Origin of the sequence: Buttiauxella noackiae ATCC 51607, assembly GCF_001654865.1 — a bacterium.
In the GTDB taxonomy this organism is placed as follows: Bacteria; Pseudomonadota; Gammaproteobacteria; order Enterobacterales; family Enterobacteriaceae; genus Buttiauxella; species Buttiauxella noackiae.
In genome coordinates this window covers 228,115-285,785 of the sequence record NZ_LXEO01000017.1, presented here as the reverse complement: position 1 = coordinate 285,785, position 57,671 = coordinate 228,115, and the positions used below count along the sequence as shown (strand labels likewise).

General features: G+C 49.2%; 50 protein-coding genes (2 of these 50 only partly in view). 40 read left to right on the top strand and 10 right to left on the bottom strand.

Annotated features, from left to right (window positions below):
- Nucleotides 1-1,418: the 5' portion of an MFS transporter gene (locus M979_RS08840; RefSeq protein WP_064554500.1), read on the bottom strand. It extends 1 nt beyond the left edge of the window; the window shows 1,418 of its 1,419 coding nt (coding positions 1-1,418); the start codon lies at nt 1,416-1,418; the stop codon is cut by the window's left edge — 2 of its three bases fall inside, at nt 1-2.
- 216 nt (nt 1,419-1,634) lie between these two features.
- On the opposite strand from M979_RS08840, the gene azuC reads away from it, so the two are divergent.
- The 6 genes from azuC to M979_RS08815 all read left to right on the top strand — a co-directional run bounded on the left by azuC (nt 1,635) and on the right by M979_RS08815 (nt 7,351).
- Nucleotides 1,635-1,718 (top strand): stress response protein AzuC, encoded by an 84-nt coding sequence (gene azuC / locus M979_RS23290; RefSeq protein WP_115628089.1) that lies wholly within the window; start codon nt 1,635-1,637, stop codon nt 1,716-1,718.
- A gap of 200 nt (nt 1,719-1,918) precedes the next feature.
- Nucleotides 1,919-3,511: an ABC transporter substrate-binding protein gene (locus M979_RS08835; RefSeq protein WP_064554499.1), complete on the top strand. Its 1,593-nt coding sequence runs from the start codon at nt 1,919-1,921 to the stop codon at nt 3,509-3,511.
- Between the two features lie 96 nt (nt 3,512-3,607).
- Complete coding sequence (locus M979_RS08830) at nt 3,608-4,561, top strand: ABC transporter permease (RefSeq protein WP_064554498.1); 954 nt, start codon at nt 3,608-3,610, stop codon at nt 4,559-4,561.
- A gap of 4 nt (nt 4,562-4,565) precedes the next feature.
- Complete coding sequence (locus tag M979_RS08825) at nt 4,566-5,411, top strand: ABC transporter permease (protein ID WP_064554497.1); 846 nt, start codon at nt 4,566-4,568, stop codon at nt 5,409-5,411.
- On the top strand, nt 5,404-6,387 hold the full coding sequence (locus tag M979_RS08820) for an ABC transporter ATP-binding protein (protein ID WP_064554496.1): 984 nt from the start codon (nt 5,404-5,406) through the stop codon (nt 6,385-6,387). Before M979_RS08825 ends, M979_RS08820 begins: the two co-directional genes overlap by 8 nt.
- The gene (locus M979_RS08815; RefSeq protein ID WP_064554495.1) at nt 6,374-7,351 is read left to right on the top strand and encodes an ABC transporter ATP-binding protein; all 978 of its coding nucleotides are present in this window, start codon (nt 6,374-6,376) and stop codon (nt 7,349-7,351) included. Before M979_RS08820 ends, M979_RS08815 begins: the two co-directional genes overlap by 14 nt.
- 14 nt (nt 7,352-7,365) lie before the next feature.
- Here M979_RS08815 and M979_RS08810 read toward each other — a convergent pair whose 3' ends face one another.
- Nucleotides 7,366-7,938 (bottom strand): sugar O-acetyltransferase, encoded by a 573-nt coding sequence (locus M979_RS08810; protein ID WP_034455062.1) that lies wholly within the window; start codon nt 7,936-7,938, stop codon nt 7,366-7,368.
- A 170-nt stretch (nt 7,939-8,108) separates the two neighbouring features.
- Between M979_RS08810 and M979_RS08805 the strand changes: the two genes are divergently transcribed.
- Nucleotides 8,109-8,360, top strand: coding sequence for a DUF2766 family protein (locus M979_RS08805; RefSeq protein ID WP_034496127.1), 252 nt, complete (start codon nt 8,109-8,111; stop codon nt 8,358-8,360).
- Between the two features lie 40 nt (nt 8,361-8,400).
- Here M979_RS08805 and M979_RS08800 read toward each other — a convergent pair whose 3' ends face one another.
- From M979_RS08800 to M979_RS08790, 3 genes are all read right to left on the bottom strand, one after another.
- A complete protein-coding gene (locus M979_RS08800) occupies nt 8,401-9,744 on the bottom strand; it encodes an anaerobic C4-dicarboxylate transporter (RefSeq protein WP_064554494.1) in 1,344 nt (447 codons plus the stop codon).
- Between the two features lie 199 nt (nt 9,745-9,943).
- Nucleotides 9,944-11,962: a heparinase II/III domain-containing protein gene (locus M979_RS08795; RefSeq protein ID WP_064554493.1), complete on the bottom strand. Its 2,019-nt coding sequence runs from the start codon at nt 11,960-11,962 to the stop codon at nt 9,944-9,946.
- A gap of 20 nt (nt 11,963-11,982) precedes the next feature.
- Nucleotides 11,983-13,212, bottom strand: coding sequence for an alginate lyase family protein (locus M979_RS08790; RefSeq protein WP_064554663.1), 1,230 nt, complete (start codon nt 13,210-13,212; stop codon nt 11,983-11,985).
- A 647-nt stretch (nt 13,213-13,859) separates the two neighbouring features.
- Here M979_RS08790 and M979_RS08785 point away from each other — a divergent pair.
- The 5 genes from M979_RS08785 to M979_RS08765 all read left to right on the top strand — a co-directional run bounded on the left by M979_RS08785 (nt 13,860) and on the right by M979_RS08765 (nt 19,257).
- The gene (locus M979_RS08785) at nt 13,860-15,152 is read left to right on the top strand and encodes an ABC transporter substrate-binding protein (protein WP_064554492.1); all 1,293 of its coding nucleotides are present in this window, start codon (nt 13,860-13,862) and stop codon (nt 15,150-15,152) included.
- 124 nt (nt 15,153-15,276) lie between these two features.
- Nucleotides 15,277-16,161 carry a carbohydrate ABC transporter permease gene (locus tag M979_RS08780; RefSeq protein ID WP_157093222.1) on the top strand — a complete coding sequence of 295 codons (885 nt, stop codon included), beginning with the start codon at nt 15,277-15,279 and terminating at the stop codon, nt 16,159-16,161.
- 10 nt (nt 16,162-16,171) lie between these two features.
- The gene (locus tag M979_RS08775; protein WP_034455067.1) at nt 16,172-17,011 is read left to right on the top strand and encodes a carbohydrate ABC transporter permease; all 840 of its coding nucleotides are present in this window, start codon (nt 16,172-16,174) and stop codon (nt 17,009-17,011) included.
- Between the two features lie 10 nt (nt 17,012-17,021).
- Nucleotides 17,022-18,110: an ABC transporter ATP-binding protein gene (locus M979_RS08770; protein WP_064554490.1), complete on the top strand. Its 1,089-nt coding sequence runs from the start codon at nt 17,022-17,024 to the stop codon at nt 18,108-18,110.
- Nucleotides 18,111-18,120: 10 nt separating this feature from the next.
- Entirely contained in the window at nt 18,121-19,257 is a 1,137-nt protein-coding gene (locus tag M979_RS08765; RefSeq protein ID WP_064554489.1) for an alginate lyase family protein, read from the top strand.
- A gap of 107 nt (nt 19,258-19,364) precedes the next feature.
- On the opposite strand, the gene M979_RS08760 is transcribed toward M979_RS08765, so the two are convergent.
- Entirely contained in the window at nt 19,365-19,868 is a 504-nt protein-coding gene (locus M979_RS08760; RefSeq protein ID WP_064554488.1) for a non-heme ferritin-like protein, read from the bottom strand.
- Between the two features lie 347 nt (nt 19,869-20,215).
- Nucleotides 20,216-21,082: an AraC family transcriptional regulator gene (locus M979_RS08755; RefSeq protein WP_064554487.1), complete on the bottom strand. Its 867-nt coding sequence runs from the start codon at nt 21,080-21,082 to the stop codon at nt 20,216-20,218.
- A 228-nt stretch (nt 21,083-21,310) separates the two neighbouring features.
- On the opposite strand from M979_RS08755, the gene M979_RS08750 reads away from it, so the two are divergent.
- The 10 genes from M979_RS08750 to otsA all read left to right on the top strand — a co-directional run bounded on the left by M979_RS08750 (nt 21,311) and on the right by otsA (nt 34,095).
- A complete protein-coding gene (locus tag M979_RS08750) occupies nt 21,311-23,143 on the top strand; it encodes a DUF2264 domain-containing protein (protein WP_064554486.1) in 1,833 nt (610 codons plus the stop codon).
- Nucleotides 23,140-24,420 (top strand): oligosaccharide MFS transporter, encoded by a 1,281-nt coding sequence (locus M979_RS08745; protein WP_034455073.1) that lies wholly within the window; start codon nt 23,140-23,142, stop codon nt 24,418-24,420. The genes M979_RS08750 and M979_RS08745 overlap by 4 nt, the downstream gene beginning before the upstream one ends.
- Nucleotides 24,421-24,434: 14 nt before the next feature.
- A complete protein-coding gene (locus M979_RS08740; protein WP_064554485.1) occupies nt 24,435-25,640 on the top strand; it encodes a glycoside hydrolase family 88 protein in 1,206 nt (401 codons plus the stop codon).
- A gap of 45 nt (nt 25,641-25,685) precedes the next feature.
- Nucleotides 25,686-26,243, top strand: a complete 558-nt coding sequence (locus M979_RS08735) for a DJ-1 family glyoxalase III (protein WP_064554484.1) — start codon at nt 25,686-25,688, stop codon at nt 26,241-26,243.
- Between the two features lie 332 nt (nt 26,244-26,575).
- Nucleotides 26,576-27,565, top strand: a complete 990-nt coding sequence (locus M979_RS08730; RefSeq protein ID WP_034455076.1) for an arabinose ABC transporter substrate-binding protein — start codon at nt 26,576-26,578, stop codon at nt 27,563-27,565.
- Between the two features lie 110 nt (nt 27,566-27,675).
- A complete protein-coding gene (gene araG, locus M979_RS08725) occupies nt 27,676-29,190 on the top strand; it encodes an L-arabinose ABC transporter ATP-binding protein AraG (RefSeq protein ID WP_064554483.1) in 1,515 nt (504 codons plus the stop codon).
- 14 nt (nt 29,191-29,204) lie between these two features.
- Entirely contained in the window at nt 29,205-30,191 is a 987-nt protein-coding gene (gene araH / locus M979_RS08720) for an L-arabinose ABC transporter permease AraH (protein WP_034455078.1), read from the top strand.
- A gap of 288 nt (nt 30,192-30,479) precedes the next feature.
- On the top strand, nt 30,480-31,745 hold the full coding sequence (locus M979_RS08715; protein ID WP_064554482.1) for an HAAAP family serine/threonine permease: 1,266 nt from the start codon (nt 30,480-30,482) through the stop codon (nt 31,743-31,745).
- 147 nt (nt 31,746-31,892) lie between these two features.
- Nucleotides 31,893-32,696, top strand: a complete 804-nt coding sequence (gene otsB, locus M979_RS08710) for a trehalose-phosphatase (protein WP_064554481.1) — start codon at nt 31,893-31,895, stop codon at nt 32,694-32,696.
- Nucleotides 32,671-34,095 (top strand): alpha,alpha-trehalose-phosphate synthase, encoded by a 1,425-nt coding sequence (gene otsA / locus M979_RS08705; protein WP_064554480.1) that lies wholly within the window; start codon nt 32,671-32,673, stop codon nt 34,093-34,095. The genes otsB and otsA overlap by 26 nt, the downstream gene beginning before the upstream one ends.
- 289 nt (nt 34,096-34,384) lie before the next feature.
- Here otsA and uspC read toward each other — a convergent pair whose 3' ends face one another.
- Complete coding sequence (gene uspC / locus M979_RS08700) at nt 34,385-34,807, bottom strand: universal stress protein UspC (protein ID WP_034455082.1); 423 nt, start codon at nt 34,805-34,807, stop codon at nt 34,385-34,387.
- 806 nt (nt 34,808-35,613) lie between these two features.
- On the opposite strand from uspC, the gene flhD reads away from it, so the two are divergent.
- The 6 genes from flhD (at nt 35,614) to cheW (ending at nt 41,035) form a co-directional block, all read left to right on the top strand.
- Nucleotides 35,614-35,964 carry a flagellar transcriptional regulator FlhD gene (gene flhD / locus M979_RS08695; RefSeq protein WP_034455083.1) on the top strand — a complete coding sequence of 117 codons (351 nt, stop codon included), beginning with the start codon at nt 35,614-35,616 and terminating at the stop codon, nt 35,962-35,964.
- 4 nt (nt 35,965-35,968) lie between these two features.
- The gene (flhC, locus tag M979_RS08690) at nt 35,969-36,547 is read left to right on the top strand and encodes a flagellar transcriptional regulator FlhC (RefSeq protein ID WP_034455084.1); all 579 of its coding nucleotides are present in this window, start codon (nt 35,969-35,971) and stop codon (nt 36,545-36,547) included.
- A 127-nt stretch (nt 36,548-36,674) separates the two neighbouring features.
- A complete protein-coding gene (gene motA, locus M979_RS08685; RefSeq protein WP_034455085.1) occupies nt 36,675-37,568 on the top strand; it encodes a flagellar motor stator protein MotA in 894 nt (297 codons plus the stop codon).
- On the top strand, nt 37,565-38,494 hold the full coding sequence (gene motB / locus M979_RS08680) for a flagellar motor protein MotB (RefSeq protein WP_034455086.1): 930 nt from the start codon (nt 37,565-37,567) through the stop codon (nt 38,492-38,494). The genes motA and motB overlap by 4 nt, the downstream gene beginning before the upstream one ends.
- A gap of 10 nt (nt 38,495-38,504) precedes the next feature.
- Nucleotides 38,505-40,505 (top strand): chemotaxis protein CheA, encoded by a 2,001-nt coding sequence (gene cheA / locus M979_RS08675; RefSeq protein WP_064554479.1) that lies wholly within the window; start codon nt 38,505-38,507, stop codon nt 40,503-40,505.
- A 29-nt stretch (nt 40,506-40,534) separates the two neighbouring features.
- Entirely contained in the window at nt 40,535-41,035 is a 501-nt protein-coding gene (cheW, locus tag M979_RS08670; protein ID WP_034455088.1) for a chemotaxis protein CheW, read from the top strand.
- A 122-nt stretch (nt 41,036-41,157) separates the two neighbouring features.
- Here the strand turns inward: cheW and M979_RS08665 are convergent, their stop codons facing one another.
- Entirely contained in the window at nt 41,158-42,420 is a 1,263-nt protein-coding gene (locus tag M979_RS08665) for a dicarboxylate/amino acid:cation symporter (protein WP_034455089.1), read from the bottom strand.
- A gap of 588 nt (nt 42,421-43,008) precedes the next feature.
- Here M979_RS08665 and tar point away from each other — a divergent pair.
- The 12 genes from tar (at nt 43,009) to lpxA (ending at nt 57,294) form a co-directional block, all read left to right on the top strand.
- Nucleotides 43,009-44,670: a methyl-accepting chemotaxis protein II gene (gene tar, locus M979_RS08660; protein WP_064554478.1), complete on the top strand. Its 1,662-nt coding sequence runs from the start codon at nt 43,009-43,011 to the stop codon at nt 44,668-44,670.
- A 42-nt stretch (nt 44,671-44,712) separates the two neighbouring features.
- Nucleotides 44,713-46,317 carry a methyl-accepting chemotaxis protein gene (locus M979_RS08655; protein ID WP_034455091.1) on the top strand — a complete coding sequence of 535 codons (1,605 nt, stop codon included), beginning with the start codon at nt 44,713-44,715 and terminating at the stop codon, nt 46,315-46,317.
- Nucleotides 46,318-46,336: 19 nt separating this feature from the next.
- Nucleotides 46,337-47,203: a protein-glutamate O-methyltransferase CheR gene (cheR, locus tag M979_RS08650; RefSeq protein ID WP_034455092.1), complete on the top strand. Its 867-nt coding sequence runs from the start codon at nt 46,337-46,339 to the stop codon at nt 47,201-47,203.
- Nucleotides 47,200-48,249 (top strand): protein-glutamate methylesterase/protein-glutamine glutaminase, encoded by a 1,050-nt coding sequence (locus M979_RS08645; protein ID WP_034455093.1) that lies wholly within the window; start codon nt 47,200-47,202, stop codon nt 48,247-48,249. The genes cheR and M979_RS08645 overlap by 4 nt, the downstream gene beginning before the upstream one ends.
- Nucleotides 48,250-48,403: 154 nt before the next feature.
- A complete protein-coding gene (cheY, locus tag M979_RS08640) occupies nt 48,404-48,793 on the top strand; it encodes a chemotaxis response regulator CheY (RefSeq protein WP_034455094.1) in 390 nt (129 codons plus the stop codon).
- 10 nt (nt 48,794-48,803) lie between these two features.
- The gene (cheZ, locus tag M979_RS08635) at nt 48,804-49,448 is read left to right on the top strand and encodes a protein phosphatase CheZ (RefSeq protein ID WP_034455095.1); all 645 of its coding nucleotides are present in this window, start codon (nt 48,804-48,806) and stop codon (nt 49,446-49,448) included.
- 140 nt (nt 49,449-49,588) lie between these two features.
- Nucleotides 49,589-50,740 (top strand): flagellar biosynthesis protein FlhB, encoded by a 1,152-nt coding sequence (gene flhB, locus M979_RS08630; RefSeq protein ID WP_064554477.1) that lies wholly within the window; start codon nt 49,589-49,591, stop codon nt 50,738-50,740.
- Nucleotides 50,733-52,814 carry a flagellar biosynthesis protein FlhA gene (flhA, locus tag M979_RS08625; protein WP_034455097.1) on the top strand — a complete coding sequence of 694 codons (2,082 nt, stop codon included), beginning with the start codon at nt 50,733-50,735 and terminating at the stop codon, nt 52,812-52,814. The genes flhB and flhA overlap by 8 nt, the downstream gene beginning before the upstream one ends.
- Entirely contained in the window at nt 52,814-53,206 is a 393-nt protein-coding gene (gene flhE, locus M979_RS08620; RefSeq protein ID WP_064554476.1) for a flagellar protein FlhE, read from the top strand. Before flhA ends, flhE begins: the two co-directional genes overlap by 1 nt.
- A 268-nt stretch (nt 53,207-53,474) precedes the next feature.
- Entirely contained in the window at nt 53,475-55,067 is a 1,593-nt protein-coding gene (locus tag M979_RS08615) for an MFS transporter (RefSeq protein ID WP_064554475.1), read from the top strand.
- Nucleotides 55,067-56,206: a beta-galactosidase BglB gene (gene bglB, locus M979_RS08610; protein ID WP_064554474.1), complete on the top strand. Its 1,140-nt coding sequence runs from the start codon at nt 55,067-55,069 to the stop codon at nt 56,204-56,206. Before M979_RS08615 ends, bglB begins: the two co-directional genes overlap by 1 nt.
- A 296-nt stretch (nt 56,207-56,502) precedes the next feature.
- Nucleotides 56,503-57,294, top strand: a complete 792-nt coding sequence (gene lpxA / locus M979_RS08605; protein WP_064554473.1) for an acyl-ACP--UDP-N-acetylglucosamine O-acyltransferase — start codon at nt 56,503-56,505, stop codon at nt 57,292-57,294.
- Between the two features lie 46 nt (nt 57,295-57,340).
- Here the strand turns inward: lpxA and argS are convergent, their stop codons facing one another.
- Nucleotides 57,341-57,671, bottom strand: partial view of an arginine--tRNA ligase gene (argS, locus tag M979_RS08600; RefSeq protein WP_064554472.1) — the 3' end only. 1,403 nt of this gene lie beyond the right edge of the window; 331 of the gene's 1,734 nt are visible here — the last part of the coding sequence; its start codon lies off the right edge, out of view; its stop codon occupies nt 57,341-57,343.

The following is a 57,671-nucleotide window of genomic DNA, read 5'->3' as shown; positions in this document are numbered from 1 at the left end:
TAGTTTTTTTTCGACACACTACTACCCGCATTGTGTGGTAAACGCAGTAGATCAAACAGACCGACCAGGCAGATAAGCGTAATCATCACAAACGAAATCTTGATAGAAATCCCTGGGATGGCGGTTAAATCCAGCCACTGACTGACGTTCTCCCCCAGGCGAATACCTATCGCACCAAGCGTAATCCCCAACCCTACAGAAAGCTGCGTTGCGGTACTAAATAGCGTGTTGGCGTAGCTCATTTGCGTAGATGGCACATCTGAAAAGGCAAGGGTGCTTATGCCCGTAAACTGCATCGAACGGAACATCCCGCCAAAGAACAGTATTGCTATGGTCACCCAAACTGCGGTGTGTGGAGTAAGAAACGCACAAGCCAGCAGAGAGGCGACGTTCAGAAGGCCGTTAATAATGAGTAATTTCTTGAAACCTAATGCGCGAATTAATGATGTCGTTGCAGGTTTCATTGCGAGATTTCCGGCGAAGACTGCTAACACCAGTAAACCCGAATGAAAGGCGTCCATTCCGAAACCGACCTGGAATAGTAACGGTAATAAAAAAGGGACTGCGCTGATGGATGTACGAAATAAAGAGCCCCCGTACATCGTCACACCAAAGGTTTGCACCTTTAAAGCATCAAGACGAATCATCGGGTGCTTAGCGTGTTTAAAGTGCCACAGTGAGAACCACAGCGCCGCTGCACCTAATAACAGCAAGCTTACGGTTGGCAGCGTATTAACTTGCGATTGCCCAAGCATTTCCAGGCCGTACACCAGGCTAATCATTGCCACTGCAGTGGCGGTAAAACCAATGCCGTCAAACGGGCGGCGGTCATCATCGTGAATATCGGGAATCAATCGCCACGCCAGCGCCATGGCAATTAACCCAAGCGGCAAATTGATATAAAAAATCCAACGCCATGAGGCATAGCTGGTGATAAATCCTCCCAGCGGCGGGCCGATAATGGGGGCAACCAGGGCGGGCCAGGTGAGGGTGGCAATTGCGGTGATCAGTAAATGTTTAGGAGTTGTGCGTAGGACCGCCAACCGCCCGACAGGTACCATCAGCGCACCTCCGATCCCCTGTAAAATGCGCATCGCGACAAACTGCTCAATCGTGTTTGCGATGCCGCACAGTACCGAGGCGAAAGTGAAGATCCCGAGTGCCAGGGTGAATACTTTACGTGCGCCAAATCGGTCAGCAATCCAGCCGCTGGCGGGTATCAATACCGCAAGCGTCAGCAAGTAGGCACTCATACCGATATTCAGATCAACGGCATCGACACCAAAAGTTCGGGCCATTTCCGGCAGCGCGGTGGCAATGACCGTCCCGTCGAGAAATTCCATGAAAAAAGCACCGGCGACCAGGAGTGCCATTCCTGAAATGCCACGCTTTGCTGCTGGAGAAGGGGAGTTAGTCATGAGTGAAATTCAAAATTAAAATAATGTTTTAAAAAATTGTTGAGCCAATTAACCAGTTAAGTCGTGGATATGCAAGCCATTTTGTGTGACGGATATGTAAAATCCACACTGAAAATGTGTGATGCAAATCACAAAACTATTGATTTGTGTGACGGATGTCATATTATTAGTCGCATAACGAGCAACACCTGCAAAACAAAAAAACTGGAGCACACAATGAAAATGCGCAAAATCCTGAAAAGCATGTTCGAGCAATACTGCAAGACGTTTAAAGATGTACCACCTGCTGGCATGTTTTAATCTGCCTGCTTGAAAAAAACCTGCTGCGGCAGGTTTTTTTATGTCTGAAATTTGCTTTTTTACTCACGAAATCACTCTTTATATCCACAATTTTTTCTTTAGCACTTTTTCGCATAACGTTATGCGTTTTACACTTATTTACATTGTGGGTATGGCTGGTGCACTATGCGGTCTCTAATTGAGACGGAGTCCGTGAATAAATGCGTAAACCCCTGTTGTTATCTGCGCTGTTTGCCTCTTTGGCCCTGGCCCTTTCTGGCTGTGATAATGCAAAAACTGAAACTGCGGCGGCTCCTGCGCCGGCTAAACAAGCAGCCCAGGATGGCGGCAATTTAATTGTTGGCGTGACCACTGGCGATCCTCTGGCGATGAACCCACTGTATGCCAGCGACCGTACCACGCTGACTATTATGCAGACGCTATACGCGCCGCTTTATAGCTTCAATGGTGATAAAATTGAATGGGCTCTGGCAGAGAGTCTTACCCCATCAGAAGATAACCTCTCATACATCTTAAAACTCAAACCGAATCTGAAATGGCAAGATGGCAAGGCCATTACCGCAGATGATGTTGTGTTTACTTTCAAGAAGTTGCTTGATGAGAAGCAGCACAGCTTCTTCCGCAGCATGTTTGTGTACGGCGATAAGCCAATTCAGGTCAGCAAAATTGATGACCTGACAGTGAAATTTACTCTGCCGCAGGTGAGTGCTGCGTTTGTAGGCACACTGGTACAGATTTACCCAATCCCCGAACATGTGTTTGCTAATGACAGTGGCGATCTGGAAAAGAGCACCAAAAACGATGCTCCAGTCGGTTCAGGCCCGTTCAAATTCAAAGAATATCGCGCCGGGCAGTATTACTCGCTCACTCGCTTTGATGATTACTGGAACGGCAAGCCGAAGCTGGACACGGTGACTTATCGTTTTGCTAAAGACAGCAACTCTGCCAATCTTGCGCTGCAAAATGGCGAAATCAATATGAAGATGATTGACCCTCAGGATGTCAACCGTCTGAAAAGCAGCGGTAAATTCGACTTCGTTATCTACCCGGAAGGGCGTCTGGCATATATGACTTTTAACCAGAATATTGACAGTATGAAGAACAAGGCGCTGCGTCAGGCCATTGCTTATGCCATCAATAAAGATGAACTGGTTCAGGCTGCATTCTCTTCGCTGGAATATGCGCAACCTGCCGCATCGATTCTGACGCCAGATACGCTGTATCAAACCAATGATGTTGAAACCTACAAGTACGATATTGAAAAAGCGAAAGCATTGCTGAAAGAAGCGGGCGCACCTGCGGATCTGAAACTGCGCCTCGCCTACATCAATAGCAATAAAACTCAGGAAAGCATGGGGCTGTATATTCAACAACAGCTGAAAAACGTGGGTATTGCGGTTGAGCTGATGCCACTGGATGCCAATGCCATGTCGCAACGTAGTCTGGATATGAAAAATACCGCTTATGAGCTGAGTCTGGGTGGCTACATCATGGGTATGGAACCTGATGGCTATAAGTCTTTGTACATGAGCAACGAAGCTTATAACTACGCGCACTACAAAAACCCTGCGTTCGATGCGCTGTGGAACCAGGGCGCAACTGAAACTGACAAAACAAAACGTGCTGAAATCTATAAGCAAATTCAGCAGACTGTTGCAAACGATATGGCATGGTACCCAATTGCCTATACCAATGCGGTTGTTGCAGTCGATAAACGTTTTGCCGGAACCAAAGAGGCTGAACCTAAACCTGTTTATATGTTCCAGGATTGGTCGAAGATCTATCAACAATAATTACTTTATCTTTAAGGGTCTCGTTTAAGAGGCCCTTGTTGTAGGTCGGATAAGCGTAGCGTCATCCGACATTGCTTGAGTCAATTTTGAGGCAGTATGAACAACGTGTTAGTACGACGCCTGGCCCAACTGGTGCCGATGCTGTTCTTCATCTCGCTGGTGTCGTTTTTGCTGGTCAAACTGGCACCCGGCGACCCGGTACAGGCTTATATTACTCCGCGTATGAGCCCGGAGGATATCGAGCGTATCCGGCACAGTCTGGGGCTTGATAAGCCCATGTTTATGCAATACCTGTTGTGGCTAAAAAATGTGCTGCAAGGGGATTTGGGTTACTCACTCATTTACCATCGCCCGGTGTTAACTATGATTGCCGAGCGCATTCCTGCAACCCTTGGTCTGATGGGGGCATCACTGGTTCTGGCTATGGTGCTGGCTATCCCGCTGGGCTTAGTGGCGGGCGCTTTCAAACACCGCTGGCTTGATCACTTCCTGAATATGTTTGCTTATATCGGTATTTCAGTGCCTATCTTCTGGTTTGGTATTTTGCTGATAACCGTGTTTTCGGTTCAGCTAAACTGGTTGCCGAGTATGGGCATGCGAACGATTGGTATGGAAGACTCGTGGCTTGACGTTGTTCGTCACGGTATTTTGCCGTGCATTGCACTGAGTTTTTATAATCTTTCCAATTACGTGCGTTATATCCGCTCCAACACGATTACGCAGTTGTCGGCTGATTATGTGCAAACACAGTTGGCTTACGGTGCTACACGTCGCTCGATCCTGTTCCGCCATGTGCTTAAAAACGTGCTGCTGCCGGTTATCACACTCTTTGGTATCTCATTTGGTGAGCTGGTGGTGGGCGCATATGTGACTGAAAGCGTCTTCTCCTGGCCAGGCATGGGCCTGTTGGGGATTCAGTCGATAACTTCCCTGGATTACCCATTAATCATGGCGATGATCATGCTTTCTTCATTGATGCTTATCGTCGGCAATTTATTGGCTGACATGTTATATCGCGTGGCTGACCCGCGCATTAAGGCGTTGAGGTAAGACGATGAGTAGACGTTGGCAACAAGTTAAACATGGCCTGAAACGTAATCGTCCAGCTCAATTATCACTACTGATTCTGGTTATTTTTAGCATCGCGGCATTACTGGCAACATTCAGTCCCTGGGATCCAAACCAGATGTCGCTGACCGCAAGGCTCACACCGCCGGATGCACAACACTGGTTCGGAACTGATGACTATGGACGAGACTATTTCACTCGCGCTTTATACGGCGGCCAGATTTCGTTAATGGTCGGTTTTCTGGCAATGTTATTTTCAACGTTGATTGGCACGGTGGTAGGCACTGTTAGCGGCTATTTTGGTGGGCGCATCGATAACCTGATGATGCGGGTGGTTGATATTTTAATGTCGATCCCAGCCTTCTTCCTGCTGTTGGTGTTGAACGCTTATTTAAAGCCGGGTATTGCCAATATCATCTTGATTATCAGTGCATTGACCTGGATGAGTATGTCACGCCTGGTGCGTGCCGAAACCTTATCGGTGAAAGAGCGTGAGTATGTGGTGTACGCCCGTGCATGTGGTGAGCATCCGTTAATCATCATTGCCCGCCATATTATTCCGAATATTTTGCCGACCATTATGGTTGCGGCAACGCTGAATATCGCCTCAGCAATCCTGATGGAGTCGACGCTGAGCTTCCTCGGACTTGGCGTGCAGCAGCCAAATGCCTCATGGGGAAGCATGCTCAACAACGCGCAATCCTTTATTGGTGAAGCAACATGGCTTGCGATGTTCCCGGGTGTTCTTATTTTGCTGACGGTGCTGAGTTTTAACGTATTGGGCGATGTTTTACGTACTGCCTTTGAGCCCGGAGCTAACCGCGATGAATAACTTACTGGAACTCGATAACCTGCAAACGTCCTTCTTCACCCGTGAAGGGGAAGTCAAGGCAGTGCGCGGCGTAAGCTTTGCAGTCAAACGTGGTGAAGTGGTAGGGATCGTTGGTGAATCAGGCTGCGGTAAGAGTGTTACCTGTAAATCAGTGCTCAAACTGCTGGGTAGCAACGGTAAAATCGTAGGCGGCCATGTCCATTTCATGGGCGAAGATTTAGCCCGTAAAACACCTGAGCAAATGCGCCATATTCGTGGCAATGACATTGCCATGATCTTTCAGGACCCAATGACTGCGCTTAATCCGGTGTTGACCATTGGCAAGCAGATGAGCGAAATCCTGATACGCAATCAGAACCTCAGCAAAAAAGCAGCCAAAGAAAAGTCGATTGCCATGTTGCAACAGGTGGGGATTAGTCATGCGCAGCAGCGTTACAACCAATATCCGCATGAGTTCAGTGGCGGTATGCGCCAGCGCGTGATGATTGCTATTGCACTCTCATGCCACCCGGCGTTGCTGATTGCCGATGAGCCAACAACCGCACTGGATGTCACCATTCAGGCGCAGATTTTACGCCTGCTAAAACAGTTACAACAGCAAACCGACACCGCAATCATGCTGATTACACACGACCTCGGCGTTGTGGCGCAGGTGTGCTCGCGCGTGGTGGTGATGTACGGCGGGCTTGTGATGGAGCAGGGGAGCGTGGAGGATATTTTCTACCGTCCAGCACACCCTTATACTCGCGGGCTTTTGGCTTCGTTGCCGCGTCCAGGGGAGGCTAGCGCTCGTTTGTCACCTATCGAAGGTTCACCACCTGGGTTACTCAACCCTCCACCTGGTTGCCCGTTTGCAGAGCGTTGCCCGCAGCGCATGGAGCGTTGCAGCAGCCTGCCTCCCATGTACCAAACCGGAGAAGGGCATCAGGCAATGTGCTGGCTATGGGATTCGGAGGTGAACAATGCAAGACGTTAAGCCATTAGTCCGTGTAAAGGGCTTACGCAAATATTTCCATAGCCAACAGGGTTGGTTTAATAAAACGCCACCGGTTAAAGCTGTCGATGGCGTGAGTTTTGATATCTATCCAGGTGAAACCTACGGGCTGGTGGGTGAGTCTGGCTGCGGTAAATCAACCCTTGGGCGCAGCGTACTACGCCTGTTTGATATTACCGATGGCGAAATTGAGTTTGCAGGCCAGGACATTGCAAAGATGAGCGACAAGCAACTTAAACCGTTGCGCCGCCGCATGCAGGCAATTTTCCAGGATCCATACTCATCGTTAAACCCAGGTATGACTGTCGCGCAGTTAATTGCCGAGCCGATGAAAATCCATGGTTATGGTAAAAAACAGCGCGAAACCCGCACACTTGAACTGTTGGAAAAAGTGGGGTTAAAAGCGGAACACTTAAACCGCTTCCCGCATGAGTTTAGTGGTGGCCAGCGGCAGCGTATAAGTATTGCCCGAGCTCTGTCAGTAAACCCTGAGTTTGTGCTTTGCGACGAACCACTGTCGGCACTGGATGTTTCCGTTCAGGCGCAGGTGGTCAATATCTTGCAGGATTTGCAGCAGGCACTGGGGCTGACATATCTGTTTATTGCTCACGATCTCTCCATGGTGCGCCATATTTCAGACCGTATTGGTGTGATGTATCTTGGGACGCTGGTTGAGGAAGCTCCGGCTGAAACGCTCTACACAGAACCGGCACATCCCTATACCCGGGCACTCCTTGCATCAATCCCGGTGGCCGATCCGCATGTACAAATGCTTGATCAGGGCGGTATTAAAGGCGAATTACCAGGAGCCATGAGCGATTGGCCAGGTTGCAAATTTTGCAATCGCTGCCCAAGGGCGATGGATAAATGCCAAAGCCAAATCCCGGTGATGCAAGAAATTTCACCAGGACATCGGGTTGCTTGTTGGTTGTTTGAAAACACGTGATGAATGGCGGGGGCTTACTCAAGCTCCCGCACTACTTTGCATGGTTGCCCCATTGCCAGCACACCTGCAGGGATATCTTTGCTGACAATGCTTCCTGCGCCAATGGTGGTGTTATCACCGATTGTCACACCCGGTAAAATAACCACATTGCCACCAATCCAGACATTGCTGCCAACGACAATCGGTTTGGCGCTGGTCAGGAATGGATAATCGGGATTTCCTGTCAGCCGCTCTTTCGCCGACAGCGGATGAACAGGGGTGTAGAACTGAACATTTGGCCCCACCAACGTGTTATCGCCAATCGTCACGGTATTGCAGTCGAGAAACACCACATTGGTATTAATAAAGCAGTTACGGCCAATGGTGACGTGTTTTCCATAGTCACACCAGAACGGTAATTCAATCCAGCTTTCGTCCCCAAAACCCCCCAGCATTTCACGCAGCAGCGTGAGTTTGGTTTCAAAGTCGTGAGAATCCAGCTGTGCCAGCTGTTTGGTTACCGCCCGTGCGTTGTGATACATCCCGAGCAACTCAGGATCGCGAGTGTTGTAATGCAAACCCGCCAGCAATTTTTCATGTTCAGTCATTGTTCTGCCCTTATGTTTATTGGCAGCATTCTAATCGTCTGGCCATAAAAATAGTGTTGTAAAAGCCACAAAATTCTCTTCGCGAATAAAGTAATGGAATGTCGATTACCGATACCGTTTCAGCGTGCAGAAATGTACTATGTCGCCCATTGCGAAACAGGAGAGAAATGATGTCCGAACAATTATCTGCCGACCAGGAACTGGTTTCCGATGTGGTGGCATGCCAGCTGGTGATTAAGCAAATTCTGGATGTAATTGATGTGATTGCACCGGTAGAAGTGCGCGAAAAAATGGCTAATCAATTAAAGACCATTGATTTCGCCACTCATCCGGCAGCGGCAGATCCGGTGACCCGCCGCGCTATTCAGAAAGCGATTAGCTTGATTGAGTTGAAGTTTACGCCACAGAACGAAGCGCATTAATTCCCCATTTAAATCGCCCTTATTCAAGGGCGATTTGTCATCAGAAGAATGTCATCACTAGCAAGTAACTCGCCGCACAGGCGCAGCTCACGCCAATCAACCCCGGTAAAATGAAGCTATGGTTGATGATGAATTTACCAATCTTTGTCGTACCCGAACGGTCAAAGCCAATACATGCCAGATCACTGGGATAGGTTGGCAGGACAAAGTAGCCGTAAGAAGCCGGGAAGAAGGCAATCAGCATTTTCGGCTCAACACCCAGCATCAATCCCATCGGCGCCACAGCGGTTAACGCAGCAGCCTGGCTATTGACCAGTTTAGACACCAAGAACAGCACGATGGCATACGTCCACGGATGGTTTTTCACCACCCCTTCCAGCGCCATTTTTAGCTCTTCAAGGTGTGCCTGAAAGAAAGTATCACTCATCCAGGCGACACCAAATACCGAGAAAATCGCCACCATTCCGGCTTTAAATACCGCACCATTAGAGATAGCCGATGCATTTACTTTGCAGACTATCAACATTACGGCACCCGCAATCAACATCATCATCTGGATAACCAGATTCATTGATAGTGGCTTTAGCGCACCTTTAATTTCAAACGCTGGACGCAGTGTCGGAATAGCGCCCAATAAGACCACAACCAGGATCCCGGCAAAGAAAATCCATGTTGACCAGTAGGCTTGTTTTGGGAACACCTGGTCCATCAGCGTTTCGCTGCTGCCGTAAATAAATTCACGCTGTTTTGGGTCTTTGAGCTTCTCCTGAAACTCTTTATCGTCCTGCAAATCTTTACCGCGACGTAAACTCCACAGTGCAGCAATTAACACGCCAAATAACGACGCGGGCACGGAAACGCAGAGAATATCGAGAATACCCCAGGCATGGCCAATCCCATGGTTAGCGGCCAGAATTGAGATGAGTGAAACTACAGCAACTGACACTGGCGACGCGGTAATCGCCATCTGTGAAGCAATCGATGCCACCGCCATCGGGCGCTCCGGGCGAATCCCTTTTTTAAGCGCAATGTCGGCGATTATCGGGAACATGGTGTAGACCACATGCCCTGTTCCGCACAAAAACGTCAGCATCCAGGTTGTGAAAGGAGCAAGTAGTGTGATGTGTTGCGGGTGTTTACGTAGCAGGCGTTCAGCAAATTGCATCATGACATTCAGGCCGCCCGCGGTTTGCAATGTAGCTGCACAACCGATTACGGCAAGAATGGTGAGCATCACATCAACAGGCGGCTTTCCTGGCTCAAGGCCAAAAATGAAAGTCAGGATAAACAACCCAATTCCACTGATTAAACCAAGCCCCATCCCGCCAAAGCGAGTCCCGACCAGAAGGCATAAAATAATGACAATAAATTCAATAGTAATCATGACAATCCCTTTTAAAATTCTATCGCATAAAGCATTACAGATTGTAAGGGTTACCATTGAGACGCAGATCGGATTTGTTAAAACTCAATAAAAACAATTGTTTATAACAAATAATTAACAATTTAATGGGCGAGGTTTGCGAAGACCTGGCAAAGTAAGTGATTAATTGAGTTGGGCGGAGAAGCATCCGCCCAAAGATTTATAATGGAATATGTGAGGTTTTAAGTTGCGGGAGCACTGCATATTCTTCACAAAGATCAATTGCTAATGTTTTTTCCCCACGTTTGAGTTGGATTGTCACACCGTTAGAACCCGGTGTAACCTGCATATCGGTTATCGGCTGTTGATGGTCAAAATCCCAGACGCAAATGAACTGAGAGGTTTTCTCTTTGCTGCGTAGAACCAGATAGCTCAGATCTTGAACCGCTGGGTTATCCGGAGCATTTCCTTGCCATAACTCAGCATGGCCGTAAAGCCACAACGCTTGCCCATGATGAGTGGTGGCAAAGTGACGTGGCTGGCTATTGGTTAACGGTACGCAACGGGCATCTTTCATCATCACCAGTGGGCCCTGAGAGCTAAATTTCGCGCATTCTCCCTCGCTATCCAGCGCTTTTCCTTGCAGATGCAACGTCCAGTCAACTTGTTGGTTGTGCGGGTTTTGCACGTTGCTGATATCAACAATGGCGTTATCCAGCCACAGTAAACGACGGCGAAAACGGACATCGCGCCAGGCTTCGTTATCCCACTGCACACGCGTATGGCTGTCGAGCTCCGGGGGGACGTGCCGCCAGTCTACTCCTGTATCCAGCCAGCAAAATGCATCACTTTCGTGATAATGGTGCACCACAGGGATCGCAGGCGGTTGGTTGGTCTGGTTCACCGTTATCGTATTGTGGGTAGCGCTATTTTTGTAATACGCATAATGCATTGGCGCGCCGTAACCTGTGGTGCCCAGATCGGGGAGGATCTCTTTTCCACCATTAAAAAGCAGAATATTCAGGCGGTCATAGTGGTCGTGTTCACCACCGAATGGTGTGTGCTTTATCAGTAACGCACGTTTCTTTTGTGTGTTGCGCCAGATAGTCAGGCCGCAATGGGGGGCGTGTAGATGAGTATCAGGAATCAGTTCAGGCAGTTCTTCTGGCAGCGGCGAGGCATAAACAAAGGCATCAAAATGAGGCTCTGGGTTTTGCTGGCCAATAGCCTTAAGCACCGCGGCATAAAGCTCATCCTGGTAGTAATACCAGGCAAATTCATACAGATGACTATGATCGAGCTTTTCCTGGCCATAGATACAATCATTGATACGTGGAAATGTGCCATCAGGCATTAGCAGCGCAAGAGGGAAGCTGAGCATTTTTTTATAGAAGGGCTCATCAAGCAAGCTCCAGCGCGAACCCATAGCCAGCTTTTCGAATGCCAGGAATCCTTGTAGTGCATAGAAGTGATAATGAATGGAGCCTTCAAACCACAAGCCTTCTTCAAACAAACCATGCTCAAGTTGATAGCGCAGCCCGTAAGGCTGATTTACCGCAAATTCCAGCAAGGCCTCATCTTCAAGAACAAAGCCCAGAATCCCTATAGCACAGCCGATTTTTACCTCATGGTTATGCAATTGCGCAGTGCGATGGGCCATCAGAAATTGCGCACCCTCGCGTAATAAACGGGTAGTAATGTATTCACGCTGCTGCGCGGACAAAGCTTCAGCGATGCAATCATAGCCGAGGGTGAAATCCAGCATACAGTTGGCTTCGCACAGCGTCTGTGCATTCATTTTCCCGGGCCCGTTGTAAGGGATGCCGCCGTGAATTTCGTAGCCCGGATAATACTCGGCGTAGCGCATCAATAACTCGCTGACCTTATCCAGATAACCTTGTTCACCCGTGAGTTGCCACAGCAAGCCAAGCTGGTGGCAGGCTTTAGCATTCAGCCCATTAAGCTCGCGCCACCAGGCTCCGTCGTAGGGTTCGCCATTAAACGACTGCCCATCAACCGGGCAGCAATGGGAGGTTGGGGCGTGACGATCCCACTTTAGTCTGACTGCGTGATCCGGGCAGAAATAGTAGAGATTCCAGGTTGCCCGCGCGGTTTCCGGCACTTTGACCGGATTGTTAAGCACCACGGTATTTTCGGCAATCAACTGCGCCACTATTTCAGGCTGTTGGGCTATACGTTGACGAAGGAGAATAAGTTGTTGCGTGGTGAACTGCTTCATCGCTCGATCCTTACGCTCTTTCAGTGTTGTTTTAATGGGGTAATAAGATGAGAGATATCATCAGGATATTTTGCCATTAGCCATTGTGCTTTTTCGGCAAAGGCGCTGTCATCAGGCCATGCTCGTGCCGCACTGACCATGTTCACTAGCGCTTTTTTATCATCCATTTTGTCGATATCTTTCCACGGCCAAGGCTCATTGCTGTGAACATAGTTGGCGACATACGCGTAGCCTTTGCGCAGGCTGCGGTTATCCAGGGTGAAGTTCCAGACATCCACCTGTGCGATCTCACCAAGGCGGCCGAGTTTGTTGTAGGCCTCAAGATGGAAATTGCTGTAATGCCACGGACGGGTACGCTCAATTTCTGCCATCTGACGGCCATCTTTATCGAAATGGGCGGGAATACGACGCAGTTGGGTGATTTGTAGACGCTTTTTGGCCGCAGCAAGATCGCCACTAAATAGCGCAAAAGAGGCTGCCTGCAAATCAAAGTAAGTGCCGTGATTGTTGTGCCAATTATCTTCTTCAAAACCATTCTGACTGGTCGTCATCCAGTGGTAGAAATCGCCATACCACTGTTTAATTTTTTGATAGTCATCATCACTAATGACGTTAGCAGGGCGCAGTAACTCCACGGCATCGATGACTTCCACCAATGCGCGGCTGTCGATGAGGCCAATTCCACGTCCGTCATTAATCCCCGGGATCGCCTGAGCATGTTGCAGGTTAGGATTCATGCGGGTGTCAGGATTAACGAACCAGTTCAATAACTGTTCACGCGCTTTTTCGGCATAGGCTGGCTTTTGGGTAAATTGCCATGCCAGCGACAATGTCCAAACATCATTACTCATATTCACCAGGCGCTTCTTGTCCGTGGCGTCACTGTTGGCATCCGGGTTGGTTTGACCGTCTTTACGGATATAAGGCAGGCCATCTTTTTTGTTTGGATCGGGCCACCAGTATGGGGGGAAGCTGTAGTAATCATGTTTGTCACCACTTGCGGCAGTAAGGGTTTTATCCATAACCGAGTAGAGTGGTTTGCCCAGCGCTTTATCAGCACCGGCAATGAGCTTTTCATATGCACCAAGAAACTCAGGATTTTTCGCCGCAACTTGCTGTTGGCTGTAACGTAAATCATCAAGCTTAATTTGCAAGGGATGTGCATCGGCTGCATACAGTGGCGAGGCCGTTAATACGCCGGCAACCGCTAGCGAAAGTAATGACAGGCGAGACAATAAAATGGGTTTCATCGGGCGCATATTTTCTCCGTCCACTAATGGAATAATGTCAGGGCGATAATGACTATCGCTTATTAAATATCAGGTTATTTATAACCATCATATTTCACGTTGGATGTGTGTTGGCTTTCCTCGCACTCCAGGTCACTTACCTGAGTAAACTTCTGAGGATTAACTGCGTTGCACCTTCCTGTAGCTCGAATAATTTAGATTCTATACCTATAGAAGTATTGTTAATTTCGTAAAATATAAGAGTAGAAATAATATTTATGATGCCGAGTGCGCAGTGTAAGAGGCAGGATTAATTTTTATGTGACTCACATCAAATTAACGTTTTCAAGGGTAAATAGCCTCAAAAAATGAGGTTGGCATCACGTAAATCAATGGTTTTAAAATATTTTTCAAATGTTGTTTGCATTTTTGATTTGTATAATTGATTGAATTTTATGGTTATATTTTTAGTGCGTGTTTTTGACTTGTTTTTTCGTGTGACTTGAAGCACATTTCTGGATTATGAAACGCTATTTCTGTTTTGCCCCGTTGTTTTTACCTCATGCATTCTATTTAATTACTCCGCAGCCTTTTTTCGTTCCTGAAATAACCTGCTTCACTCCATTTTCTCAATAATCAAATCTCTTAAAATAAGGACGTGAATATAAATGTTTTCCACAAAATTAAAATCCGTATTACTGATTTCTGCCCTTGGTTTTAGTGCTTCGCAAACATTCGCGGCTGAAACACTAAATGTCTGGATTCGTGCCAGCAATGACTCTAAAAATATTTACAAACAAGAGGCTGAAACCTTTGAGAAGAAAACCGGCATTAAAATCGAATATTTTAATGCTACGACAGACTTTGAACAGCGCCTTGCACGTGCCGCTGCGGGTAACGCTTTACCTGATCTGATCTTCAATGATGCAGTTGCTATTGGGCAGTTCATCCAACTCGGCATTGCCGATGAAATTGACCCCAAATCCATTGCAGGTAGTGACAATATTTATCCTACAGCCTGGGAAAGTACTCGCTACACCGACGGTAAATTCTATGGCGTACCTACTTCTGCCCAAACCTTTGCGCTGTTTGTCCGTAAAGACTGGCGCGAAAAACTGGGTATGCCTGAACCCAAAACCTGGGGCGATGTGGCAAAGCTGGCTAAAGCCTTCACCACACAAGATCCGGATGGCAATGGTAAAAACGACACCTACGGCTTTTTGTTGCCGGGTTCCACTACGCGTGGTTACGCCAGTTGGTTTATGAGCGCATTTTTATGGCAGGCAGGGGGGGATTTCATTCGCGAATCAGGCAAGGGTAAATTCAAAGCCTCGCTTGATGAGCCTGCGGCCGTTGAAACCCTGGCATTTATGCGGGGGATGCTTTGTGAAAAAGTTGTTCAGCCAGGCGCTATTAACGCGACAACCGCCGACATTATTCCATCCTTCCGCTCAAGCCAGACTGGCATGTTCTTTACCGGCCCGTATCACATTGCGCTGTTTGATAAAGACCCAGGTAAAGACAAGTTTGAAGTCGTGACCCTCGAAGGGCCGAAAAGTAGCGCAACGCTTGCCGAAGGCACCACTGTCTTCATGATGAAAAGCAGCAAGAATAAAGAAGCCGCAAGGAAGTTCATCGAATTTATGATTTCCCAGGAAGGGCAAGAAATCGGTATGGGTAAAGGCACGAAACACATTCCGGTGGTGCGCTTACCTGTGAATAAACAGGTTGATATTCAGGCTGTATATGACGATGCGCGTTGGGCGACCTTCGCCAAACTTTACGCTGAACATGGTCGTTATGTACCGCAGGTGCCTAACTGGACGCCAATTCGCCAGATAACCGCTGATGGTTTCAACCGTATTCTGGCTGATTGTAATAGTGATATCGCCGCCGAACTGAAAGTGACCAATGAGAAGGTCAATACCGAGCTTGATAAACAGCAGGTGCTGGCGAAATAAGTTTGGTTTTTGAATTTGGTGAACGGTGCTTACGTTTATCCACCCTACATGCTCCGAAATGTAGGGCGGGTAAGCGAAGCGTCGCCTGACACTCAGCCACAGCCTGAATCTTTATAGAGTGAAAATAACGATGTTAACTTCCCGCCAGAAACGGAATCTGGTGCCGTGGATATTTCTTGCTCCGGCACTGGTCATCTTCACCTGGTTTAAATTTATTCCCATGCTGCAAGGCCTGGTGATGAGTTTTTACAAGGTGAACTTCAATCAACCAGACGAATGGGTGGGATTGACCAATTTTGCCCGTGCTTTTGCCGATGTTGAACTCCATGCTGCGGTATTCAATACCTTCCTTTATGTCGTGGTGACGATGGTGATTGGCGCGGTACTGGCATTTTTCCTGGCCATGTTACTTGAAGGGCCCGCTCGTCATCTGCGTTTTATCCGCACCGCCATTTTCCTGCCCGCAGTAACCAGTGCGGCTATAGTCGCCGAAATGTGGAGAATCCTGTTTAACCCAACCCCGAACGGCGTAATGAACCATATCCTGAGCTGGTTTGGTATTGCCGACCAGGGATTTCTCGCAAGTTCAGACCAGGCACTGTGGGTCATCATGTTGCTGCATATCTGGAAAGCGGTGCCGTATAACATGGTTATCTTTATCGCAGGCCTGGCGGGCATTAGCCGTGATCTCTATGACGCCTCAAACGTTGATGGCGCGAACTGGTGGAACCGCCTGCGTTACGTCACGCTACCAGGCATGATCCCGGCGATTTCAGTGGTGTTGATGCTCTCCTTTATTCGCGGGTTCCGTGTCTTTGCAGAAGTGTATGCCACAACTGGCGGTGGGCCATCTAACTCCACTGAAATGATCATGACCCATATCTATAAACTCGGATTTGAGCAATTTGACTACGGCTATGCTTCGGCGGTGTCGTTCCTGTTATTCGCCTTTACCGTGCTGTTGACGATTTGTCATCTCACGTTGAAAAAGCGCATTGCCCGCTATTAAGGAGCCACCGATGTTAGGTAAACGTTGGGATACCGCAGGCCGCTGGATGATTTATGGCTTGTTGCTGATTGTATTCGTTGGGCCATTCTGGGGAATTGTTGCTACCGCATTCAGCGGAGCGCCCGTTAAACCGGGCGAGTTGCTGGCATGGCCTAATGAGTTTTCGTTGGAGAATTTTATCTTCGCCTGGAACGACATTGGCGTATGGCAATATCTGCTTAACTCGATGATTGTCGTTTTTGTTGGCACCATTTTGCAGGTGTCGGTGAGTGCGCTTGCCGCTTACGCCCTGGCGCGGAAAAAGTTCATCGGCGTGTCGCTGGTGAGCCTTGTGATCCTCTCCACCATGATGTTGCCGGAAGAAGTTATCGCTATTCCGCTGTACATGATAATCAACTGGAAGCTGCCACTGATTGATGCGTCGCTCTATAACACCTATCTCGGGATGATCATGCCGGTAGTGGGTTGGGCATTTTCCATCTTCGTACTGAGCGAATTTATGGCCGCCATCCCCAAAGAGCTGGAAGAGGCCGCGCGCATCGATGGTGCAAACGAATGGCAAATCTTCTTCCACGTCATCTTGCCGTTGGTGAAACCTGCTCTTGGCACGGTCGTCACGTTTGGCTTCATTATGATTTGGGACCAGTACCTGCTGCCGTTAATTGTCGTCAACCACGACAGCCTGAACACTATTCCGGTGATTCTCGGCAGCTTGCGCACCGATGAAAGTATCACCCCGAACATCTTTATAGCCATTACGCTTCTGGCGATGTTGCCAAGCATCATCGTTTATCTCGGTCTGCAAAAACATTTCAACCGCGGGATTATGTCCGGCGCGGTCAAAGGATAAGGAGAAACTCATGGGTTCCGTTGTACTGAAGAATGTCTGTAAATCTTATGGCGATGCACATGTCATTAAAGATGTTTCTCTTACTATCCCTGACGGCGAGTTTTGTGTGCTGGTGGGCCCAAGCGGCTGCGGGAAATCAACGTTATTACGCATGATTGCCGGACTTGAGGAGATAACGGGCGGTGAGGTCGCCATCAACGAAAAAGATGTGACCGACGTTGAGCCGAAACTGCGTGATATTGCAATGGTATTCCAGAGCTACGCGCTTTATCCGCAGATGACCGTGCGCGAAAATATGGGCTTCGCGTTGAAAATGGCGAAGCTGCCAAAAGCAGAAATCAGCCGTAAAGTTGAGGCCGCAGCCGATCTTCTGGGATTAGGTGTTTTACTCGATCGTTTACCAAAAGATCTTTCGGGTGGTCAGCGTCAACGTGTAGCAATGGGACGTGCGATTGTGCGCAACCCGCAGGTGTTTTTGTTTGACGAACCACTTTCTAACCTTGATGCAAAACTCCGCACCCAGGTTCGTGGGGAAATCCGCGAATTGCACCGCCGCCTGAAAACAACCTCGGTTTATGTTACCCATGACCAAATCGAAGCCATGACGATGGGGCAGATGATTGTGGTGTTGCGTGAAGGGCGTATTGAACAGGTTGGTAGCCCGCTGGAGTTGTATGACCGTCCGGCAAATCTATTCGTTGCAGGGTTCATCGGCTCTCCTGAAATCAATCAGTTAAAAGGTGAAGTCACGCTGCAAAATGGTGAAATGATGCTGCGCCTCGCCGATAGCTCCCTGCTAAGCTTGCCGCCGGGTATGCAGGTAAAACCCCAACAGACAGTGGTTTATGCCATACGCCCGGAGCAGGTCAATGTTGTGGAAGAAGGTGAGGGTAACGGGGCACTAAAAGCGACCATTACCGCCATCGAAAACACCGGTTCTGATATGCAATTGTTCTGTAACACTGGAGGAGGTTCATTTACCTCGGTGTTTAAGCAACGCTTAAATGTTCAGGAAGGTGAAACGGTATGGCTACAACCCAAACTGACCGGTATTCATATCTTTGATGCCGAAAGCGGGCAACGAGTAGCATGCCATTAAGGAGCGATAGATGAAGTTGTACACCCTGGATGTGACGTGTCTTGAGAATGCCCGCCGTTGTCTGCAGCAACCTTTTTCTCCTTTGCAACTGGCGCTGGGGCGTCTGGTCAGCGAGGCGGATAAACTTCGTGGGCAACCACCGGAAAGCGTGGTGCATAAGAAATTACGCTCGGTGAGTGGTGACCCTCATGATTATTACAGCCTGGGGACGTATTGGTGGCCTAATCCACGCAGGCCAAACGGCCTGCCATATATTCGCCGTGACGGGCATACTAATCCGCAATGTCAGAATAATGACACGGACACCACGCGCATCATCCGCATGTGTGAACGCTGTTTGACGCTTGGGCTCGCCTGGTATTTTACCGGGCATCGTAAATATGCCCAGGCAGCAGCAGAGCAAATCAAGTGCTGGTTCCTTGACGAGAAAACGCGTATGAACCCGCATCTGAACTATGGCCAGGCTATTCCTGGTATTGTTTCCGGGCGCGGTACCGGGCTAATCGATACACGTCTGTTATGGATGGTGATTGATACTATTGGTTTGATTAGCCCTGCGGGTGTACTGGATACCGATGACATTATTGGTTTGCACCAATGGTTCAGGGACTTCAACCACTGGATGTTTTACAGCGATGTGGGACATTCTGAATACGTGTGGCATAACAACCACGGCACCTGGTATGACGCGCAACGTGCCGCTAATGCCCTATTTTACGGCGACAAGGGGCTGGTGGCGCGCATTATTCAACAGGGCATTACCCAACGAATGGCTGCGCAAATCGACCAGGAAGGAAAACAGACGATGGAGCTGGAACGTCCGGTGCCATTCCATTATTCCTTATTTAATCTTGAAGCCCATCTGCTGCTTAATCGTTATGCAGAGCATGTCGAATTTGATCGCTGGGATGCAGTACAAGATGGCAGGAGCGTGAAACTGGGGATCGATTATCTGATGCCATTTATTGCAGACCCCGATCTGTGGCCATACAGCGATTTACAGGGCATCGTCTGGGACAGCGCATTACGGCTGTTACTGCAATCTATGCGCGGCTATCCGAAGGAGAAGGCACGCTATAAAGTTGTGCTGGCGAGTTTCCCGGAAGAGACGCTCAGTTTACGTGAACAGTTAATGTGGTGCGCATAACTAAGGCGGCATAGCGCAAGAAACATTCACCGATAATGGCGACAAAAGCGAATAAATCAGTTTATTGCTCGGGTAATAAACTGATTTATTACCCGACATAATGAGGCTTAATGCTGTTGATGATTCACTAAATTTGTCAGGTGCTCATCGGTTTGGCTCATACACAATCCGGCTTTATGAGCACTGCGTACTTCATCAAGGATAGTGTTGAGCAGCAGGCCTTCGTCTTGTTGTTCCTGATCCATGCTCTTCAGGAACGTGAGTATTGAATAATCTCTCAATTCTGTTGCTTCAGCAGTCAATTTTGTCAGTGTCGCACAGCGCTGCTGATAATCTTCAACCGTTTTTTCAAACAGTGCTTCCAAAGAGTCGCATTCGCTTTGTGGCGCTTCAATCGTCCATACAATGGGATTCCCGCCAGCTTGTTTCATAAAATTAAATATACGCATCATCTGAGTAATATTACATTGAGCCTGATTTCTTAAAAAATTCGCCGCACCAGTTAAACTCTTTTCTGAACACCAGTTACTCAACTGCAAATAGAGATTTGAGGAATAAAAATCACGATTTATCTGCAGGTTGAGACTTTGAACCATGCCGGAAGTTGCCATGATAATTTCCTTATTGAGCCGGAATATCGGGATGGAATTAGAATTTTGTATTACATGAAATATGACGGGCATATAGATAAAACAACAAGATTATATCCATGTCATGTCCTGTGAATCCGCGTCCTGACTGCGTTGTAAAAAATAATACCTCTTAAGGGTTATTAATGAAACAGTTGATTCTGGCGTTTCATTCTTATTTACAAAGTTATTCAACAGGAAATATTAAAAAGGAATGATTAAATAATTATCTTCCAAATTATTTATTTTGAATTGCGTGAGTGAAATGACTAAAACTGTGATTCAGCACTGAGTAATTAATCCTGTATTAGATGGATTATTGTGTCAGATCATATTTTGAGTCTTTCAGTTGAATGCCCTCGTGACTGTTTACGATACTGCAAGGGTGTCTGGGACATCATTTTTTTAAAACAAGTAATGAAGTACGTCACTTCTATAAACCCTACCTCCTGTGCGATAGCTTCAATACTTAATGGTGAAGTGCGCAATAGATCACAGCTTTTCTTTATACGTCGGGTCAGCAAATACTCATGAATACTGCCGCCGGTCTGTTGACGGAAAATCCGCGAGGTGTAGCTGCGTGATAAACCAATGGATTGCGCCAGCTCGTCCAGTGAAAATTTCTCACTGTAGTGACTCTCGACCCACTGCATGATGCGTGACGCAACCGTTTGTTGTTGCGGGATCAATAGCTGCGGTTGAGCGGGTAGGAAGGCCATAATTTGCATCACCATAAACGCAACGTCACTGGCGGTGGAATGCCCTGTAGGGTCGAGGTTGTCGAACTGCTCGAGAATCACTTCCATATACTCGGCCTGCTCACTTAAATCGTAAATTTGTGCGGGGACGTTGCTTGCGGCGAGAGCAGAAAATTGAGCTTGTTGGCGTGGAAAGCTATGCAAGGTACTAATAACAGAAGAGTGTTCAATGTGCATGGTGGTGCGGTGATAGAGGTTTTTGTCACTGGCATCGACATGTACCTTATGCAGCCGAAACGGTGGGAAGATAAAAAGCCGCCCGGGTCTTGCGGTGTAATGCTGATTGTCCACCACGACGATTCCGTAGCCTTTTGAAATATAAAGAAACTCAACACACTGGTGCCAGTGATAGTACCTGGCGCTGGACGCTCGCAGACGGTGAAATGAGATCACCTGGCTGTCGAGCGTAATTCTCTCCATCAATTGTGGTTCACTCATTTTCCCTCCAGGACAATAAATTTAAATTTTTACGCCATCATTTGTAATTTATTGCGCGCGAAAAGCAAAAAAGCCAATGAAAATGAAATAACGGTTTATTTTTGTGATGCGGCTCACTCTGAGCCGGGAATAAAAGCGACTATTCTTGGTTTCAACGCGTATAACCAGCGCTAAGAAAATATTAATAACAACAACTTATAATTTTCTCGTACTCGACGGGAGGACATCTTGCAACCTGAAAATATCACCCTCAATAACCCTCTGAAAAGCAGGAACGATCTGCAAAATCTGGCGAATGAAGTATTAAATGCAGTTTCACCATTCTTTAAAAAAGATGCCAGCCGCATCGATCTGGCTAATTTCACTGCGCATTACGGGCAGGAAATTGCAAATATGGAAACCTTCTCGCGTTTACTGTGGGGTGTCACGCCGCTGCTGGCGGGGGGAGGTGAGCCTGAACATTTCTCTTTCTATATTCAGGCAATAAAAAATGGCACCAATCCGGACCATGCGGATTATTGGGGTGAAGTGGCACCTTACGATCAGCGTATTGTCGAAATGGCGGCCTACGGATTATTGCTGGCCGTCGCGCATCAGCCTGTGCTGGCACATTTTAATGAGCAAGAAAAACACAATCTCTGGCAATGGCTCAAACAGAGCGAAAACCAGGATATTCCGGATAATAACTGGCATTTCTTCCCGATTCTGGTGCAGGTTGGTTTCCATCATTGTGGAATGCCCAATAATGCCCAGGCTCTGGAAAATCATTTTGCCGCCATGGAGAGCTATTACCTTGGCGATGGTTGGTATTCAGACGGGCCTGGCCGCCCGCGCGATTACTATATTTCGATGGGTTTCCATTTCTACGGGCTTATCTATTCCAGGTTAATGGCCGATGTTGACCCGCAGCGCTGTAAAAAACTACGCCAGCGCGCAAAACTCTTTGCCGCAGATTTCATCCATTTCTTTGCCGACGATGGGGCCGCTATTCCTTTTGGCCGCAGCCTGACTTATCGCTTTGCACAGGCCGCATTCTGGAGTGCTGCTGCATTTGCAGGTCCGGAAGTCTACGAGCCCGGTGTGGTGAAAGGAATTGTATTGCGTCACTTGCGTTGGTGGTTGCAACAGCCGTTATTTGACCGTGACGGTGTGCTGAGTGTTGGTTATAGCTATCCCAACCTGATAATGGCGGAAGATTACAACGCGCCGGGTTCTCCTTACTGGGGGCTGAAAACCATGCTGGTGCTGGCTTTGAGCGAACAAGATGCATTCTGGCAAGCGGAAGAAATGCCGTTACCTGTGCGTGAATCACCCCACAGCATTCCCCATGCGTCACAAATTTTGGTTCATCAAAAGCACCATTTATGGATGCTGACATCCGGGCAACTTGAGCTAAATAACTTCGTTAATACTGAAGCTAAATACTGCAAATTTGCCTATTCAACCCGCTATGGATTCACCATTGAGCGTGGTCGTTACGGGCTAAACCATGCGGCACCTGACTCAATGTTGTTGTTATCCGAGAAAGATAACTATTGGCGTGGGCGCCGTGAATGCCAACAAGTCAGTACCGCAGACGGAATGATTTTCAGCCGTTGGCTGCCGTGGCACGACGTGAGTATCGACACCTGGTTGCTGCCGTTGGGCGACTGGCAAGTACGGGTTCATCACCTCAAAACGGCGCGCGAACTCGATTGTGCTGAAGGTGGTTTTAGTCTGCCAAATCGTCCAATCCCGCAAACACAAATGGTGCAGGGGAGTTGTTTGCTCACAACCCCCACTGATACCAGCGCCATTTATTGTTTAAGCCCGAAATCACGCAGCGCGCAGTTAGTCCTGACGCCCCCAAACAGCAATCTACTTTTTGCCGAGCGGGCAGCAGTGCCGTTGCTGCAAGGTGAGTTGAATATCGGCACACATCTGTTAATCAGTGCCACTTGGGCAGGGGATTGCGACGATTTTGAAGCGCAATCTTGCCCGCAAGCCATTATCAGCGAGGGTGTTGTACGCCTGGTGATGGGTAATCAAAGCAAACTCCTTATTCTGGAGAAACACCCATGAACATCCCGACACCAACGCGTACCGCACAAATCAAAATGAGCAGTTTTATCTTTCTCTACTTTTTCACCTGGTCCTCAAGCTTCGGATTATATGCTCTGTGGTTAAGCCAGAAAGTGGGATTGGACAGCGTCACCATCGGCAGTGTTTTTGCTATCAATGGCGTCTTTGCTGTGGTCATGAAGCCGGTCTACGGCTACATCATGGACAAAATTGGTATGAGCAAGTGGCTGCTCTATTTTGTCTGCGCGATTTCTGCACTGATGGCTCCGTTCTTTGTCACGGTTTATCAACCGTTGCTGCTGACGCATACCACTTTTGGCATTGTGATCGGTGCTTTTTATCTGAGCCTCGGCTGGTACGCAGGTGTTGCGGCTTCCGAATCTTATGCCGATCGCTTTAGCCGATTGTATGGCCTGGAATTTGGGCGCATTCGTATGTGGGGATCGCTCGGTTGGGCAATGGCAGCATCGGTTTCAGGCCTGCTTTTCAACTATACGCCACTGGCCAACTTCATTGTCAGTAGTACCACCTCCGTATTAATGCTGTTGGTGCTGATTAGCCTGAAAATTGGTGATGAACAACTGCGTAATAACAATGTGATTTCAGCGAACAAAATCGTTTTCGCTGATGTTTTGATGCTACTGAAAAACCGCAAGTTCTGGATGTTCAGCCTGTATGTGGCAGGTGTCGCGTGGATGATGTTCGTTGCCGAACAGCAATTCCCACGTTACTTCGTCTCTTTCTTCGATACTAAAGAGCAGGGCAATGCGTGGTATGGCTACCTGAGCACAGTACAGTCCGGCATGGAGTTCGTGATGATGATGTTCATCCCGCTGCTGGTGAATCACTATGGTGCTAAAAAAGGGTTGTTGTTGTGCGGCTGCGTAGTGGGTTTACGCCTGATCGCTTCGGGGCTGACCAGTGACCCGTTGGTGATTTCAATCATCAAACCGTTCTATGGTGTTGAAATTGCTCTGTTGCTCATTTCGGTCTTCAAATATATCGCCGAGCATTTCCATAAGAAAATCAATGCCACCATGTATTTACTGGGTTATCAGGCGATGATTTATGTTGGATCGGTTGTGGTGGCACCGCCTGCGGGTTACCTGTACGACAAAATCGGCTTCGAGCACACCTACTTAATAATGGGATGTTGCGCACTGATATTCACCCTGATTTCCGCTTTCACCCTCTCGCGCTGCCAGTCAAAACGCGATGAATCCAATACGTTCTTATCCGCTTTAGACACCGCACCGGTTGAGCCGGCAAAACATTAATTAAAGGAAACGTTATGACCTGTAATTTAGTCACTGAAAATGTGGTGACCGAGCCACTGCGCCCTATTGAATTGCATCAGGTAGACCGTCTGGCCCTAAAACATAAGCTTGATCATGCGCTTAATAGCGTGACCAAAAAGTTGGATAAGACGATTGCCATCGTCGGGAACAAATTCCCTAACGAAGCATGTGAAGGGGGTAAATGGCAGCCGACCGACAATGTTGAGTGGACGACTAGCTTCTGGCCTGGCCAACTGTGGCTTGCGTGGGAAATGACTGGAGATGACAAATATCGCCAGGCGGCAGAGCACTATTTGCCATCTTTTGCGGAACGTTTAGACAAACGTATCGAAACAGCCACTCATGACCTGGGTTTTCTTTATACGCTGTCGTGCGTAAATGCCTGGCGTTTAACCGGCAATGAAACAGCCCGTCAAATCGCACTGCAAGCTGCTGATATTTTGATGGAGCGCTATAACCCGGTGGCGAAAATCATCCAGGCCTGGGGGGATTTGAATGATCCAGAACAACAGGGGAGGATGATTATTGACTGTAATATGAACCTTCCGCTGCTTTATTGGGCAAGTCAGCAAACGGGAGATGCGCGCTACGCACAGGCCGCGACCGCACATGCGCAGCAGGCCGCGAAGTATATCGTTCGCCCGGATGCCTCAACATTCCATACTTATTATATGGATGTAATAACCGGTGAGCCGCGATTTGGTAATACGCATCAGGGCTATAGCGACACCTCATGTTGGTCGCGTGGGCAAGCGTGGGGGATTTATGGTTTCTTGCTCACTTATTTATACACCGGTGATAAAAGCATGGTGGACCTCACCCGTAGCCTTGCGCATTACTTCATCAATCGTTTGCCAGAAGATGATGTTTGCCACTGGGATCTTTCATTGTTGGGCAGCGATGCGGTGCGCGACAGTTCAGCAGCGGCGATTACCGCCTGCGGCTTGTTGGAATTGGTGAAAACGCTGCCGGTACTGGATGAACATCGCGCCCATTATGAGGAGATGGCACTGCGTATTATCCAGTCGCTTACTGATAACTATCTGGCGCGGGACGATGAGCCATGTGAAGGCTTGCTGAAACATTCTGTGTATCACATGGCGAGCGGCAAAGGTGTCGATGAGTGTTGTAGTTGGGGAGACTATTTCTATCTTGAAGCACTTATACGTGTGCGGCAGGTGTGGAGTCTGTATTGGTAAGTTTTGCGCCCTCGCGATATCGCGGGGGGCTACATGGAGAGTCTGATGAAAACCGTTGCAGTTTTGCTGGCCCCGGGTTTTGAAGAAGGGGAAGCCATAGTTACCATTGATATTCTACGTCGTTTAAAAATTAACGTGCGTACCCTTTCTTGCGTCGATACACGCGCGGTTGTGAGTTATCACGATATCCCGATGGTGGCAGATGCCACGCTGAGCGAATGTTTTGATGACACCTTTGATGCCGTGGTACTCCCCGGCGGCCCGGAAGGCAGCGTCTTTCTGGCCCAAAGTGCCAGCGTAATTGCCTTTGTGCGCCGTCATGACGATCTGGGCAAGTTAATCTGCCCGATTTGCTCTGCAGCTGCGCGCATCCTGGGGGGGAACGGATTGCTTAAAGGTCGTCGTTACGTCTGTTCCGGAGATTTATGGCAGCAAGTTACGGACGGCGAATATGTTGATGCTGACGTAGTCGAAGATGGCAATCTGATAAGCGGTAAAGGGTTGGGCAAAGTCTTTGATTTTGCACTCACTGTTGCCGCCCGTCTGGAAGGTAATGAAACCCCGGCACGCGACCACGCGGAACATATTTATTATCAATGGTAAAGATCAAGAATACCGGCGGGTGAGTGCAATGCTTACCCGTCTTCTTCAATCTGTATTTAGATAAATCAGCTTATCCATCTTAACGCTGAATTTATGGATAAATCTGCTAACCCTTATTTCATTTGTCTGACATAAACCCCTATTTTTATGTCTTTTATTGCTGAATACATGCACGGTATGACTGTATTTCTGCCATGTGATTGCGCTCTCTTATGGACTATTAATTTCCCGCTACAACTATCTCCAGCCCCGAAGCAAAAAGCTCATACGGCTAATGGCTTGTTTTAACTAAACCTTACCCTACAGAAAATAAAATCGAGCTGGAGAATACCATGCACAAATTTACTAAAGCGCTAGCGGCAATTGGCATTGCTGCAATTATGTCACAATCCGCTATCGCAGAAACAATGAAGCTGGGTTTCCTGGTGAAACAGCCAGAAGAACCCTGGTTCCAGACCGAATGGAAATTTGCTGATAAAGCCGGGAAAGATCTTGGCTTTGAAGTCATTAAAATTGCCGTTCCGGATGGCGAAAAAACCCTTAATGCTATCGATAGCCTGGCCGCCAGCGGTGCGAAAGGCTTTGTTATCTGTACTCCGGATCCAAAGCTGGGTTCGGCAATTGTGGCGAAAGCCAAAAGCTACGACATGAAAGTGATTGCCGTTGATGACCAGTTCGTCAACGCGAAAGGCAAGCCAATGGAGACCGTGCCATTAGTGATGATGGCGGCGACTAAAATCGGTGAACGCCAGGGGCAAGAGCTTTACAAAGAGATGCAAAAACGCGGTTGGGACGTGAAAGAGTCTGCGGTTATGGCGATTACGTCTGACGAGCTCGATACTGCCCGCCGCCGTACTTCTGGTTCAATGGAAGCTTTGAAAGCGGCTGGTTTCCCGGAAAAACAAATCTACAAAGTACCGACCAAATCTAACGACATCCCAGGGGCTTTCGATGCCGCCAACTCCATGTTGGTTCAACACCCTGAAGTGAAACATTGGCTGATTGTCGGCATGAACGACAACACCGTGCTGGGTGGCGTGCGCGCAACCGAAGGGCAGGGCTTTAAAGCACCGGATGTTATTGGTGTAGGGATTAATGGTGTGGATGCCGTAAGTGAACTGTCGAAAGCTCAGGCCACTGGTTTCTACGGGTCTTTGCTCCCAAGCCCGGATGTTCACGGCTATAAAAGTAGCGAAATGCTCTACAACTGGGTCACTAAAGGTGCAGAACCACCGAAGTTCACTGAAGTTACCGACGTGGTGCTGATCACTCGCGACAACTTTAAAGAAGAGCTGGCTAAAAAAGGTCTCGGCGGTAAGTAACGTTTGTGGTGGATGGCGTTCGCGCTTATCCACCCTACCCAAATCTCACCAACGTAAACACAAACTGTAGGTTGGATAAGCGCAAGCGTCATCCGACATTGGGGTATGTCATGCAACATGAGACACCGTATCTCTCTTTTCGTGGTATAGGCAAAACTTTCCCCGGCGTGAAAGCCTTACAGGACATCAGTTTCGACTGTTATGCCGGGCAAGTTCACGCACTAATGGGGGAGAATGGCGCAGGTAAATCAACGCTCCTGAAAATTTTGAGTGGCAATTATGCTCCAACCCAGGGCTGTATTGCCCTGCGCGGTGAAGAAGTGGCTTTTGCCGACACTCCCGCGGCGCTTAATGCCGGAGTCGCGATTATTTATCAGGAGCTTCATCTGGTGCCGGAAATGTCGGTAGCAGAGAATATTTACCTCGGACAGCTGCCTCATAAAGCGGGGTTCGTGAACCGCTCCTTACTGAATTACGAAGCAAAATTACAACTTGAGCATCTTGGGCTGGATATTGACCCAAGCACGCCGCTCAAATATTTATCCATCGGCCAATGGCAGATGGTGGAGATTGCTAAGGCACTGGCGCGAAATGCGAAAGTGATCGCCTTTGATGAGCCGACCAGTTCTCTCTCTCGTCGTGAGATCGACAACCTGTTTCGCGTCATCCGTGAGTTACGCGCAGAAGGCCGCGTGATCCTTTATGTCTCGCATCGTATGGAGGAAATCTTTGCTCTCAGTGATGCCATCACTGTGTTTAAAGATGGGCGCTACGTGCGCACTTTTGATGATATGAAGCAGGTCAGTCATGACTCGCTGGTGCAGGCGATGGTCGGGCGCGATCTGGGCGATGTTTATGGCTGGAAACCTCGTGAGCATGGGGCTGAGCGTTTACGCCTTGATGGCGTAAAAGCCCCTGGGGTACGGGCACCTATTTCACTTTCGGTGCGCAGTGGTGAAATTGTCGGTCTGTTTGGTCTGGTCGGTGCTGGTCGCAGTGAACTGATGAAAGGCATGTTTGGTGGTACGCGCATTACCGACGGCAAAGTGTTCATTGATGGCGTAGTTATCAATATCAATAAGCCCGCCGACGCGATTCGTGCCGGCATGATGCTCTGCCCGGAAGACCGCAAAGCTGACGGCATTATTCCGGTGCATTCGGTGCGTGACAATATCAACATCAGTGCGCGGCGTAAGCATATTAGCGCCGGTTGTCTGATAAACAACCGCTGGGAAACAGACAATGCCGCCTCGCATATCCGTTCGCTGAACATTAAAACCCCGTCAGCTGAACAGCTGATCATGAATCTTTCCGGTGGCAACCAGCAAAAAGCGATTTTAGGGCGCTGGCTGTCGGAGGAGATGAAAGTGATTTTGCTCGATGAGCCAACGCGCGGCATTGATGTAGGGGCGAAACACGAAATCTATAACGTGATTTATGCTCTTGCTGCACAAGGAGTAGCGGTGCTGTTTGCATCAAGCGATCTGCCCGAAGTGCTGGGCCTTGCGGACCGCATTATCGTGATGCGCGAAGGGGAAATAGCCGGTGAATTGCTGCATGGCGAAACCAATGAGCAACAAGCATTAAGTCTGGCAATGCCAAAAACCAGTGCGTCTGCCGCATGAGCAAGGAGATAAAAATGTCTGCATTAACTACATCAGGTGACAGCAATAAGAAGTCGTCCCTCAGTCTTGGGCGTATCTGGGATAACTACGGCATGCTGGTGGTGTTCGCCGTTCTATTTATTGCCTGCGCTATTTTTGTACCGAATTTCTCTTCTTTCGTGAATATGAAGGGATTAGGGCTTGCCATCTCAATGTCGGGAATGGTGGCTTGTGGAATGTTGTTCTGCCTTGCGTCGGGTGATTTCGATTTGTCCGTTGCGTCGGTGATTGCCTGTGCCGGGGTCACCACTGCGGTAGTCATCAACATGACCGAAAGCCTGTGGATTGGTGTGGCGGCAGGGCTATTGCTGGGTGTGCTATGCGGTCTGGTGAACGGTTTTGTTATCGCAAAACTAAAAATCAACGCACTGATCACGACGCTTGCCACCATGCAGATTGTGCGCGGTCTCGCTTACATTATTTCTGATGGCAAAGCGGTGGGCATCGAGGATGAACGCTTCTTTGCACTGGGTTATGCCAACTGGTTAGGGCTGCCTGCACCGATCTGGCTGACAGTGGCTTGCCTGATTGTTTTTGGTTTCCTGCTCAATAAAACGACCTTTGGCCGTAACACGTTGGCGATTGGTGGCAATGAAGAAGCGGCGCGTCTGGCGGGTGTACCTGTGGTGCGCACTAAAATCATCATCTTTATTCTCTCAGGATTAGTGTCGGCAGCAGCGGGGATCATCCTTGCTTCGCGTATGACCAGTGGCCAGCCAATGACGTCTATTGGTTATGAGTTGATTGTGATTTCAGCCTGCGTGTTGGGCGGAGTATCACTCAAAGGCGGGATAGGTAAAATTTCTTACGTGATTGCCGGGATTTTGATTCTTGGCACTGTGGAAAACGCCATGAATCTGCTGAATATTTCACCTTTCTCGCAATATGTGGTGCGCGGCTTGATTCTGCTTGCGGCCGTCATCTTCGACCGCTACAAACAGAAAGCAAAACGCACCATTTAACGGCTGGATTCTGCTGTGCTGATTCCGAGTAGTGGGAACATATTATAACGGTAAAGGGTGTGAACTCTTTTTGGGGGTGGATTCGTGAAAGCGACATCCACCATTTTTTTGCCATCAACATTGTTTAATTTTTACGCACAAAAGATATCCAGTGTTTAAATGTGATATTGATTAGATTGTTAGTATTTCCATCCATAAACTAATTCAAACCAAGATATGAATCACTGTAACAGTCACGCTGCCAAAGTAGAGTTGGCAGCCTGAATTCGGCCTCAAGGAGATGAGCCAATGAGCAGTGATGTTAATTACACCAGTAGTAAAGTGCATGTTCCTGGGAATCGTAAGTTTGATACTACCTGGGTTCTAAGTCTTTTTGGTACGGCGGTCGGGGCAGGGGTGTTATTTCTGCCGATCAACGCAGGGATGGGCGGATTCTGGCCGTTAGTGGCGCTTGCAGTTATCGTTGGGCCAATGACCTGGCTTGCTCACCGCGGGCTTGCTCGATTTGTCTTATCATCACGTAACCCTGGCAGCGATATCACCGAAGTTGTGGAAGAGCATTTCGGTGCAAAAGCGGGCATCTTAATCACACTGCTGTACTTCTTCGCAATCTACCCGATTCTGCTTATCTACGGCGTAGGCATCACCAATACTATTGATTCGCTAATGGTCAACCAACTGGGAATGGCTTCACCACCGCGTGTGATTTTGTCGATTGTACTGATCGCCGCGCTGATGGCGGTTATGCTCACCAGTGAGCGTGTGATGCTGAAAATTACCGAGCTGATGGTTTACCCGTTAGTCGGTATTTTACTGTTCCTCTCCTTATATTTGATTCCGCACTGGAATACATCAGCTCTTTCCCAAGTGCCCACGGCGATAGATTTCACGACGACGATGTGGCTGACTATTCCGGTGTTGGTCTTTGCTTTTAACCACTCTCCAGCTATCTCCTCATTTGCGTTGTCTCAGCGCCGTGAATATGGCAACCAGGCAGATGAAAAAGCGAGCCAGACGCTGCGCAAAACATCCACCATTCTGCTGGCGTTTGTTATGTTGTTTGTCTTCAGCTGCGTACTGAGTGTGACTCCGGCAGATTTGATGGCAGCAAAACAGCAAAATATTTCAATGTTGAGCTTCCTTGCTAACAAATTTGATAACCCACTGATCTCCATCTTTGGCCCACTGGTAGCAATTCTGGCAATTTCCAGCTCCTTCTTCGGTCACTACCTGGGAGCACGTGAAGGTCTGCACGGACTGGTGAAAAAAATTGCCCGCCACAACGGCAAGCGTTTTGATGACCGTAAGCTGAATAAAGCTATCGCTCTGTTCTTCCTGTTCAGCCTGTGGCTGGTGGCAACACTTAATCCAAGCATCCTGGGCATGATCGAATCGCTGGGCGGCCCAATCATCGCGATGATCCTGTTTATCATGCCGATGTACGCCATCCACAAAATGCCTGCGCTGGCGAAATTCCGTGGCAAAGTGAGCAATATCTTCGTTACGGTTATGGGGCTTGTGGCGATTTCAGGACTTATCGCAAGCTTCTTCTGACACCTGCCACACCGAAACGCCAGGTCATATGCGGCCTGGCGATTTATCCTGGAAAATTGCGACACCCGTCACCCTGTCTATACTTACATGGCTAATCATAATCTACCGTTACGGTAGTAAGACTAACTATGTAAGGAGGAGCCGCTGGTGGCTGAAGTTGCATCTGTACCGCCTCTACTTTCAGGAAACCTTGCCTTTTTCTTCGATCTCGATGGCACGCTTGCAGAAATCAAACCGCATCCGGACCAGGTTTATATTCCCGCTGCGGTGCGCACATTGCTGCAAAAAATGTCTGTCATGAGTGGTGGAGCATTGGCATTGATTTCAGGGCGCTCAATGAGTGAGCTTGATAAGCTCGCCACTCCATTTCATTTCCCACTCGCGGGTGTGCATGGGGCAGAACGCCGTGATATCAATGATAAAACCCACGTTGTGACGCTTCCGGAACCTGTAGTAACCGCATTACATCAACATTTAAGCGATGCACTTTTGCAGCTTCCGGGTACTGAACTTGAAGCTAAAGGGATGGCTTTTGCCTTGCATTACCGTCAGGCCCCCGAAGCTGAAGAGGCTATTTTTGAGCTGGCGCAGCAAATGACAATGCGCTTTCCGCAACTGGTGTTACAGCCGGGAAAATGTGTCGTGGAGTTGAAACCCCTGGGCATTGATAAAGGTGCTGCTATACGCGCATTTATGCAAGAAGCTCCATTTGCGGGACGTACACCGGTTTTTATTGGTGATGATTTAACAGATGAAGCAGGGTTCAAACAGGTTAACGCCCTTGGAGGGGTGACCATTAAAGTGGGAAATGGCGACACGATTGCTAATTTCCGACTGGCAAACGTGCGCATGGTTTATCACTGGCTTGGCAAATTAACGCAACATATAGAACAACAAAAGTCAGACTTTTTACGGGGAGAAGATTATGAGTCGCTTAGTGGTAGTCTCTAATCGCATTGCGCCGCCGGACGATAAGAAAAGCGGTGCAGGTGGTTTAGCTGTGGGGATTTTGGGGGCTTTAAAGGCGGCCGGAGGGTTGTGGTTTGGCTGGAGTGGCGAGGTCGGTGACCCGGATGCTGCGTTAAAAAAAACCAAACGAGGCAACATTACCTGGGCATCTTTCAATCTCAGCCAGGAGGACTACGAAAGCTATTATCTGCAATTTTCCAACGCTGTCCTTTGGCCGGCATTCCACTATCGTCTGGACCTGGTGGATTATCAGCGTGAAGCTTGGGAAGGCTACCAACGGGTCAATACTTTGCTTGCGAGCAAGCTAAAGCCGTTGTTGGAAAAGGACGATATTTTATGGATACATGACTACCATTTGCTGCCATTCGCCGCAGAGTGCCGTAAGCAAGGGCTAAAGCAGCGTATCGGTTTTTTCCTGCATATTCCATTCCCGACGCCTGAGGTGTTTAACGCGCTGCCGCCGCATGAAGAGTTACTCGAAGCGTTGTGTGAATACGATTTACTGGGTTTTCAGACGGAAAATGATCGCCAGGCATTCCTGGATTGTGTTGCAAGCCAGACGCGGCTTGATAGCCTGGATAAAAACCAGCATCAGGCGTATGGCAATACGTTCCACACTGAAGTGTATCCAATAGGTATCGAACCCGAAGAAATCAAAAAGAATGCCCAGGGGCCGCTGCCGCCAAAGTTGGCGCAACTTAAAGCGGAATTGGGGAGTATCAAAAACATCTTCTCGGTTGAGCGGCTGGATTACTCCAAAGGATTGCCTGAACGGTTTCTCGCATTTGAAGCGCTGCTGGAAAATTATCCCCAGCACCATGGGAAAATTCGTTACACGCAAATCGCACCAACTTCGCGTGGTGATGTGCAGGCATATCAGGATATTCGTCATCAGTTGGAAACGGAAGCGGGGCGCATCAACGGTAAGTATGGGCAACTAGGCTGGACACCGCTGTACTACTTGAATCAACATTTTGACCGCAAGCTGGTAATGAAAGTATTCCGTCACGCGGATGTTGGCCTCGTGACGCCATTGCGTGATGGCATGAACCTGGTGGCGAAAGAGTATGTTGCCGCGCAAGATCCCGCGAATCCTGGCGTGCTGGTGTTGTCTAAATTTGCAGGTGCGGCAAATGAATTATCCTCTGCACTCATTGTTAACCCTTACGATCGTGACGATGTTGCCGCAGCACTAGACCGCGCGTTAACTATGCCTTTGGCCGAACGTATATCACGCCATAGCGAGATGATGACGGTGATTGAGAAGAATGATATTCACCACTGGCAGAAGCGGTTTATTGAAGACTTAAAGCAGGTCGCTCCACGAAACGATGAGGTTGAAATGGGAAAGAAGGTGGCGACATTTCCTAAGTTGGCGTGACTCTATGCCATTGCATACGGCCAGGCGGTGTTTTTTCCCTTCGCATAGTCGATTTACTTCATTGCACACCGGGTAACCGTGAACGTGTCAGGGGAATACCCCTGGCACCACTCGCCAGATCATAAAATTGCCGTTCCATGTTAAAGCTGGGCAATTTAAATCCTGAACCTGGTCAAAACCGACTTGGCTTTTGAATTTATGTTTTGAAGTAAGCTTTGAGTGACATCAATTTAAGATAAATGTCCCTCTTATTTCTGATGATAAAAGCCAAATTTAACTTAAATAGTGCTTATCTCAGCGGAACGAGCAAAACATCAACCTGACTGGAGGCGACCACTGCTTTCGCAGAGCAAATTATCTTGCTGAAAAAAGATTGATTGTGGTTGCCACAAATCACTAAATCCACAGAACCCTTATTACATATTGCCAGAATGTGCTCACTTAATTCGCCGGTAGCAATAACCGTTTCTGTAATAGGGTAATTTGCCTTCCGAACTATCTCGTCAATAAAAATCTGAGTCTCTTCAAGCATTAATTCCCGTAGGTTCTCCATCATTGGTGCGGCAAATTGATTATAAAGTTCGGGGTCGGATGCGAGTGTAATCAGTGAAATTTTCCCATTTACTGGCCGGGCGATTGAAACCGCCTTTTCAACCAGAGTCTGGCTTTCTGGACTGATGGCAACAGCAACCAGGATATGTTGGTAACTCATGACAACCTCCCACTTATTAGTAGCAAATCACTTACATTTTTCGTACTACAAGTCACATTTGTACGCAAGGATAGTACCCATGAAAATTGTGAGTCTGCTCATGAAAAATGATTAATAACTCTAATGTAAATGAGTTGTGAATCAGGCTGAATGCCTGGGTAGCACATTTTTCCATCAAACTTTCGTATTAATTTATGCTGATACCGCGCTTGTCATTCTGGTGTAAGAATTAATAGGCATTCTTACACTAAATAGAAAACTTCAAGGCGTTATGTGCTAAAAATAAGCATAAAAACAGAGTATTAAATTACTTGATAAAAAATGCGATATAAATCACATGGCTAACCAAGCCTGAAGATGCGTTATTGATGGTAAGTCATCAGATTGTTAGGCAAACGAAAAGGTTTTACCAGATTAACGTAACGGTTATTTCGAGTTTGATTGTTTAATGAACAAATGAAAAGTCTTGCTGATGTTTTAAGGTGACTCATAAAGTAAATATATGTGATCTGTGTCACATATAACTTAAAATTCGCAGGCATCCGCATTGTATGTCTAAAGGCCTACGAGTAGAGTTTGCCCGGAATTAGGAAAAATCTTAATTAAATGTTAGAAATTTAAGCTCGGATAAGAACGTACATACAAGGAAGTCTCCACCGCATTTTCGTGTCGGTGGATTCAGTACGTGTTATCAGTCAATTGAATTTGCCTTTTTTGGTTGTTTTAATTTTAACCGGGATTTCTCGGCGACTCACGGGGTGCGGTCTTACCGCATGTATAAAAGTTAGTTTTTCAGGATGAACAAAATGCATACATCCGAGTTGTTGAAACATATCTACGATATTAATTTATCGTATTTGTTGCTTGCGCAGCGCCTTATTAGTAGCGATAAAGCCTCAGCAATGTTTCGTTTGGGAGTGACCGAGGATATGGCCAATTCCCTGAGTGAATTAACATTGCCACAAATGGTGAAATTGGCGGAAACTAACCAGCTAATTTGCCAATTCCGCTTTAACGATAACCAAACCATTACCCGCCTGACACAAGACTCTCGTGTGGATGATTTACAGCAAATTCATACTGGCATTTTGTTATCCACCCGCTTATTAAATGAGGTGTCCGCAATAGACGAGGCTCCTCGCAAAAAAAGGGCGTAACAAAATGAGCGAAAAAAGTATTGTTCAGGAAGCGCGTGATATACAACTGGCGATGGAGTTAATCACCCTCGGCGCAAGATTGCAGATGCTGGAAAGTGAAACGCAATTAAGTCGTGGCCGACTGATCAAACTATATAAAGAGCTCCGTGGCAGCCCACCACCGAAAGGAATGCTGCCATTTTCTACCGACTGGTTTATGACGTGGGAGCAGAATATCCATGCTTCTATGTTTTGTAACGCCTGGCAGTTCTTATTGCGCACCGGATTATGTACCGGTGTTGATGCCGTTATAAAGGCTTACCGCTTGTACCTGGAACAGTGCCCAGCACAAGAAGGCGGGCCGCTGCTGGCGCTGACTCGCGCATGGACGCTGGTGCGTTTTGTTGAAAGTAACATGCTTGAATTGAGCCGCTGTAATTGCTGTGGTGGTAACTTTATTACTCACGCACATCAGCCTGCAGGTAGCTTTGCTTGCAGTTTATGCCAGCCGCCGTCGAGAGCGGTAAAAAGACGTAAACTTTCTACGAATACTGCCGATATTATTCCACAACTGCTGGATGAACAGGTCAAACAGGCCGTTTAACAGTTCGGTGTGGTAAACACTCCAGCAGCGATAAGCAATTATCGCTGCTTTTTTTTGCCTTGCACTGAGCCATAAACCCCTCTGATTTGTGATTCCTCGTCACATTTAACAGCAGAAGGATGTACTCGTGCTGATTGTAATAGGCTATCTGGTCGTTATCGCGACAGTATTCGGCGGCTATATGATGACCGGTGGTCATCTTGGCGCACTCTATCAACCAGCTGAATTTATCATCATTGGTGGGGCGGGAGTGGGGGCATTTATCGTTGGGAATAACGGTAAGGCTATTAAAGCAACGGTAAAAGCATTGCCATTACTTTTTCGCCGCTCGAAATACACCAAAAGCATGTATATGGATCTCATGGCCTTGCTTTATCGCTTGATGGCGAAATCGCGCCAACAAGGGATGTTTTCGCTGGAACGTGATATCGAAAACCCAAAAGAAAGCGAAATCTTCGCCAGTTACCCGCGTATTCTTGCCGACACTCTGATGCTGGAATTTATTATTGATTACCTGCGTCTGATTATCAGCGGGAATATGAACTCATTTGAAATTGAAGCGCTGATGGATGAGGAAATTGAAACTCATGAAAGCGAGGCTGAAATACCGGCAAATAGCCTTGCCATCATGGGGGATTCACTTCCGGCTTTCGGTATTGTTGCCGCCGTGATGGGCGTGGTGCACGCACTGGCCTCAGCCGATCGTCCCGCCGGTGAATTGGGGGCGTTAATTGCCCACGCCATGGTTGGAACCTTCCTTGGGATTTTGCTGGCCTACGGTTTTATCTCACCGCTGGCGACCGTTTTGCGCCAAAAAAGCGCTGAAACGACCAAAATGATGCAGTGTGTAAAAGTCACCTTGCTCTCAAGTCTGAATGGTTACGCACCGCCGATTGCTGTCGAATTTGGCCGTAAAACTCTTTACTCCAGTGAGCGTCCATCGTTTGTTGAGCTGGAAGAACATGTTCGTGCTGTTCGTTCTCCGAACGCGCAATCGCGCGCCACGGAAGAAGAAGTATGAAGCACAACGCGCGCCCGATTATTGTCGTAAAACGCCGTAAGCATAAAGGCCACGGCGGCGGCGCGCACGGTTCGTGGAAAATTGCCTACGCTGACTTTATGACCGCGATGATGGCTTTTTTTCTGGTGATGTGGCTGATTTCCATCTCCAGCCCTAAAGAACTGGCGCAAATTGCCGACTATTTCCGTACGCCACTTTCTGCCGCCATTACCGGTGGGCAGCGCATCGCCGATAGCCAAAGTCCAATTCCTGGCGGTGGCGATGATGTAACACAGCAACAAGGTGAAGTGAAAAGACAGCCGAATATCGAAGATCTCAGAAAGCGGATGGAAGCCAACCGCCTTAAGCGCCTTGGCGACAAACTGGATCAATTGATTGAAGCTGACCCTAAACTGCGTGCGCTGCGCCCCCATCTGCAAATTGATCTGGTTCAGGAGGGGCTGCGGATACAAATCATCGACAGCCAGAACCGCCCGATGTTTAAAAATGGCAGTGCAGAAGTTGAACCTTATATGCGCGATATTCTGCGCAGCATTGCACCGTTACTGAATGATTTTCCTAATAAAATTAGTTTATCTGGCCACACTGATGACTTGCCTTATGCCATGGGCGAACACGGTTATAGCAACTGGGAACTTTCCGCCGACCGGGCTAACGCCTCGCGCCGTGAATTAATGGCAGGCGGTTTAATCGACGGCAAAGTCCTGCGCGTAGTGGGTATGTCATCAACCATGCGCCTGACTAATCGCGGACCTGGCGATGCTATTAACCGTCGCATTAGTTTGCTGGTGCTCAACAAACAAGCTGAGGATGCCATCGTGCATGAAAACGCAGAAAGCGATAACCAGCCAATAAGCATTCTCCAACAGCCTGCTGCCGCGGAACCGGCGCAGAACACATTACCGCCACAACCCGGTACGAGGTGATAGCGTGAGTATGGATATCAGCGATTTTTACCAGACATTTTTTGACGAGGCCGACGAGCTACTGGCCGATATGGAACAGCACCTGCTGAATCTGCTTCCTGAAGCGCCGGATTCAGAACTGCTGAATGCCATTTTCCGCGCGGCACACTCGATAAAAGGGGGGGCCGGGACTTTCGGTTTCACCGTTTTGCAGGAAACCACGCATTTAATGGAAAACCTGCTCGACGATGCCCGGCGCGGTGAGATGCTCCTCAACACCGATATCATCAACCTGTTTTTGGAAACCAAAGATATTATGCAGGAACAGTTGGACGCTTATAAAAACTCACACGTCCCCGATGCTGAGAGTTTCGATTATATCTGCAAAGCGCTGCGCCAACTGGCTCTGGAAGCCAAAGGTGAAATGGCTGCACCGCCTGCAAAATTGACCGTCGTAGAAAAAGAGTCAGTCGAAACGCTGCCAACAAACGATGGCAATTTGCGCATTGCAATTACCGGATTGAAATCTACTGAGCTGGATTTACTGCTCGAAGAGCTGGGTAACCTCGGTACTTTAAGTGAAGTGGAAAAGGGTGAAAACTCTGTCACTGCGACTATTGAGACGACGGTCAGCGCTGATGACATCAGCGCGGTGCTCTGCTTTGTAATCGAGCCTGAACAAATCGAATTTCTTCCGTTAACAGCAAGTGCGCAAGCGGCTGCTGTTGTACAAGAAGAAGTGCCAGTGGCCCTTGCCGTTAATGCGCCACAGCCGACGGTTGCAGTGCCTGTGGCAACTGTCGCTCCACGGACGGAAAGAGAAAGCAAACCTGCGCGTGTTAGCGAATCAAGCAGTATTCGCGTTGCGGTTGAGAAGGTTGATCAGTTAATTAACCTGGTTGGCGAGCTGGTGATTACTCAATCGATGTTGGCACAGCGATCCAATGAATTAGACCCGGTAGAACACGGCGAACTGATTACCAGTATGGGTCAGTTACAACGTAACGCCCGAGACTTGCAAGAGTCAGTTATGTCTATCCGCATGATGCCAATGGAGTATGTCTTCAGTCGCTTCCCGCGTCTGGTGCGCGATCTGGCAAGTAAGCTCGACAAACAGGTTGAACTGACGCTGCAAGGTAGCTCCACCGAACTGGATAAAAGTCTGATTGAACGCATTATCGACCCGCTGACTCACCTGGTGCGTAATAGCCTCGATCACGGTATCGAAACCCCGGAAAAACGCCTTGCAGCGGGGAAATCAGCCGTTGGTAACTTAATTCTTTCTGCCGAACACCAGGGTGGGAACATCTGTATTGAAGTTTCTGATGATGGTGCGGGCCTGAACCGTGAGCGCATTCTTGCTAAAGCGTTATCGCAAGGGATGGCCGTGCATGAAAACATGTCGGACGAGGAAGTCGGCATGCTGATTTTCGCCCCAGGATTCTCAACCGCTGAGCAAGTTACGGATGTTTCCGGGCGCGGTGTAGGCATGGATGTGGTGAAGCGTAACATCCAGGAAATGGGTGGCCATGTTGAAATTAAATCGCAGGCCAATGTCGGTACCACCATCCGCATTATGCTGCCGCTGACGCTCGCTATTCTTGACGGAATGTCGGTAAAAGTATGCGACGAAGTGTTTATCCTGCCGCTCAACGCGGTGATGGAGTCGCTACAGCCGAAAGAAGACGATCTGCATCCTCTTGCTGGCGGCGAGCGTGTACTCGAAGTGCGTGGCGAATACCTGCCGCTGGTTGAATTGTGGAAAGTATTCGATGTTGCCGGTGCGAAAACCGAAGCGACGCAAGGCATTGTGGTGATTTTGCAAAGCGCTGGTCGGCGTTACGCGCTGCTGGTGGATCAGCTGATTGGTCAACATCAGGTGGTCGTGAAAAACCTCGAAAGCAACTATCGTAAAGTGCCGGGAATTTCCGCAGCAACTATCCTCGGTGATGGCAGTGTGGCGCTGATTGTTGATGTATCTGCGCTGCAGGGTTTGAACCGTGAACAACGTATGGCCGGCACTGCCGCCTGATTCTCCGGTTTTTGAGAAAGGATAAGAAAATGAGTGGATTAACCAATGTGACAAAACTGACCGGGGAAACGGTAGGGCAAGAGTTCCTGGTCTTTACCCTTGGTGATGAAGAGTACGGCATCGATATTTTAAAGGTGCAGGAAATTCGCGGTTACGATCAAGTCACGCGTATTGCCAATACTCCGGCATTTATCAAGGGAGTCACTAACCTGCGTGGTGTGATTGTCCCGATCCTCGACCTGCGTATTAAGTTTGACCAGGATGGCGTGGAATATAACGATAACACCGTGGTCATTGTGCTGAACTTTGGTCAGCGTGTGGTGGGTATTGTGGTAGATGGTGTCTCTGACGTGTTGTCTCTGACCGCAGAGCAAATCCGCCCGGCACCAGAGTTTGCCGTGACGCTTTCCACAGAGTATCTGACTGGTCTCGGTGCATTAGGCGACCGCATGTTGATTCTGGTGAATATCGAGAAGCTGCTTAACAGCGAAGAGATGGCATTGGTCGATAGCGCGGCGCGCGTGGCGTAGAAAACGAATGTTAAGTAGGTCGGAAAAGCTTTGGTAGGGTGGATAAGCGATTAGCGTCATCCACCGTGTCCAGCGATTTTGTCGGATGGCGCTGCGCTTATCCGACCTACGAAAGAAAAGACTTAAGCTTCGATCTCTTCACCAATCTCAGTTTGTTCTTCCAGTTCACCTTCATTTTTGGACAGCATCGCCGTCGCAACGCCATTACCCAATACGTTGATGGCAGAACGGCCCATATCCAGGAAGTGGTCGATACCCATCAGCAGTAAAATGCCTGCCACCGGAATATTGAAGCTTGGGATGGTTGCTGCCAGTACAACCAGCGCAGAACGCGGTACACCTGCAATCCCTTTTGACGCCAGCATTAAGGTCAACATCAGCACAACAATCTCAGAGAAAGTGAGGTGGATGTTATAAGCCTGCGCGATAAACATAGAAGCAAAAGAGCAATACACCATTGAACCGACCAGGTTGAACGAATAACCAATCGGCAGAACAAATGATGCAATGTTACGAGAGCAACCAAAGCGCGTGAGCTGGTCCAGTGTTTTCGGATAAGCCGCTTCGGAGCTGCTGGTAGTAAACGCCACCAGGACCGGGTCTTTCAGCATGGCGATCAGGCGGAATACATCGCGCTTGAGAACCATATAGCCAACACCGATAAGCACCATGCAAGTCAGGATAATCGCGAGATAGTAACCGCCAATGAAGGATGCGTAGTTAAGCAAAATCCCCAGACCTTCCGTCGCAACGACAGACGAAATAGCCGCGAAGATAGCCAGTGGTGCCACGTACATCACATAGCCTGTCACTTTCAGCATAATGTGGGAAACCACATCCAGCGCCGCGACTAAAGGGGCGTTAAATTTCTCCCCCAAAGAAGCACCAGCAATACCGAAGAACAGAGAGAACACGACGATTTGCAGGATTTCGTTGTTCGACATTGCGCCCGCAATGCTGGTTGGAATGGTGTGTGAGATAAACGCTTTCAGGTTCATGCCGCTGACCGCAAGACCGGTTTGCACATCACCCGCTGGCACTTGTAAATTCATGCCAGCCCCTGGGTGTTGAAGGGTAACAATGAACAAGCCGACCAGAATAGAAAGCACAGAAGATGAAACAAACCACACCATTGCTTTGCCGCCCACGCGGCCAATGGTGGATGTTTCACCCATCTTCATAATGCCCACGGTCAGGGTGCTGAACACCAATGGAGCAATAACCATTTTGATCAGGCGTAAAAAGATGTCGGTAAACAGCGTGATGTTTTCGGCATAGCTTTTGATGTTTTCAGCGGCTGCGTACTCGTGGATGGCAGCACCGGAGAGGATCCCGGCAAACATGAAAAGAAGAATGAATAGTGTAAGTTTGTTTGAACTAGACAATTATTTGATAACCCCGTCGTATGTAACATTTATTTAACTTGTTGAGCTATATATAATTATTATGTTTGCCCAATATATATTCGGCCCATAAATTGAACCAAAGTTCGCCAGGTTTCAACTATTTTTTACTATTTGTCATATTTGTTAATTCGGAAACGCTGATGTAACAATGTGATTTTCATCACAAAAAAATTGCCAGTGTTTTCGCAGAATCTCAGCGTTATTCAATATCGATGTGAGTAATAAATTGATTAAGCGGGAAAATATTTCAACTTATCCAATCAGCCAGTCTTTTGTTCGATTTCTGAACGCTTCTGAATTCCTGAGCTAAATTTCAATGCATTCGCCTATTCAGCGTTCAGGTTGTCGAAGGTATAGGGATTTGATCTGAAGTTTTAACAATAAAAGTATTCGCATCTTGATACATTGCGAAAATATAAACCTGGCAGCACAACTGCAAACCCTTCTGCGCATCTGGCTCTTAAATTCACTGCATTAATGCAATCACCCGCATCCCGGCCGGTTTCCGTTAAAGTTCTGTTTCTTCATGCCGATAACACCGATAAGAAATCATTAAAAGGGTGTTATATGTTGAACCGTATTCGCGTTGTCACCATGCTAATGATGGTGCTGGTGGTGTTCGCTCTCCTCCAACTCATCTCTGGCGGAATGTTCTTTAACTCGCTCAAACAAAATAACGATAGTTTTAAAGTTTCCAAAGAGTTACGTGTTCAGCAGTCGGAACTGGCAAACACCTGGGAATTGATGCTGCAAACGCGCATTAACCTCAGTCGTTCGGCTGCCCGTATGATGATGGATGCCAGTAATGGGCAAAGTGCGGCGAAAACCGACTTGCTCAATAACGCCAAAAAATCCCTCGCCGATGCTCAGAAACATTACACCCTGTTTAAACAAATCCCTGCCATTAACCCGGAGCTGGAAGCGGTGGTTAACGGCATTGATGACGACTACCGGAATTACAACCAGGCGCTAAGCGAACTGGTAGGTTATCTGGAAAGTGGCAATATGGACGCCTATTTTGCGCAGTCCACGCAAAGCCTGCAAAACGCGCTGCAAAAAGAATATAGCGACTATATTGCGCTTAATGACCGCATGTACGAGCAGTCTTATATTGCCAGCACTCAGGATTACAACTTCGCGAAATGGCAAATTGTCGGCCTTGCGTTAGCACTGGCTGCCGTGATTTTGCTGGTGTGGGTTGGCATGCGCCGGATTTTGCTGCAACCGCTGTCGGTGGTTATTGGTCATATCCGTGAAATTGCCAACGGCAACCTGACTGAAAATATCGTCTCAAATGGCCGCAATGAGATTAGCGAACTGACTTCCAGCGTGCGCCATATGCAGCAAGAACTGATCATAACCGTCGGCAGCGTGCGTGATGGTTCTGATGCCATCTACAGCGGTGCGACGGAAATTGCCGCCGGAAACAACGACCTCTCTTCCCGTACCGAGCAGCAGGCTGCATCGCTTGAAGAAACTGCCGCCAGCATGGAGCAGCTCACCGCTACCGTGAAACAGAATGCGGAAAACGCCCGTCAGGCATCTCAATTAGCCTTAAGCGCCTCCGAAACCGCTCAGCGCGGCGGCAAAGTTGTGGATGGCGTAGTGAAGACCATGCACGACATCGCCGGTTCTTCGAAGAAGATTGCTGATATCACTGGTGTGATTGACGGCATTGCTTTCCAGACCAATATTCTGGCGCTGAACGCCGCAGTAGAGGCTGCGCGTGCCGGTGAACAGGGGCGTGGATTCGCGGTGGTTGCCGGGGAGGTGAGAAACCTCGCCCAGCGCAGCGCGCAGGCGGCCAAAGAGATCAAATCACTGATTGAAGATTCAGTTTCCCGCGTGGATACCGGCTCTGTGCTGGTTGAAAGCGCCGGGGAAACCATGAGCGACATCGTTAATGCCGTTACACGAGTGACCGACATTATGGGTGAAATTGCGTCCGCCTCTGATGAGCAAAGCCGCGGTATCGACCAGGTTGCGCTGGCGGTGTCAGAAATGGACCGCGTTACGCAGCAGAACGCCTCTTTGGTTGAGGAGTCAGCCTCTGCGGCTGCCGCACTTGAAGAGCAAGCCAGCATGCTAAGCCAGCTGGTTGCCGCTTTCCGTTTAACGACCGAACCGACTGTTCCGATGTCTGTGAGTACCACCGTATCTTCAGCTCCTGTTATCAAAACCAGTAAGCCGACAACCAGTGGGCGCGACGATAACTGGGAAACTTTCTAAGAATCTTAATGACTGGCAGACGTGCTGGCTGAGGGCTGTTTGATGTTTAATCGTATCCGAATTTCGACCACTCTGTTGTTAATCTTAATCATCTGCGGCGTGCTGCAGATTGGTAGTAATGGATTGTCCTTTTGGGCATTCAGGGATGATGTTCAGAATCTACAAATGGTTGAAGTCGGAAACCAGCAGCGTGACACCTTAACCCAAAGCCGGGCTGCGTTGTTGCAGGCCGGTACGGCATTAAGTCGTGCTGGTACGCTCACGGCGCTAAGTTATCCACCAGAAGATATCAAACGCCTGATGGCCAATGCCCGTGGCAGCCTGAAACAGGCTGACATGCTGTTTAACCAGTTCCTCGATATCACACCTTTGAATAAAGAAGGTGAAGAGATGATGGCGTCAACCAAACAAAGTTACGCCACGTATCGTGACGACTTACAACACCAGGCAACCTGGCTTGAAAGCAATCAGCTTTCAGATTTCCTCAGCGCACCGATTCAGAAATCGCAAGATATTTTTGATGCGAACTTTAATGCATGGCAACAAAGCATTAATGACACGGTGGTGGCCTCGAGTGAAGACAGCAAACTGAACTACCAAATATCAGCGATTATTTTTGTCAGCGTCACGGTGATTGCCATCCTGATGCTGATTGGCTCGATTGCATGGTCGCGCAAAATGCTGGTGCAACCGTTGGAAATAGTCCGTGACCACTTTGAGCACATTGCTGCGGGCGATTTAGCGCGTCCGATAAGTGTTTATGGACGAAATGAAATCTCGGAGATTTTCCGCAGCCTGAAAAACATGCAGCAGGCGCTGAAAGAGACTGTGACCGATGTGCGTCAGGGCAGCAGTGCCATGCACACCGGTATCGCGGAAATTGCGGCAGGCAATAACGACCTCTCATCACGTACCGAACAGCAAGCCGCTTCGCTGGCACAAACGGCTGCCAGCATGGAGCAGTTGACCGCAACCGTGAGCCAGAACGCCGACAATGCTCGCCAGGCCGCTCAACTTTCGCGAACCGCTGCGGATACCGCACAGCAAGGTGGGCAGCAGGCAGCAAACGTCGCCCGTACCATGCATGACATCGCGGGCAGCTCGAAGAAAATTGGCGATATAACCAGCGTCATTGATGGCATTGCATTCCAGACCAATATTCTGGCACTTAACGCCGCAGTAGAAGCTGCGCGTGCCGGTGAGCAGGGTCGTGGATTTGCCGTGGTGGCTGGTGAAGTACGCAACCTGGCACAACGCAGTGCGCAGGCGGCAAAAGAGATCAAAGTCCTTATTGAAGAGTCGGTCGACCGCGTGCAGCACGGTTCGCAACTGGTTGATACGGCAGCCACGACGATGGCGGAAATCGTGCGTTCGGTAACGCAGGTTAACGACATCATGGGCGAAATTGCTTCAGCATCCGACGAACAGCGCCGTGGAATCGAGCAGGTAGCACTCGCAGTAAGCCAGATGGATCAAGTGACACAACAAAACGCCGCGCTGGTCGAAGAAGCGGCAGCAGCAACCGATGCTCTGGCAAACCAGGCCGAACACCTCAGCGGTGTGGTATCGGTGTTTAATCTGGAAACTGTCGGCAACGAAGACGTCACCAGAGATTTAGTAACCAACGGGGTGCTCGTTACCCCCTGATTGTGACTGAGAAGGCGCTATGACATCACCACTGTCCACTGGACAATCGTCATTAATGTTACAGATGACACAGCGTCTACCGCTGTCCGACACGCACTTTCGCCGGATATGCCAGTTGATTTACCAGCGAGCAGGAATCGTGCTGGCCGATCACAAGCGAGACATGGTTTACAACCGCCTGGTGCGCCGTTTACGCACCCTGGGACTGGAGGATTTTGGGCACTACCTGAGCATGCTGGAGGCCAACGGCAGCAATGCCGAATGGCAGGCGTTCATTAACTCCCTGACCACTAACTTGACGGCGTTTTTTCGCGAAGGTCACCACTTTCCGATTCTCGCGGAACATGCGCGTAAACGTAGCGGGGAGTACAAAGTCTGGAGTGCGGCAGCCTCAACTGGTGAAGAGCCATATTCCATCGCCATTACGCTTGCGGATGTGCTGGGTATGGCGCCTGGGCGTTGGAAAGTCTTTGCCAGCGATATCGACACTCAGGTGCTGGAGAAAGCCCAGAGTGCTATTTATCGCCTGGATGAACTGAAAACACTGGCTCCGCTCCAGATGCAGCGCTACTTCATGCGTGGCACAGGGCCACACGATGGGCTGGTACGGGTGCGTAGCGATCTGGCCAGCCACATGGAGTTTGCGCCCATCAATCTTTTGGACAAGCAAGCGCCAATTCCTGGGCCGTTTGACGCCATTTTTTGCCGCAATGTGATGATTTATTTTGATAAAGCGACACAGCAGCAAATTTTGCAGCGTTTTGTACCGCTGCTAAAACCGGGCGGACTGCTGTTTGCCGGGCATTCGGAAAACTTCAGTAACCTCAGCCGCGAGTTTCTACTGCGTGGGCAGACCGTGTACGGACTGAGTAAGGAAAGATCATGACAAAAATAACCGTGCTGTGCGTCGATGACTCCGCCCTGATGCGCCAGATCATGACAGAAATTGTGAATAGCCACGATGACATGGAAATGGTGGCAACTGCACCAGACCCGCTTGTGGCACGCGACTTGATTAAGAAATTTAACCCTGACGTGCTGACGCTGGATGTGGAAATGCCGCGCATGGACGGTCTGGATTTCCTTGAAAAGCTGATGCGCTTACGCCCAATGCCCGTGGTGATGGTTTCGTCACTGACAGGCAAAGGTTCGGAGGTGACATTACGGGCGCTGGAGTTGGGCGCGATTGATTTTGTCACCAAACCGCAGTTAGGCATTCGCGAAGGGATGCTGGCTTACAGCGAAACTATTGCGGAGAAAGTGCGTACTGCCGCGAAGGCAAAACTGGCGGCGCGCGCACCCGTTGCAGCTCCTGCTGCGTTGAAAGCGGGGCCATTACTCAGTTCTGAAAAATTGATAGCGATTGGTGCATCAACCGGTGGCACTGAGGCGATTCGCCATGTGCTGCAACCGCTGCCGCTATCAAGCCCGGCGGTATTAATCACGCAGCATATGCCACCAGGTTTTACGCGCTCGTTTGCTGACCGGCTTAACAAGTTATGCCAGATAGCCGTGAAAGAGGCCGAGGATGGCGAACGTGTGCTACCGGGGCACGCCTACATCGCGCCGGGTGATAAACATATGGAGCTTGCTCGTAGCGGGGCGAACTACCAAATCAAAATTCATGACGGCCCACCCGTGAACCGGCATCGTCCGGCCGTGGATGTGCTGTTCCATTCTGTCGCGAAATTCGCCGGGCGTAACGCCGTGGGCGTCATTTTAACGGGAATGGGGAATGACGGCGCCGCAGGGATGTTGGCAATGCATAAAGCCGGGGCATGGACTATCGCCCAAAACGAAGCAAGTTGTGTGGTGTTCGGCATGCCGCGTGAGGCCATCAATAGTGGTGGCGTCAGCGAAGTGGTCGATCTAAGCCAGATTAGCCAGCAGATGTTGGCGAAGATTAGCGCCGGACAGGCAATCCGTATCTGAGATAAGGCTATTTTATTTGCCATTTTGAGCCCGGGCAGCACTCAGAATCCTCACGTACTCAATGTACGCTCCGGTTCTTGCGCGCTGGCCGTGTCCAGACTGGCTGCAACAATTACGCCTCTTTGAATAGGCAACTACAGAAGGAACCCAATAAATGGCAGATAAAGAACTCAAATTTTTGGTGGTGGATGACTTCTCTACCATGCGTCGCATTGTCCGTAACCTGCTAAAAGAGCTGGGTTTCAACAACGTCGAAGAAGCAGAAGATGGTGTCGATGCGCTTAATAAACTCAACGGTGGCGGTTTTGGTTTCGTTATCTCTGACTGGAACATGCCGAACATGGATGGTCTGGAGTTGCTGAAAACCATTCGTGGCAACGGTGCAATGTCGGCTCTGCCAGTATTAATGGTGACCGCTGAAGCGAAGAAAGAGAACATTATTGCCGCAGCGCAGGCGGGGGCGAGTGGCTATGTGGTTAAACCGTTTACCGCAGCAACACTTGAAGAGAAGTTAAACAAAATCTTCGAAAAGCTCGGCATGTAAGGAGAGGCTCATGCACTCATCTACCAATCCCGCGTCAGAGTTACATTCAACCGGCGATATTATCGTTCGGATAGGCAGCCTGACCCGAATGCTGCGCGACAGCTTACGCGAGCTGGGCCTTGATCAGGCGATTGCCGAAGCGGCAGAAGCGATTCCCGATGCTCGCGACCGTCTGGACTATGTGGTGCAGATGACCGCGCAGGCTGCAGAACGCGCGCTGAACTGTGTGGAGCTGGCTCAGCCTCATCAGAACAAACTGGAATCCGACGCCAAAGCACTCAATGGCCGCTGGGATGCCTGGTTTGAAAATCCCATCGAACTGGGTGATGCCCGTGAACTGGTTACCGATACGCGCAGCTACTTGTCTGGCGTACCGAGTCACACCAGCTTTACCAATGCCCAGCTTTTGGAAATCATGATGGCGCAGGACTTCCAGGATTTAACTGGTCAGGTCATCAAGCGCATGATGGATGTTATCCAGGAAATTGAACGCCAATTGTTGATGGTGTTGATGGAAAACATGCCAGAACTGGATGCGCGTGCGAAACGCCCAGCCGACAGTCTGCTCAACGGCCCGCAAATGAACGCGACCGCTGCAGGTGTGGTTGCAAGCCAGGATCAGGTTGATGATTTACTGGATAGTTTAGGGTTTTAAGGCTTCGCGCAGTGCCTGGTAATAGGCGCTGCGCATCGCTTAACCCACAAACAAACCCACAAATCCCCCCGTTTTCCTCCCATTAGCGTTACCCCTTTCTGACATGCTGTGCTGGTAATTGTGGCCACGAGATTGTTGCAGTGTCAGAAGAAAGCGACGACGACAAAACAGAAGCCCCCACACCCCACCGACTTGAAAAAGCGCGCGAAGATGGGCAGATTCCCCGATCCCGCGAGTTGACCTCATTGCTTATGCTATTGGTGGGCATCAGCATTATCTGGATGGGTGGAGAACCGTTGGCCCGACAGCTGGCGGCAATGTTGTCCTCCGGACTTCATTTTGACCACAGCATTATTAACGACCCCAATCTTATCGTTAACCAAATCAGCCAACTGATAAAGCAGGCCGTCTGGGCACTGTTGCCGCTGATTATTGGGCTGGTGATTGTGGCGATTGCAGCCCCGATGTTGTTGGGTGGCATCCTGTTCAGCGGGAAGTCGATACAGTTTAAATTCAGCAAAATGAATCCAATTTCTGGGCTCGGGCGGATGTTCTCCGCACAAGCTGGCGCTGAACTATTAAAAGCCTTTCTCAAAGCCATCCTGGTTGGCAGCGTAACGGCCTGGTATCTGCTGCATAAATGGCCAGAGATGATGCGCCTGATGAGTGAACCGCCATTGGCCGCTTTAGGACATGCACTAAATATGGTGGCGGTGTGTGGTTTGCTGATTGTTTTGGGGCTGACCCCGATGGTCGGCTTTGACGTGTTCTTCCAGATTTTCAGCAACATTAAAAAGCTGCGCATGAGCCGCCAGGATATTCGCGACGAATTCAAGCAACAAGAAGGCGACCCGCATGTTAAAGGGCGTATTCGCCAACAACAGCGTGCCGCTGCGCGCCGCCGCATGATGTCGGATGTGCCGAAGGCCGATGTAATTGTGACCAACCCTACGCACTACTCGGTGGCCTTGCAGTACGACGAAAACAAAATGAGTGCGCCAAAAGTGCTGGCGAAAGGAGCGGGCATGGTTGCGTTGCGTATCCGTGAAATTGGTAATGAGCACCGCATTCCAATGCTCGAAGCTCCACCGCTGGCGCGTGCGTTATACCGCCATGCTGAAATAGGGCAACAAATTCCTGGGCAGTTGTATTCCGCCGTAGCAGAAGTGCTGGCATGGGTATGGCAACTGCGACGCTGGCGTATTGCTGGCGGTTTAATCCCGAAAAAACCTGAAAACCTTCCAGTGCCTGAAGCGCTGGACTTTGCAAACGAGAAGGACTCCGATGGCTAATTTGCTCGCAACACTGCGTCTGCCTGCCAGTATGAAATCCGGGCAATGGCAAATTCTTGCCGGACCGATACTGATCTTGATGATCTTGTCGATGATGGTCCTGCCGCTCCCGGCGTTTATACTGGATTTACTGTTCACCTTTAACATCGCGTTGTCGATTATGGTTCTGCTGGTGGCAATGTTCACCCAGAAAACCCTCGAGTTCGCTGCTTTCCCAACCATTCTGCTGTTTACGACGTTACTGCGCCTGGCGTTGAACGTGGCATCAACCCGTATCATTTTGATGGATGGCCATACCGGTGGTGCGGCAGCGGGTAAAGTGGTTGAGGCTTTCGGTCACTTCCTCGTTGGCGGCAACTTTGCTATCGGTATCGTGGTGTTTATCATCCTCGTTATCATCAACTTTATGGTTATCACCAAAGGTGCCGGGCGTATTGCTGAGGTCGGCGCGCGCTTTGTGCTGGACGGCATGCCGGGTAAACAGATGGCGATTGACGCCGATCTTAACGCCGGGCTGATTGGCGAAGATGAGGCGAAAAAGCGCCGTTCTGAAGTGACTCAGGAAGCTGATTTTTACGGCTCGATGGACGGGGCCAGTAAATTCGTGCGTGGCGATGCGGTCGCCGGGCTGATGATCATGGTGATTAACGTGGTGGGCGGTCTGATGGTCGGTATGCTTCAGCACGACATGCCCTTTGGCGCAGCAGCAGAAACTTATACGCTCTTGACCATCGGTGATGGCCTGGTTGCGCAGATCCCGGCACTGGTCATCTCGACCGCTGCCGGCGTTATCGTAACCCGAGTGGCAACCGACCAGGATGTTGGCGAGCAGATGGTCACCCAACTGTTCAACAATCCGCGCGTTATGCTGCTAAGTGCCGGTGTTCTTGGTTTGCTTGGCATGGTGCCGGGAATGCCTAACTTTGTCTTCCTGCTGTTTACTGCTGCATTGCTTGGGCTGGCGTGGTGGATGCGCGGACGCCAGATGGAACAGCCTGCGGCCCCATCAGCCCCGGTCAAACCGCAGGAAAACCCGCAGGCAGTTGAAGCAACATGGAATGACGTGCAACTGGAAGATTCGCTGGGAATGGAAGTGGGTTATCGCCTGATTCCGATGGTGGATTTCCAGCAGGACGGCGAGCTGTTAGGGCGAATCCGCAGCATCCGCAAAAAATTCGCGCAGGATATGGGGTTCTTACCGCCGGTGGTCCATATTCGCGACAACATGGACTTGCCGCCTGCACGTTATCGTATCCTGATGAAAGGCGTTGAGATTGGCAGTGGTGATGCTTATCCGGGGCGCTGGCTTGCTATCAATCCGGGAACTGCCGCAGGCACTCTTCCCGGCGAAACCACGACTGACCCGGCATTTGGCCTTGCAGCCACCTGGATTGAAAGTGCGCTTAAAGAGCAGGCGCAAATTCAGGGCTTTACCGTAGTCGAAGCCAGTACTGTGGTCGCGACGCATCTTAACCATCTGATTGGCCAGTTTGCGCCAGAACTGTTTGGCCGCCAGGAAGCACAGCAACTGCTTGACCGTGTAACCCAGGAAATGCCGAAGCTAACGGAAGACCTGGTGCCGGGTGTGGTGACGTTAACCACATTGCACAAAGTGCTGCAAAACCTGCTGGCTGAGAAAGTGCCGATTCGTGATATGCGCACAATTCTGGAAACTTTGGCAGAACATGCGCCGATCCAAAATGACCCGCATGAATTAACGGCGGTGGTACGTGTGGCACTGGGACGGGCGATTACTCAGCAATGGTTCCCTGGCAATGGTGAAGTGCAGGTGATTGGCCTGGATGCCGCACTTGAGCGTTTATTATTGCAGGCATTGCAGGGTGGCGGTGGGCTGGAACCCGGCCTTGCGGACCGCTTGCTGGAGCAGGCTACGGAGGCACTGAAACGCCAGGAGATGCTCGGTGCGCCGCCGGTGTTGTTGGTTAACCATGCGCTGCGACCATTGCTGGCGCGTTTCTTACGTCGCAGCCTGCCGCAACTCATGGTGCTCTCAAGCCTTGAGCTTTCTGAAAACCGTAACATCCGTATGACTGCGACCATTGGAGCGAAATAATGAGCCGCCTGCTATTGCTGATTCTCTTTCCTTTAATGGGCCATGCCGCAGGTGAGGGAGCATGGCAGGCCAGTGGCCCAGGTGCCACGCTTAGCCACCGGGGCATTTCTGCATCATCCCGTGCTCTGGCGCCTTCGCAACCCGTGAGTGGGGTAATGACGATGGTCGCCTGGCGTTATGAACTGATTGGGCCGACGCCTGCGGGGCTGAATGTCAGATTATGCTCGCTGACACGATGCGTTGAGATAGAAGGGCAGAGTGGTACTACGCGAGGGCTAACCAATGTGGCGGCAAATGAGCCGCTGCGTTTTGTCTGGGAAGTGCCCGGTGGCGGTGCTCTTTTCCCGGCACTAAAAGTGCGTAGTAATCAGGTTATTGTTAATTACCGTTAATCCTCAAAGCCGCATTCACAATGCGGCTTTTTCTTGTCTATCTCTCATTTTCAGTCTGCGCTTTTGATAAAAACAAACCCCTGTTTTATAAATCAGTGAAGCGAGTGCTTAGACACTTTGTATTTTTGCCACCATTGCTCAAACCATGGCAAAAAAGGAAAGGTTTCAATTGCCCCGTCCTTCTACCTTAGCAAGGTAAGGTTCTCGCAAGCCCGACAAGTACCGGGACGTGCAATCTCCATAAAAAAATTAACGGGGTTTGACGGCAATGAAAATACGTAAAATTGGATTGGCAAATTATCTTGCCTACGGCTCCGGGGATTTTCTCGGCGCGGGGACGACGGCACTCACCGCCGCCTGGTTGCTCTACTTCTATACTACCTTCTGTGGCCTCTCACCGATTGAAGCAACGTTTATTTTCGCCATGGCCAGGGTGCTGGATGCGGTCGTCAGTCCGCTGATGGGCTTCCTGACCGATAACTTTGGTTCTACCTGGCTTGGCAGACGTTTTGGTCGTCGTAAGTTCTTTATTATGCTCGGAATCCCGCTGGTCTTTAGCTACAGCTTTATGTGGGTTGGCGAGATGAGTTATTGGTATTACCTGGTGACCTACCTGATTTTTGATGTGGTCTACACCATGATTCTGGTGCCGTATGAAACACTGGTTCCGGAAATGACCGATGATTTCAAACAGAAAACCAAATTCTCAGGCGCACGTATCTCAATGGCGCAACTTTCCGCGATTCTTGCCGCCTTCCTGCCGGGTATTTTGTTAAATCATTTCGGGAAAGACAACGCAGTCTCCTTCTTCTACGCAAGCCTGGTATTCGCCACTATATGTGCCATCGTGCTAACACTCGTCTGGTTCTTCACCTGGGAGCGTCCACGTTCAGAATGGACTGAAGCGGCACTGCGTGCAGAAGAAGAGAAGAAAACCCTGACGTTTGCGCAAAGTATGAAACGCCTGAACGTTGAACTGACTTCTACGCTGCGCGTTAAGATCTTCCGCCAACACTTGGGCATGTATCTGGGCGGGTATATTGCTCAGGACGTGTTCAATGCTGTGTTTACCTACTATGTGGTGTTTGTGCTGATGCAAAGTGCAAGCATGGCTTCGAGCTTGCTTGGCACCATGGCGATTCTGCAATTTATTGCTGTTATCGGCATGATTCCTCTGTGTATCAAATATGGCCCGGCTCCGTCCTACCGAATGGTTGTGGTGCTTTTTGGTCTGAGTTCTATCTCTTACGCGTTGTTGTATTACGCAGGATTAAGCGATGTCTTCTCACTGCTGATGTTGGTTTCTGCTATCGCCGGCCTGGGCCGTGGCGGCATCAACTATGTGCCGTGGAATACCTACACCTATATTGCTGATGTTGATGAAGTGATTACCGGCCAGCGTCGTGAAGGGATCTTCGCCGGAATCATGACGCTAACGCGTAAAGCGTCTCAGGCAGGAGCCGTGATGCTGGTGGGTATCGTGATGCAGCTTTCTGGTTTTGTTTCCGGGCAAACCACACAGCCGCCTGCGGTTAGCCACACAATCCTGATGATTTTAAGCTTCGGTACTGTAGCGGTACTGGCATGCGGTTTCTTAGTTTCCCTGCGCTTTAGACTCAATTTACAAACTCACAGCGTGTTACGTGAAGAGACGGCGAAGATGCGTGTTGCGGGCCGCCCGGTTCCGGAAGCAACTACGCCGGAGGCTCGCGCTACAGTCGAAATGCTGGCGGGTATGCCTTACGACACGCTTTGGGGCAACAACAATATTGGCTATCTCAACCGTAATAAACCTGCAGCTCCGTCATTGAAAGAGGCTGCTGCAATGCGTTCGAATACTTCATCACAGAGGTTAAGTTAATGATTATTTATCCCGTCAAACACAGCCCTTTACTGTGCCAGCCGGAGCATTTTATTGCCCGGGATGAGTTAAAAACCCTGATCCACAAGGTGACGGATAATCTGATTAATATTAAGGATGAAACGGGCCAATTCTTACTGCGACTGGATGACGGAAGAGTCATTGATACCAAAGGTTGGGCTGGTTGGGAGTGGACGCATGGCGTCGGTCTGTACGGCATGTATCAATATTATCGCCAGACAGGCGATAAGAAGATGTGCGAAATTATTGATAGCTGGTTTGCCGACCGTTTCGCAGAAGGTGCTACCACCAAAAACGTCAATACTATGGCACCGTTCCTGACACTGGCTTATCGCTACGAAGAGACGCATGACCCTTCGTATTTGCCGTGGCTTGAAAGCTGGGCTGAGTGGGCAATGTATGAAATGCCACGTACCGAACATGGCGGCATGCAGCACATTACGCTTGCTGAAGAGAACCATCAGCAGATGTGGGACGACACGCTGATGATGACCGTATTACCGCTGGCAAAAATTGGCAAATTGCTAAATCGCCCGGAGTATGTGGAAGAGGCGACCTATCAATTCCTGTTACATGTGCAGAACCTGATGGATAGGGAGACCGGGCTGTGGTTCCACGGCTGGAACTACGAAGGCAACCATAACTTTGCTCACGCCCGTTGGGCGCGGGGGAATAGCTGGTTGACGATAGTCATTCCAGACTTCCTTGAGCTGGTGGATTTACCTGAGAACAACGCGGTGCGTCGCTATCTGGTACAGGTACTGGAAAATCAGGTTGCGGCATTGGCGAAATGCCAGGACGACAGTGGTTTGTGGCACACCTTGCTCGACGATCCACAATCGTATCTGGAGGCCTCAGCAACGGCAGGCTTTGCCTACGGCATCCTGAAAGGAATTCGCAAACGCTACATTGGTAAAGAGTATGCGCAAGTCGCTGAGAAGGCGATGAAGGGAGTTGTGAGAAATATCTCCCCGGAAGGGGAGTTATTGCAGGTTTCATTTGGCACAGGAATGGGCAGTAACCTGGAGTTTTATCGCCAAATCCCGCTGACCTCAATGCCGTACGGGCAGGCGATGGCGATACTTTGTCTGGGCGAGTATCTGCGGATTTATATGTAAATGCATATCACAGGCCTGGGGAACCGGGCCTGCAAATTACTGCGAAATCAAACCTGCTGGCAAACCACATAAAGTTCCTCCAATTTAATAATAAATAAATGGCGTAATGTGGGTCGCAATTCATTATGCTGCCGCAATCGATAAGCCCTTCACTGGTTTTTACCTCCTTAACGATAATGAGAATGGCGAAGCGGAGCTTCCCTTTCGACCCCTCCTTTCTTATTGATCCCTGGTCTGGATTAATAACTAAACGATGATAGGCGTTCTCCGTTTCGTGCCGTCATCAGGATAAATTGATGTCTATTTCCCCGTTAGCCCGGGTTGCCAGTAATAGTATTGTGGAACCGGGTGTGGTGCTCGGTGCGCATGTAAGTATTGGCCCGTTTTGTGTTATTTCCGCAGGTGTCGTGATAGGCGAAGGAACTGTTGTTGGTGCTTACTCGGTAATTAATGGCCTGACAACAATCGGCTGTGACAATACTTTCGGCCAGTTCTCATCCATAGGTGAAGCGAATCAGGATCTTAAATATGCCGCTGAGCCGACGACGGTCGTTATTGGTGACCGGAATCAGATTGGCAAAAATACCACTATTCATCGTGGAACGATTCAGGGGCTTAGCACCACTCTCATCGGTAATGACAATCGCTTTTTGAATTGTGTGCATGTCGGTCATGATTGTGTGGTCGGTAATGGCACATTGATTGGTGATAACAGTGGGCTTGCCGGGCACGTTGAGCTTGATGATGATGCACAGATAGGTTTTATGTGTGCTATCCATCAATTTTGTATATTGGCGAGTGGGGTTAAGATCCTCGACCAATCAGCAGTGGTTCAGGATGTGCCGCCGTTTGTGACGGCTGGTGGTAACCGCGCCGTGCCGCTGGGTATCAACATAGGTTCGAAAGCATTTCAGGCGTTAGAGCCAGAACAGCAGGATTTGATTCATATATTGTATGAGCGGTTTTACAACCAGGCGCTGGCGATAGAAGAAGTGAAGAGATCTTTGAAAATACTGGAGAGTGATTATCCGGTGATTGGACTTTATGACCGGTTTTTTGCTCGGTCGGCGCGGGGAATTGTTCGCTAACCAGATTTGAAAAAGCTCGCCGCACCAGTCGGCGAGCTTTTTGCTATTACATACGTTCTACAGTTTCGATACCCAGGGTATCCAGACCCAGCTTCAGCGTTTTCGCGGTCAACAGAGCCAGTTTCAGGCGGCTATTACGCGCTTCAATAGAGTCAGCGCTCAGAATTGGGCAGTGCTCGTAGAAACCAGAGAACAGACCTGCTACGTCGTACAAGTAACTACACATCACGTGTGGTGTACCATCACGCGCAACCACATTCAGGGTTTCTTCAAATTGCAGCAGACGTGCCGCCAACTGTGCTTCGCGGTCTTCAGTAATCACCACTGGTGCTTTCAGCAATTGTGCTTCATCAATGTCGGCTTTACGGAACACAGAC

Excerpts from the sequence above, each read along its gene's own strand:
- flhC (WP_034455084.1), top strand. The coding sequence starts at position 35,969 with ATGAGCGAAAAAAGTATTGTTCAGGAAGCGCGTGATATACAACTGGCG.
- cheR (WP_034455092.1), top strand. The coding sequence starts at position 46,337 with ATGACATCACCACTGTCCACTGGACAATCGTCATTAATGTTACAGATG.
- M979_RS08775 (WP_034455067.1), top strand. The coding sequence starts at position 16,172 with ATGTTAGGTAAACGTTGGGATACCGCAGGCCGCTGGATGATTTATGGC.
- cheA (WP_064554479.1), top strand. The coding sequence starts at position 38,505 with ATGGATATCAGCGATTTTTACCAGACATTTTTTGACGAGGCCGACGAG.
- M979_RS08835 (WP_064554499.1), top strand. The coding sequence starts at position 1,919 with ATGCGTAAACCCCTGTTGTTATCTGCGCTGTTTGCCTCTTTGGCCCTG.
- M979_RS08820 (WP_064554496.1), top strand. The coding sequence starts at position 5,404 with ATGAATAACTTACTGGAACTCGATAACCTGCAAACGTCCTTCTTCACC.
- azuC (WP_115628089.1), top strand. The coding sequence starts at position 1,635 with ATGAAAATGCGCAAAATCCTGAAAAGCATGTTCGAGCAATACTGCAAG.
- M979_RS08795 (WP_064554493.1), bottom strand. The coding sequence starts at position 11,962 with ATGAAGCAGTTCACCACGCAACAACTTATTCTCCTTCGTCAACGTATA.
- M979_RS08785 (WP_064554492.1), top strand. The coding sequence starts at position 13,860 with ATGTTTTCCACAAAATTAAAATCCGTATTACTGATTTCTGCCCTTGGT.
- M979_RS08760 (WP_064554488.1), bottom strand. The coding sequence starts at position 19,868 with ATGGCAACTTCCGGCATGGTTCAAAGTCTCAACCTGCAGATAAATCGT.
- M979_RS08615 (WP_064554475.1), top strand. The coding sequence starts at position 53,475 with ATGAAAATACGTAAAATTGGATTGGCAAATTATCTTGCCTACGGCTCC.
- M979_RS08800 (WP_064554494.1), bottom strand. The coding sequence starts at position 9,744 with ATGATTACTATTGAATTTATTGTCATTATTTTATGCCTTCTGGTCGGG.
- bglB (WP_064554474.1), top strand. The coding sequence starts at position 55,067 with ATGATTATTTATCCCGTCAAACACAGCCCTTTACTGTGCCAGCCGGAG.
- M979_RS08790 (WP_064554663.1), bottom strand. The coding sequence starts at position 13,212 with ATGAAACCCATTTTATTGTCTCGCCTGTCATTACTTTCGCTAGCGGTT.
- M979_RS08765 (WP_064554489.1), top strand. The coding sequence starts at position 18,121 with ATGAAGTTGTACACCCTGGATGTGACGTGTCTTGAGAATGCCCGCCGT.
- flhD (WP_034455083.1), top strand. The coding sequence starts at position 35,614 with ATGCATACATCCGAGTTGTTGAAACATATCTACGATATTAATTTATCG.
- motB (WP_034455086.1), top strand. The coding sequence starts at position 37,565 with ATGAAGCACAACGCGCGCCCGATTATTGTCGTAAAACGCCGTAAGCAT.
- M979_RS08745 (WP_034455073.1), top strand. The coding sequence starts at position 23,140 with ATGAACATCCCGACACCAACGCGTACCGCACAAATCAAAATGAGCAGT.
- M979_RS08735 (WP_064554484.1), top strand. The coding sequence starts at position 25,686 with ATGAAAACCGTTGCAGTTTTGCTGGCCCCGGGTTTTGAAGAAGGGGAA.
- tar (WP_064554478.1), top strand. The coding sequence starts at position 43,009 with ATGTTGAACCGTATTCGCGTTGTCACCATGCTAATGATGGTGCTGGTG.
- araH (WP_034455078.1), top strand. The coding sequence starts at position 29,205 with ATGTCTGCATTAACTACATCAGGTGACAGCAATAAGAAGTCGTCCCTC.
- M979_RS08770 (WP_064554490.1), top strand. The coding sequence starts at position 17,022 with ATGGGTTCCGTTGTACTGAAGAATGTCTGTAAATCTTATGGCGATGCA.
- uspC (WP_034455082.1), bottom strand. The coding sequence starts at position 34,807 with ATGAGTTACCAACATATCCTGGTTGCTGTTGCCATCAGTCCAGAAAGC.
- M979_RS08655 (WP_034455091.1), top strand. The coding sequence starts at position 44,713 with ATGTTTAATCGTATCCGAATTTCGACCACTCTGTTGTTAATCTTAATC.
- flhA (WP_034455097.1), top strand. The coding sequence starts at position 50,733 with ATGGCTAATTTGCTCGCAACACTGCGTCTGCCTGCCAGTATGAAATCC.
- M979_RS08645 (WP_034455093.1), top strand. The coding sequence starts at position 47,200 with ATGACAAAAATAACCGTGCTGTGCGTCGATGACTCCGCCCTGATGCGC.
- araG (WP_064554483.1), top strand. The coding sequence starts at position 27,676 with ATGCAACATGAGACACCGTATCTCTCTTTTCGTGGTATAGGCAAAACT.
- M979_RS08805 (WP_034496127.1), top strand. The coding sequence starts at position 8,109 with ATGTCCGAACAATTATCTGCCGACCAGGAACTGGTTTCCGATGTGGTG.
- M979_RS08730 (WP_034455076.1), top strand. The coding sequence starts at position 26,576 with ATGCACAAATTTACTAAAGCGCTAGCGGCAATTGGCATTGCTGCAATT.
- cheY (WP_034455094.1), top strand. The coding sequence starts at position 48,404 with ATGGCAGATAAAGAACTCAAATTTTTGGTGGTGGATGACTTCTCTACC.
- M979_RS08755 (WP_064554487.1), bottom strand. The coding sequence starts at position 21,082 with ATGAGTGAACCACAATTGATGGAGAGAATTACGCTCGACAGCCAGGTG.
- M979_RS08810 (WP_034455062.1), bottom strand. The coding sequence starts at position 7,938 with ATGACTGAACATGAAAAATTGCTGGCGGGTTTGCATTACAACACTCGC.
- lpxA (WP_064554473.1), top strand. The coding sequence starts at position 56,503 with ATGTCTATTTCCCCGTTAGCCCGGGTTGCCAGTAATAGTATTGTGGAA.
- M979_RS08740 (WP_064554485.1), top strand. The coding sequence starts at position 24,435 with ATGACCTGTAATTTAGTCACTGAAAATGTGGTGACCGAGCCACTGCGC.
- cheW (WP_034455088.1), top strand. The coding sequence starts at position 40,535 with ATGAGTGGATTAACCAATGTGACAAAACTGACCGGGGAAACGGTAGGG.
- flhE (WP_064554476.1), top strand. The coding sequence starts at position 52,814 with ATGAGCCGCCTGCTATTGCTGATTCTCTTTCCTTTAATGGGCCATGCC.
- otsA (WP_064554480.1), top strand. The coding sequence starts at position 32,671 with ATGAGTCGCTTAGTGGTAGTCTCTAATCGCATTGCGCCGCCGGACGAT.
- cheZ (WP_034455095.1), top strand. The coding sequence starts at position 48,804 with ATGCACTCATCTACCAATCCCGCGTCAGAGTTACATTCAACCGGCGAT.
- M979_RS08825 (WP_064554497.1), top strand. The coding sequence starts at position 4,566 with ATGAGTAGACGTTGGCAACAAGTTAAACATGGCCTGAAACGTAATCGT.
- M979_RS08815 (WP_064554495.1), top strand. The coding sequence starts at position 6,374 with ATGCAAGACGTTAAGCCATTAGTCCGTGTAAAGGGCTTACGCAAATAT.
- M979_RS08715 (WP_064554482.1), top strand. The coding sequence starts at position 30,480 with ATGAGCAGTGATGTTAATTACACCAGTAGTAAAGTGCATGTTCCTGGG.
- M979_RS08830 (WP_064554498.1), top strand. The coding sequence starts at position 3,608 with ATGAACAACGTGTTAGTACGACGCCTGGCCCAACTGGTGCCGATGCTG.